The sequence below is a fragment of the Corynebacterium sp. UMB6689 genome, from assembly GCF_030215295.1.
GTDB lineage: Bacteria > Actinomycetota > Actinomycetes > Mycobacteriales > Mycobacteriaceae > Corynebacterium > Corynebacterium aurimucosum.
In genome coordinates this window covers 113749-171419 of sequence record NZ_JASOLS010000001.1, presented here as the reverse complement: position 1 = coordinate 171419, position 57671 = coordinate 113749, and the positions used below count along the sequence as shown (strand labels likewise).

Here is a 57671-nt window from a genome sequence, read left to right as displayed (position 1 = left end):
TCTCATCCGCGGAGGAGGGTGGGGCACAATGGCATCGGCCATTGCATAGAGAGTCTGTGTCGCGCTATCGAGCTGCTCCGGAGAGCGCTCCGCTAGCTCCGAAGCCCGAAGGATGGCTGCGTTGAGCAGCGAAATGTCTACCGCGGAAATACCGGGACAGAACGCATCAACGATGGAGGCGAAGCCGTCATGAGAGCGTTGCACTTCCTCGTCAGCAAAAGCTCGGGGGAAGTGTTGAGCGGCAGTCATCAAATGACCGTGGGCCCCATGAACAAAGAGCTCGAGTGTGGCGTCCACATAGGCGCGGAGGCGTTTCGTGGGTTCAGGGGGAGCCACCTTCATGGCGGCCTCGAGCTGTTCATTCCACAACTGTGTGGCCTGGATGAGAAGCTGCACCAGTAAATCGTGTTGAGAAGACACATATCGATAGACACTGGGGCGAGCAAGCCCAACCTCCGCAGCTACCTCGGCCAAGGTCGGTACCGCACCACGGTTGTTGATGATCAACCTTTCGGCAGCCTCCAGCACCGCGCGGTGCTGGACGGCGCGGTGCTCGGCTACTGTCGTTTCAGTGATCTTCGGCATGCGCGTAATTCTACGTTAAGCTGCGCATTCTTTTTCTACTCTGACGCTGGGGCTGAGGCAGGCGTCAAGCGGCCGTCGACCATCTCATAGACCTTGTCGCAGTGCTCAAGGACTTCATAGTCGTGAGTGACCATAATGCCAGCGACGTTAAAGTCGTGGCATTCTTTTGCCAACAGCGCCACGATCTCTTGGGAGCGTGCGCGATCAAGGGCGGCAGTGGGTTCGTCGACAAGCAGCACTTGGGGATCGCCCACGAGCGCGCGGGCGATGCCGACACGCTGGCGCTCACCGCCGGACAAGCTTCCTGGACGGTGCTTCGCCCGATGCTTCATACCGACCTTGTCGAGCAGCTCAGCGCTGGAGTAGCGCCCAGTCTTGCCGATGACCTTGGTGGCCAGCTCGATTTGTTCCTCCGCGGTCAGCGCGGAGGGAAGGTTACCTGTGGACTGGAAGACGAAGCCGATGTGGTTGCGACGAATCTCGGCCAGTTGGGTGCCGCTCAGCGGCACGATATCTTCACCTGCGACTAGGACCTTGCCGGAATCGGGTGTTGTCAGCGCGCCCGCAACGGCGAGCAGTGTGGACTTTCCAGAGCCGGATGGGCCAACCACGGCTACGAATTCACCGGGATCGATGCTGAGATTGACGGAATCGAGTGCCTTAACTTGCGAGTCGCCATCGGTGTAGCTGATGGTGGCGTCGTGTAGTTCTAAAGCTGGGCTCATCGGTTTTCTCCTAGGGCAGCGAGGGGGTTGGTTCGGGTAACGCGGACGACGGCGATGAAGGCACCGAGCAATCCAGCGACGAAGAGGATGAGGCCGCCACTGATGACAGAGCTGAATTCGGTGGCATAAGGCATCGCGGTCTGCTCCAAGAGGCTGCCTAAGCCGACGGCCACCAGCGCGCCCGCCAGGATGGACAAGACAAGGATGACTACAGCTTGGCCGAGGCTATCGCGCAACAGGAAGCCCTTGGTGGCGCCCATCGCGCGAAGAGTGGCGATATTGCCTGCCCGCTGGATGGTCCAGACGAGGAAGAAAGCACCAGTGACGAGCGCGGCGATGACGTAGAGGAACCACGTAATCATGGACAGGGTCATCATCTCAGCGGTGTAGCCGGGGGAGGAGTTGAAGCTTTCCTTGAGGGTGCGCACGTCGAGTCCGGACCGCTCTGTGAGGGCTTCGGTGTCGGGTTTGTCTGTAGTGCGGGCAACGATGACGGAAGCCTCCTCATAGGCGTCCGGGTTGACGGCTTCACCGTGGCGTCCGCCGGCATGGATCTCCTGCCAGATATCCAAAGGCAGGTAGGCCACGTCCACGTGACCGAAGGTGCGCTGGTTATCGCTAAAGCCGATGACATTGAGAGGGATATCCAGGCGGTCAAGGGTGATCGTGTCACCGACTTCGATGCCCTCATCCTGCAGGGTGGAGGAGACGATGATGTCGTGCTTGGTGTTGCTGGGTTGGCCGTCGACCCGCGTGGTGTCGATGGTGGGGAGCCCAGCTGGAGCGAGGAAGGAATCGGGTTTTACTCCCAAGAGGGTCAAATCCACTGCCGTGCCCTCTTGGTTATGGGCATTGGCAATGGTCAGGCCCAAAGGGGCGGCCTGGTCTACGCCATCGAGGCGGGCGAAGGATTCGGCTGCGGAGGCATCAATTACGGAGCGGGTGAAGGCGGAGTCCTTTTGGGCGCCGTCGGCGAAGGCGACGACGTCGCTGTCCATGGCCTTCAGTCCGGAGACTCCGTCGTTGACCAAACCTGCGGTGAGGCCGGAGATGATGACGACGAGCATGGACATCAGGGCGAGGACAACGCCCATGAGGAGGAAGCGGGTACGCGCGAAGAGCATCTCGCGCCAAGCTAGATACATGGTGGATCTTCCTAGTGGGTGGGAATCTGTTGGAATGCCATCCCCGTCAAATGTGAGATAGCAACAATGTGTTTCTAACATAGGAACGTGGCGTTTCTAAAAATGCTGTCGCGAGAAACGGCTTCCTGGGCAGTTTCCCTAAATTCCCCACTTTCCCCCACTGGCCCCGTGTAGGCCGGTGAGGCGGTGGAGTGTGAGATGCTTGGCTGCGGGGTAATGCGCGTATAAACCGCAGGATCGTGTGAATGCGGGGGAGGAACCTCCCTAAAGGGGTGAAAGTTGCAGGTGTAAATAAGGGTGTGAAGTGCGCGCTTAGGGGGTATGTCAAGAGTGTGCTGGGAAAACTTCCCACCGAAAAAAACTCCTGTTTAGCTGCATGTTTTCCGTGACACGCGGGGAAGAGGGGCGTTAAAGGTGTGGGCGGTGGGGGAAAGTGGGGTAGAGTGGGGCGCAGCGGAGGAGAGAGTTGTTCTCTTGTCGCGAGAGGAATCCGGAGTTTTCGAGTGGCAGGAAGGTGGACCCGGGGATGTTTCTCGGTACCTACACTCCCAAGCTCGATGACAAAGGGCGGCTCACGCTTCCAGCGAAGTTTCGTGAAGAACTGGCCGGTGGCCTCATGGTCACCAAGGGTCAGGACCATTCGCTTGCGGTATACCCGCGGGAGGAATTCGCGGCACGAGCTAGGAAGGCGGCGGCTGTGTCACGCACCAACCCGGACGCGCGTGCGTTCATCCGTAACTTGGCAGCGAGTGCGGACGAGCAGCGCCCCGATGGGCACGGGCGTATCACGCTGTCAGCAGGCCACCGTGAGTACGCAAACCTGACAAAGGAATGCGTGGTCGTGGGGTCGGTCGACTTCCTCGAAATCTGGGATGCAGCCGCGTGGGCTGAATACCAGGCGCAAACTGAAGATGCTTACTCGGCGGCAGACGCCGATGACGTACTTGCTGGGCTGCTCTAAAGCTTTCCCGGCGAACCAAGAGTGCGTGTACGGACTCTGCCCGAGGAGGATGAGCTGGTGTACTTCCCCGACATCAGAACCCTTCCTCGGACAGGGCCCTATACGCACTCGCTTTTTATCGAGAACATCAGACCGCAGCATTAAGCGCCTGAACGGAAAGGGGGACAGCAACTGTGGAGCACGACGGCACCATAAACTACGACGTGAGCGAGAACCACGGCCATGTCCCCGTCATGCGTGCTCGCATGGCCCAGTTGCTTGCCCCAGCTGTCGAGGCGGCAGGGGAGGATGCCGTCATCGTTGACGGTACCTTGGGCGCGGGTGGTCACAGCGAATATTTTCTCACCGCCTTTCCCTCCGTGCGCATCATTGGCGTGGACCGTGACTCTGCTTCGTTGAGCAGTGCTTCTCGACGTCTCCGCCCCTTCGCCGACCGTTTCGTGGGCGTCAACGCGCGTTTCGATGAGGTGGGCAGTGCTATCGCGGATGGGGAAGACGAGATCTTTTCCATCGCGCGGGAGCACGGCATAGCCGGGGCGCTATTTGATCTGGGTGTGTCCTCCATGCAGCTGGATCAGGTCGATCGCGGTTTTGCGTACAAGACTGACGCCCCGCTGGATATGCGCATGGACCCTCGCCAGGGAATGACCGCCGCCGACATTCTCAATACTTATAGTCACGGCGACTTGGCTCGCATCTTAAAGACCTATGGCGATGAGCGCTTCGCCGGCAAAATCGCATCCGCGGTTCTGCGGGAAAGGGAAAAGGAGCCTTTTAGCAACTCCGCGCGCTTGGTCGACTTGTTGTACGCCACCATCCCCGCAGCAACGCGCCGCACTGGTGGCCACCCGGCGAAGCGAACCTTTCAGGCACTGCGCGTTGAGGTTAACCGTGAGCTTGAGGCTATTGAGCAGGTTATCCCTGTGATTACGGATGCCTTGTCCATTGGCGGACGTGCGGTGTTTATGAGCTACCAGTCGCTCGAAGATCGCATTGTCAAGCATGCTTTCACCAAGCTCAGCACCTCGACCACTCCAGCGGGCCTGCCCATGGATTTGCCCGGGACCGCGGCGCATTATTCCGTGGTGACGCGTGGTGCGGAGAAGGCGAGCCAGGAAGAGATTGCGGAGAACCCGCGTGCGGCATCCGTCCGTGTACGCGCGCTCGAACGCCTTGAGGGGACACCGTCTTTTCATGAACCGGGAGGTAGGCCATGACGCTGAGAGACCGTACCGCACAGGCAACGCACCGCCGCGACCACGAGAGGACCCACACCATGGGCGCAAGCCGCGATTTCACCACTGGAGCCGATGCCACGGGCCAGGGAACCGCGCTGCTTGAACGGGGGCGTCGTACCACCCCGCTGCCGAGCCGCACCCCGCACCGCGGCACCGTTCCTACTCGCCGCGTTGGCTCCGGCCTGCGGGGAAGCCGCCTTGGCTCGAAGCAGGTCGTAAGCAATCGTGGGCGTCGTGTCTCACAGCCCACGCGGGTTAACGGCCTCTTCGCGCGCCTGTCCTTCACCGCCATTGCTCTGCTGATTACGGGTGTGGCCGCAGCCATGTGGCTGTCGGGCTTGTCTACGTCCCAGACCTTCAAGATTCAGGAGCTCACCGCCCAAGAATCCACGCTGGATAACCAGCTGGAAACCCTGAACCGAGACTTGGAAAACGTTCGTTCGGCCTCGGATGTCGCTCGCCGCGCCCACGAAGCCAAGATGGGCATTCCGGTCCAGCCGGGCGTTGTGGAGGTTGGCGCAGACGGCAACATCGAGCACAAGCGCGAGGCAACCCCGGATATGGAATCAGTCATCGATGTCAACGGTGAGCCGGTCCGCCCGGGGCAGGCTTCCAGTGACCCGAATGCGACGGCCAACATGTCCGACAACCTCAACGCCCGCCCGACGCTCAGCGAGCGCAACCGCGAAGGCGGAGGTGCCGCTACCACGGACGCGCATTCGGAGGATAGCCCCGAAGGCGGCCAGCCAGGGGAGGCGAGCGTTGAGCTGCCGGATATTCCGGCCCAGGCTCCCTATGCGGCGCGGGGATAGAATCCCCCTCCCGCTTCGCGCGTGCCTGCGTGGGCAGGCGGCGATAATAGGGCACAATTCGGGATGAGACTGTCTCTACCCCGCGCCAAGCGTGGGGCAAGACATTCAGCTGTTTACTTACCTACCCTCGCTGCAGACAGAAAGGTGACGTGTGACCCCACCACACTCCGGTGGCCGGCGCCCGAGGCGGGCTCCCGCCGCCCGTGCCGCTCAGCCACGCGGCGCCTCTCACCAACCACGGCAGCGCTACGACGCCGACCGCGTCGTTCCCGCGACCCGCTCCCGGAATCCACGTACCGGCAAGCCTTTCCTGAGTCAGCAAAAGACGATGCGCCAGCGCGTTCACGTCATTGCGGCGGTGATGCTCGTCATCATGCTGGCCTGGATGGGGCGCCTCGCCTGGGTGCAGATTGTATGGGGTCCAGACCTGGCAGCGAAGGCAGCAGCGCAGCGAACCCGCGTGTACGTCGACACCGCCGGACGGGGTGAGATCCTTGCACGCGATGGCCAACGTTTGGCCTACACCATGCGTGCTCGGTCATTGACCGTCTCACCGACTCGCCTGCGCGATGAGCTTCGTGAGCAGGAAGAGCAGAAGGCCACCGGGGAGGCCGAGTTTGAGTCCTTGGCTCCCGACGCGAAGAATTCCTACCTAGACAACAAAGTGACCGAGCGGCTCACCGAAATGTCGGAGGGGATTCCGAGCAAGCTGAAGGAGGCCGGAATCGATGCCGGCGACGTGGAACCGGAGCAGATTATGGACAAGCTCCGTGCCGACACCCAGTATGAGGTCCTCGTGCGCAATGTCGACCCAGATGTCGCGGTAGCTATTTCCGAGGAATACCACGGCCTTGCCGCCGATGAGCAGCAAATCCGCCAGTACCCCAACGGTGCTATCGCGGAGAACGTTATCGGCAAGGTGTCCATGGACGGCCAAGGCCAGTTTGGTTTCGAAGCCTCCGGTGATACCACCCTCACGGGTATTGATGGCAGCTCCACCGAAGACGTTTCGGCTAATGGCCAGGTGATTCCCGGTAGCCTCCGTGATCAGGTGCCCACCACTGACGGCAAAAATGTCACGTTGACGCTGGATCTTGATTTGCAGACCTACGTGCAGCAGAAGCTGGAAAAGGCAAAGGCTAACTCGAAGGCGAAAAGCGCTGAGGCGGTCGTGCTGGATGCCGCTACCGGACAGGTCTTAGCCATGGCGAATACGGGGACGGTTGATCCGAACAAGGACATCGAAAAGCAGCTCCAGAAGGACAAAACCTTCGACAACCTGGCGGTCTCGCACCCCTTCGAGCCCGGCTCGGTGGCGAAGATTATTACTGCTGCCGCGACCATCGAGGAGGGTCTGACTGACCCGGATGAAGTTCTGCAGGTGCCCGGCTCCATCGACATGGCCGGCGTGACTGTTAATGATGCTTGGCCGCACGGCGTTGAGCCTTATACCACGACAGGCGTCTTCGGTAAGTCCTCGAACGTCGGAACGCTGATGTTGGCGGATCGACTTGGCCAAGATAAATACGCCGACTACCTGAAGAAGTTCGGACTCGGGCAGACCTCCGGAATCGAGCTGCCCAACGAGTCCCCGGGACTGGTTCCCGATCGTTCGCAGTGGTCCGGCGGTACCTTCGCTAACCTGCCCATCGGCCAGGGCCAGTCATGGACTGCCCTGCAGCTGGCGTCTGTTTACCAGGCCCTCGCCAACGACGGCGAGCGCATCGAGCCGCGCATCATTGATTCGATCACCGCGCCGGACGGGACGAAGGAAGAGCTGGAGGAGCCCGAGACCACCCGCGTGGTCAGCGCCGAAACCGCACGCACCGTCGTCGACATGTTCCGAGCGGTCTTCCAGGATGATCCGCAGGGCCTGAACAACGGTACCGCCGGCAACGCCAACATCGAGGGCTATCAGCTCTCCGGCAAGACCGGTACCGCGCAGAAAGTCGATGAGGACACTGGGGCTTATTCCAATTCCAAATACTGGATCACGTTTGCGGGCATTGCGCCTGCCGATGATCCCCGCTTCGTCGTCGCCGTCATGCTCGATGAGCCGGAATCCGGTGTCAACGACGATGGATCCGGCGGCCAATCAGCGGCCCCCGTTTTCAGCGATATCGCATCCTGGCTCCTTGACCGCGACAATATCCCGCCCTCCCCGCCAGCACCGCAACTGACTTTGCGCGCCGAGTAGTCAGCTCTCACACCGAAAAGCACATATCGAAAACCTAGAGACAGAGAAATAGAGAAGAGGAATCACCGTGACCAGCAGCACCACCCTGAAGCGCCTAGCAGAGATTTCTGGGGGCACAGTGATCGGGGATGCCTCGACTACCGTTAGGTCCTGTGGGCTGAACTCGGCAGCACTGCCGCCCGGTGGCCTGTTCGCGGCGCTTCCGGGCACACGGGTTCACGGCGCGCGCTTTGCCGCCGATACTAAGGCCGCAGCCATTCTCACTGACGCCGAAGGCCAGCGTATCCTCGACGACGCCGGAGAGAAGCGGCCGCTTCTTGTGGTGGAGGATATCCGCGCCATCCTCGGAGCCGTGTCCGCTGAGATTTATGGTCACCCCACGCAGAAACTCACCATCCTTGGAGTGACGGGCACCTCGGGTAAAACCACCACGAGTTACCTCCTCGAAGCAGGCCTCTTGCACGCGGGCTATTCAGTGGGTCTCATTGGTACGACGGGTACCCGCATTAACCGGGAGCCGGTCCCGACTTCCTTGACCACTCCGGAGGCGCCGACCTTGCAGGAGCTTTTTGCGCGCATGGTGTCTGAGGGAGTTACGCACGTGGTGATGGAGGTCTCCTCCCACGCGCTATCGCTAGGACGAGTCCAGGGAACGCGCTTCGACGTGGGTGGCTTTACGAACCTGAGCCAGGATCACCTGGACTTCCACCCGACGATGGAAGACTACTTTGAGGCCAAGGCCCTGCTTTTCGACGGCCCCCACGCCGCCGACCGCTCCGTCATCTGCGTCGATGACGAATGGGGACAGCGTATGGCGCAGCGCGCCGCAGCACGCCCGGTGATCCGGGTATCAACGACCTCGCAAGGAAGCGATGCCGATATCACTGGCCGTCAGCTCAGCACTGAGGTCACCGGTGCACAGCAGGTGGAACTAACGCTTGCCTCCGGTGAGCATGCCGGAACGTTTGAATTCCGCCTGCCTATGCCGGGTACCTTCAACATCGCCAATGCGGCTCTCGCCACAGGGATGGCCGCCGCTATTGAAATCGAGCCGCACGTCTTCCTCGAGGGTGTAGAGAAGGTGGCAGTCCCTGGGCGCATGGAGCGTGTTGACCGCGGCCAAGACTTTGTGGCTGTGGTGGATTACGCGCACAAGCCGGCTGCAATCGCGGCCGTTCTGGAGACCCTGCGCACGCAGTTGGAAGGCAGCACGGGCCGCATCGGCATCGTCGTCGGCGCGGGAGGTGACCGCGATTCCTCCAAGCGTCCGCTCATGGGAGCGGCCGCCGCGAAGGGCGCGGACCTTGTCGTCGTCACCGATGACAACCCCCGCACCGAAGACCCAGCATCGATCCGTGCAGCCGTGCTTGCGGGCGCCCAGGAGGCAAACCCAGCGGCTGATATCCGCGAGGTAGGCTCACGCGCCAAGGCCATTGATGAAGTCGTGGCGTGGGCGCAGCAGGGTGATGCCGTCATCGTTGTTGGCAAGGGGCACGAGGTAGGCCAGCTCATTGGCGATACCGTCCATCACTTCGATGACCGCGAAGAGATGGCTCGAGCTCTTGAAGCCGTGACTACTGCGACTACCCTGAGTACCGAAGAATCCAAGGAGCAAGCATGATTGCGTTAAGCCTCGCTGAGATCGCTGAGATCACGGGCGGCCGCCTGGATAGCGTCGATGATCCAAACACCCAGGTGACTGGTTTTGTCGAATTCGATTCTCGCAAGGTCACCCCAGGCAGCCTCTTTGTAGCGCTGCCCGGAGCCCGCGTGGATGGCCATGACTACGCCACCACCGCAATTGATAAAGGCGCCGTTGCCGTTTTGGCGGCGCGGCCGGTGGGTGTTCCGGCGATAGTCGTCGAACCCCACGGGCGCGTCGAGGGTGACGGTGCCAACGCGGATATTTACGCCAACGATACAGATGGGTCTGCGGCCGCCGTTGTCGCAGCGTTGTCTGCGATTGCTCGTGCAGTAACGCAGCGCCTTGCCGCAGAGCAGGAACTCACTATTGTCGGTGTTACCGGTTCGGCCGGCAAGACGTCTACCAAGGACCTCATTGCCACCATCTTCCGCGAGGTGGGGGAGACTGTCGCTCCGCCCGGCTCCTTCAATAATGAAATCGGGTTGCCCTATACGGCTCTGCGGTGCGATGAGCACACGCGCTACCTGGTGGCGGAGATGTCGGCCCGCGGCATCGGGCACATCCGTCACCTCACCGAAATCACCGCGCCGCGCGTTGGCGTGGTCCTGAACGTTGGTAGCGCGCACCTCGGCGAATTTGGCTCGCGCGAGAATATCGCTCAGGCCAAGGGAGAGTTGGTGGAGGCGCTGCCGAACGCGGAGGCAGGCGGCGTAGCCGTCCTTAACGCCGATGATCCTTTCGTCGCTGCCATGGCTCCACGCACGGAGGCCAAAGTGGTGTACTACTCCACGGAAAATCGTCGCGGAGGTGCCCCGGCAGCACAGTACTATGCCACCGACATCGTGCTCGATGACGTCGCTCGTCCCTCCTTTACCCTGCACAGCCCGGATGCCGAACCCGTTGCTGTGAAGCTCCAAGTCTTTGGCTCCCACCAGGTGTCTAATGCACTGGCCGCGGCCGCCGCAGCCATCGAGCTGGGGGTGTCGGCAGACACGGTGGCGGCTGCCCTGTCCGGCCACCGCCTCGCTTCCGAACACCGCATGGACGTGCGCACCCGCCGCGATGGCGTCACCGTCATCGATGACTCCTATAACGCCAACCCCGATTCGATGCGAGCGGCCATTGCCGCTTTGGCTTATACCGCAGCAGCGCGCCCCGACGCCCGTTCCATCGCGGTGCTGGGGGAGATGGGAGAACTCGGCAGCGATGCAGAGCAATCGCACCGCCAGCTCGGTGAGTTTTTGGCCAAGTACCACGTCGAGCACCTCATCGCGGTAGGGGAGAATCCCAACTGCCGGGCGATGGCCGAGGCCGCTGCGCAGCAAGGTATAAATACAGTGGTGTGCGCCGATGCCGCGGCCGCCGCACAGGCGGTGGACGGCATACTGCGCGTGGCCCCAGCAGGGGTCGATGATTGGGCTAGCCGTAACGTTAAAGATGTGGTCTTGATTAAGGCCTCCAATGCCCAACGTCTCTGGTTGGTCGCGGAACAGCTGAACCACAGCTAGCCGCTAGAAAGGACTTCAAGCTCGTGACTCAGATCATCATCGCTGGTGCGGTTAGCTTCCTCGTGGCGATCTTTACCACCCCGGTTCTTATCCGCTACTTCTCCGATACCGGCCGCGGACAAGAGATCCGCGAGGATGGCCCCAAGTCTCACTTGCGCAAGCGCGGTACGCCGACGATGGGTGGCCTTGCCATCCTCGCGGGCATCTTGGTGGCCTATGTTGTGGCTGGCCTCTATGGCCTGCTAACAGGGCATGAGGCCTTTACCGCCTCCGGCTTGCTGGTCCTCGGACTGACCTTAGGCTTGGGCGCGGTGGGCTTCGCGGATGACTTCATCAAACTCTTCCGCCACCGCAACCTCGGGCTCAATAAGACCGCCAAGCTAGTCAGCCAGCTCGTGCTGGCGCTGCTCTTCGGCTTCTTGGTTCTGCGTTTCCCCAACGATGCGGGGCTGACCCCAGGCTCCACCAAGCTATCCTTCATCCGCGACTTGAATACTTTCGACCTAGCTGTCGGCGGCACGGTCATCGGAACCATCGTGTTCTTGATCTTCATGTACATCCTTATTGCGGCGTGGTCGAACGCGGTGAACCTCACCGACGGCCTCGACGGCCTCGCGGCGGGCGTTACCGCGATTGTCATGGGCTCTTATTCGCTGATGACCTTCTGGCAGTTCCGCTATTCCTGCGCCACTAACTTTGCTGCCGGGTGCTACCAGGTGCGCGATCCGCTCGACCTCGCCGTGCTTGCGGCCGCAGGACTGGGCGGCTGCCTGGGCTTCCTCTGGTGGAATGCCGCGCCCGCCAAAATCTTCATGGGTGACACCGGGTCCTTGGCACTTGGTGGTTTGGTCGCGGGTATTTCCGTTACCAGCCGTACCGAGCTACTTATGATCATCATCGGTGCCCTGTTCGTCATCGAAACGGTCTCCGTTGTAATCCAAATCGTGGTCTTCCACTCCACCGGAAAGCGCTTCTTCCGTATGGCGCCGATCCACCACCACTTTGAGAACGGTGGTTGGGCGGAAACGGCCGTCGTTGTCCGCTTCTGGCTTCTGGCTGCCATGGCGGCGATGGCCGGCGTGGCAATCTTCTACGGTGATTGGCTCACCGCCTCCGGCATAGGAGTAGGGGCATGACGCGCCCAGACTTCCTCTCCGGCCGCGTCCTCATCGCCGGCGCTGGCGTCTCTGGCCGCGGGTGCGCGGCAGTCCTTTCCCGCTTGGGCGTGGACTTAACGGTGGCCGATGGCAACGCGGACTCCCGCAGCCGTATCGCTGCAGAGTTGGGCGTTGCCACCGTGGACACTTCCGCGGTGGACTTAGCTGAGTACTCGCTCGTCGTCACCTCGCCGGGGTGGCGGCCAGATTCACCGCTGCTCGCCGCTGCAGCCTCCCGCGGCCTTGAGGTGATCGGCGATGTGGAGTTGGCCTACCGCCTCGACCAAGCAGAAGTTTTTGGTGCCCCGCGCCGTTGGCTCGCGATCACCGGCACCAACGGCAAAACCACGACCACCGGCATGCTCGCTGCCATCATGGCTGCTGACGAGCAACGCTCCGGACAGCGCGCCCAAGCCGTAGGCAATATCGGCGTGTCATCTTTTGATGCCTTGGCCGCTGAGCCCCGTGTGGACATCCTCGTAGCGGAGCTCTCATCCTTCCAATTGCACTGGTCCTCCCAGCTACGCCCAGAAGTCGGAGCTCTGCTTAACCTCGCGGACGACCACCTGGATTGGCATGGCTCCTTCGAAGCCTATGCCGCAGACAAGGCCAAGATTCTGCGCGGAGAGCATGCCGTCTACGGCAAGGAAGATGAGCACGTTCGAGCGCTCGCTGCTTCTCTTCCCGGCGCAACCGCTTTCAGCCATGCCGAGCCCGCTGCAGGTGAAGTAGGCGTGAGCACCGGCAGCCTCCTCGTCAACGAGGTGGCAGGGATGAAGTCCGTCGTGGTAGACGATGCCACCACCATCCAACCCGCCGGTCTGGCCGGAGTGCTGGATGCCGCTGCCGCGTCCGCGGTCGCGGCTGTCGCCGGTGCTCAGCCGGAATCCATTGCCGAAGGACTTGGCTCCTACGTGGTGGCTGGCCACCGCGGGGAGATTGTTCACCGCCATGCTGGCGTGAGCTACATCGACAATTCCAAGGCGACGAACCCACATGCCGCGGAGGTCGCTATGCGCGGCTTGGACTCCGTGGTGTGGGTGGCCGGCGGCCAGCTAAAAGGCGCTGATGTCTCGGAACTGTTGCGCACCCATGCCGCGCGGCTGAAGGCGGCGGTTCTGGTGGGCGTCGACAAGCATGAGCTTGCCCAAGCCCTCGTGAAGGCAGCGCCACATGTGCCCGTCGTCATCGTGGATAGTCACGATCCGGAAGCCGCAATGGAACAGGCAGTGTCCGCCGCCGTGCAACACGCCGACGCCGGCGATACCGTGCTTTTAGCACCCGCTGCGGCATCGTTGGACATGTACACCGGTATGGGCCAGCGCGGCGATATCTTTGCCGCCGCTGCCCGCCGCCTCGCCCGCTAGCGCTAGGAGCACCCGTGACCGCCACCAGCACCCAGAAGCCACAACGCACGCTGGGATACCACCTGCGTGACCTCCGCGAGCGCCTCCGCGCCTACCCCGGGCTTGACTATTTAATGCTGCGCATCGCCATATTTTCGCTCATCGGCATCGGCGTGCTCATGGCCTTCTCCTCGTCGATGGCGACGTCGCTGTCGGAGACCGATAGCCCGTGGTCTGCTGCACTGCGCCAGTGCGTGCTCGTTATCGCCGGCCTCATCGTGTTTTGGATTGGCCTGCGCATGTCGCCCCGCACGCTCCGGGCACTCGTGCCGTGGTTTCTGGGGCTATCCATCCTGCTTCTTATCCTCGTCCTCGTGCCCGGCATTGGTACCGGTCGTGTGGAGGTCGGTTCACAGTCCTGGATCATGCTGCCTGGTGGCGTGGCTTTCCAGCCCTCCGAGTTCGCCCGTGTGGCCGTGGGCATGTACGGCGCTTCAGCGCTGGCGGATAAGACGCACCGTTCGATGCGCCTGACGGACCCTTTCATGATGTACTCCATCATCGCCGGCATCATGTTCGTGCTGATTGTGGCCCAAGGCGATCTCGGCATGGGTGTCTCTTTCGCCCTCATCGTCGTGTTCACTCTGGTCTTCGCCGGTGTGGACTGGCGTGTTCCGACCGTCGTCGGTGTCTTCGGCGCCATCGGCATGGTCACCGTCTTCTTGGCCGGCGGCTTCCGTTCGCACCGCTTCCACACTTATTTCGATGCGCTGCGCGGCAATATCGAGGACACACAAGGAACCGGTTTCCAGGCTTACCAGGGCTTCCTTTCGCTTGCCGACGGCGGCTTCTGGGGCGTTGGCCTCGGCCAGTCACGCGCCAAGTGGTTCTACCTCCCAGAGGCGAAGAATGACTTCGTCTTCGCCATCATTGGGGAGGAATTGGGCCTATGGGGCGGTGCCTTGGTCATCGGGCTGTTCGCCGTACTGGGCTACTTCGGGCTGCGGGCGGCAACACGCGCCCAGGACCAATTCCAGTCCCTGCTGGCCGCCACGTTGGCGGTGGGTGTTGTCGTGCAGGCATTCATTAACATTGGCTACGTGATCGGCGTGCTGCCGGTGACGGGTATTCAGCTGCCGATGATTTCTGCGGGTGGTACGGCCGCGGTGATCACGATTGGCTCGATGGGCCTGCTGTGCAATGTGGCGCGCCACGAGCCGCTGCAGGTTTCCGCCATGCAGAACTTTGGGCGCCCGCTATTCGACCGTATCTTCTTTATCCCCGAACCTACGCCGCCCAATGAGCGTCGCGGCGGGGCACACCGGGCCCCGCGTGAACGAGGGGAGGGCACGCGCTCCCAGCGCGCGCACCGCGACCGCTCCCAGCGCCATGTTGAGCGCAGCCGCGAGGAAAGATTTGGGCGTGCAGTAACGGGACGCTCGTCGCGCTCGCAGACGCCGCAGGGGGAACAGCGGCGGGAGTATCGCCGGGAGTATCGGCGCGGCGAGCGACGGTAAGAAAGCGCGGCGCTGGTAGCGTGTAGTGCATGAATGACACGCCGATTTCCGTCGTCATCGCAGGTGGCGGCACCGCCGGACACATCGAACCAGCGCTCGCGGTGGGGGAGGAGCTGCGCCAGCGCCATGGCGCGCGGGTGACCGCTCTAGGAACCCCACGAGGTTTGGAAAGTGATATCGTGCCGGCGCGTGGCGTCGATTTGCGCATGATTACGCCGGTCCCAGTCCCACGCAAGATCAACGCCGATGCCGCGAAGCTGCCGTGGCGGGTCCTCAAGTCTGTCCGGGAAACCCGCGCGGTTCTGAAGGACGTCGGGGCCAATGTGGTTTTTGGTACTGGAGGATACGTCGCTGCGCCGGCCTATCTGGCGGCGAAGTCTCTGGGTATCCCGTTCTTCGTGCTCGAGACGAACGCTCTGGCCGGCATGGCCAACAAGCTGGGGGTCCGCCTCGGTGGCACGGGCATCAACGCGCAGGAACGCTCAGGTATGCCCGGTGAGGTCCTGGGAATTCCCGTGCGGCCGGGAATGGGTGAGGATCCCGACGGCGCAAAGGCGGCGGCTGCGCGCCAGAACTGGAACCTCGACGCGCATCGCCCGACAATCGTGGTGACCGGCGGTTCACAGGGAGCAGTGAGCATCAACACTGCCGTGGCCGGCGCGCTCGATGACCTGTGCCGAGACTTCCAAGTGCTGCACGCCTATGGCAAAAAGAACGAGGCACCGGCTGAGCACGAGCACTACACCGCGGTGCCCTATATCGATGACATGGCTGGCGCTCTGGCCGTTGCTGACCTCATGATCTGCCGTTCCGGAGCGATGACGGTGGCAGAGGTCTCCGCGGCCGGTCTGCCCGCACTCTATGTGCCGCTGCCGCACGGCAATGGCGAGCAGGCTCTGAACTCGCGCGCGCTGGTGGAATCCGGCGCCGCGGTCCAAGTTCCGGACGCCGAATTGACCTCGGAGCGCCTCGTTGCCGAAGTTCGCGCTATCCTTGACCACCCCGAAACTTTGACGGCCATGCGTACTGCCGCTGACGCCAGCACAGCCGGCGAGGTTGCAGCTATCATCGCTGACCGCATCGCGCAGCGTGTCGCCGCCGAGAACCGCGGCTAGACGCACAGTACAGGTTAATGAAAGAAGGATTTTTCACCATGACTGATACCCCTGCCACCACGGACCTGTCCCGCGTCCACTTCGTCGGTATCGGCGGCTCCGGCATGTCCGGTCTCGCACGCATTCTGGTTAGTCGGGGCGCGGTCGTCACCGGCTCGGACGTTAAGAAATCGACGGCTGTCGACGTCCTCCGCGCGATGGGTGCGCACATCGCCATCGGCCATGCCGCTGAAAATCTTGACCTGGCTGGTGATAAGCCAACCGTGGTCGTGACTTCCTTCGCCGCCATCCCACACGACAATCCCGAGCTCACTGCTGCGCGCGAGGCCGGAATCCCGGTCATACGCCGTTCAGATCTGCTGGCTGAGCTGATGTACGGCCACCGCCAGGTCCTGCTGGCTGGTACTCATGGAAAAACTTCGACTACCTCCATGGCGGTGTCCGCGCTGCAGCAGGCGGGCCTCGACCCCTCCTTCGCCATCGGTGGCCAGCTCAACCGTGCCGGAACCAACGCGCACGGCGGCACGGGTGATGCTTTCGTTGCAGAAGCCGATGAATCCGATGCTTCACTACTGCGCTACAGCCCCTACGTGGCGGTGATTACCAATATCGAGCCGGATCACCTGGATTATTTCGGCACCGCGGAAAGCTACTTTCAGGTCTTCGATGATTTTGCAGACCGCGTTGTTGAGGGCGGCTACTTGGTAGTTTGCCTTGAAGACGCTCAGGCGGCCGCTACCGGCGAACGCGCAGCACAGCGTGGTATTCAGGTGCTGGGTTACGGCGCACGCAGTGTGGTAGGCGAAGAGTCTTCCGTGCCCCTCGCAGCGGAGATTCTGGAGGAAACCGTCTCCGCCGCCGGCGCGCACGTCCGCGTTCGCTTGGCCCTGCCGGGGCAGGTGCCGCAGGAGTTGTCTTATGACTTGCACGTCCCCGGGCATCACATGGTGCTCAATTCGGCGGCCGCGCTGTTGGCCGGCACGCTGGCCGGCGGAGACCCAGCGGAACTGGCCGCGGGCCTGACCGACTTTACGGGCGTGCGCCGCCGCTTCGAGTACCGCGGCAGCGAGCGCGGAATCCGCGTCTTCGACGATTATGCGCACCACCCTACGGAGGTATCCGCGGTACTTAACGCGGCCCGTGCGAAGGCGGATGCGGAGGATGAGGGGGCGCGTGTTATCGCCTGCTTCCAGCCGCATCTGTACTCCCGGACAATGAAGTTCGACGCAGAGTTTGCTCAGGCCTTGGCGCTTGCCGACGCCGCCGTCGTCCTCGACATCTACGGAGCCCGCGAGCAACCGGTTGAAGGAATTACCTCCCGCATCATCACCGATAAGATGCCGGAGGACATGCCGGTCATCTTCGAACCCGATTTCTCCGAAGCCGCTGGCGATGTCATTTCCCTGGCACAGCCCGGTGATATCGTCCTCACGATTGGTGCGGGCACGGTTACCTACGTAGCCGGTGAGATTTTGTCCGAGCTGGGACGCAACGATGAGGCGGAAGAGCCGAAGGAACCGAATGTCTAAAAAGACTGGGGCGCTCGCGGTGGGCGTGGTGCTACTTGTAGCGGTCATCGCTGCAGCCGCAGTGTGGCTTTTTCCTATCCTCACGGTGAAATCCTTCGAGGTGGTGGGAAACGATCACGTTGCTGCTGAGGATGTGGAGCAAGCTAGTGGTGTCGCCAAGGGCTCGAACCTTGCGCGCTTGGATGCTCGCGAGGCCGCGCAGGGCGTGGCGTCGCTCCCGTGGGTAGAAAGCGCGACGGTATCGCGGGCATTCCCGTCGACGGTGCACATTGAGATCACCGAACATGAGGCAGTGGCCTTTGTTCGCAATGGTGGCACGACGGTGTTGGTAGATAATCACGGTAAGGAATTTGTGGAAGATGAAGCACCACCCGAGGCCGTGGAGCTGACCGGTAGCACAGACTCCGGCTCCCCAGAGATGCAGGCGGCCGTCGAGGCCGTTGCAGCCCTCCCCGCGCCGATTCGGGAGAAGGTGACGACCCTCGAGATCGCAGACAGGTATTCGCTGACTTTCCACACAAAGGATGAGAAAACCATCTTTTGGGGGGCATCCGAAGACAATAAAAACAAGGCGATTGCTTTCGAAGATGTGCTCAAGCTTGAGGGCGAATCCTGGAACATTTCTAACCCGTCGCTGGTGACTCGCCGCTAGGGGCGTCGCGAGTGGGACGGGTGGGGCGCTTGTTAAGAAAACCGCATGTCAGCAACCCTAAAGTAGAGGTTGAGGGTACCGACACGCGGCAAAATGTGCGCCGAAATTACCCCATTGTCGTTAAAGATGGATGTAACCGCCTCTCACGAAAAGAGGCGCCTCCTCGTTTACATTAAAACCTTATTCGAAAGGCAAGAGACCCTCGTATGATCTCATCTAGCAACAATCTCGCGGACATCAAGGTCGTCGGCGTCGGCGGCGGCGGTGTCAACGCTGTCAACCGCATGATCGAAGAAGGGCTCAAGGGAGTCCAGTTCGTGGCGATCAACACCGATTCCCAGGCGCTGATTTTCTCGGATGCGGATACCAAGCTCGACATCGGACGCGAGGCCACCCGCGGCCTCGGCGCCGGCGCTAACCCGGAGGTAGGAAAGACCTCCGCGGAGGATCACAAGACCGAAATCGAAGACGCCCTCCAGGGCTCCGACATGGTCTTCGTCACCGCTGGCGAGGGCGGCGGAACCGGTACCGGCGCAGCCCCTGTCGTTGCCTCCATCGCAAAGAAGATGGGCGCTCTGACCGTCGGTGTCGTTACCCGCCCGTTCAAGTTCGAGGGCGCGCGCCGCACCCGTCAGGCCATGGCCGGCATCGAAGAGCTGCGCGAGGTCTGCGATACCCTCATCGTTATTCCGAATGATCGCCTCATGCAGCTGGGCGGCGAGGAGCTGTCTATCGTCGAAGCCTTCCGCGCCGCCGACGAAGTCCTGCACAATGGTGTGCAGGGTATTACCAACCTCATCACCATCCCGGGCATGATCAACGTCGACTTTGCGGACGTTCGCTCCGTCATGTCCGACGCAGGTTCCGCCCTCATGGGCATCGGTTTTGCTCGCGGGGATAACCGCGCGCTCAACGCTGCTGAGCAGGCCATTAACTCCCCGCTGCTGGAGTCCACCATGGAGGGCGCCAAGGGCGTTCTGCTGTCTATCGCTGGTGGCTCCGACCTGGGCCTCCACGAAGTCAACGCGGCTGCCTCCATGGTGGAGGAGCGTGCCGACGAGGACGCCAACATCATCTTCGGCACCATCATCGATGACAACCTTGGAGACGAAGTCCGCGTTACCATCATCGCCACCGGCTTCGACGCGCAGGCCAATATGACCTCCCAGCCGGCGCAGTCTGGCCAGGCACAGCAGCAAGGTTCGGAGGCTACCCCGGCCGCACGCCCGGGTTCCCTCTTCGAGAACCGTGCTGAAGCACAGCCTGAGAGCCCCGCCGCGCCGCGCACCGAGGCCCCGCGCGAAGAGTACACCCGTGCCGAGCCGCAGCGAGCTGAGTCCCAGCGCATCGGCCGCGAGGAGTACACCCCGCGCCACTCCTACGAGCGCGAGCAGCCGGCTGAGCCAGCCCCGTCGAGCGGACTGTTTACCACCTCGGATCGCTTCCGTGGCGAAGAGTACCGCCGTGGTGCCGATGACGAGTACCGCCTCTCGCGCCCCGCTGAGCGCAACAGCCGTGACTTCGATGACGATGGCGACGACGATCTCGACGTGCCGTCCTTCATGCGCTAGTCCCAGCCAGCTACTCTGGAGTGCATGCCAGTAAACGAGGAAGCACACGCAGCACGACGCCCCGTCCGCATGGTGTTTACAACCCGTGCTGGCGGGGCGTCGTCGTCCCCCTATGACTCTTTCAACTTAGGCGATCACGTCGGCGATGACCCCGCCGCTGTGGCCGCCAATCGCGAGAGACTTCTCCGAGCAACGGGATTAGAGGACATCGTGTGGATGGAGCAGCTGCACACCAATACCGTGACGGTCGTGGGCGCCGAACACCGCGGGGCGAAGGAGCCCGTGCCGGCCACCGATGCGGTGGTGACCACCGAAAAACGCCTGGGGTTGGGCGTGCTCGTGGCTGATTGCACGCCGGTGCTGCTTGTCGACGTCTCCGCGGGCGTCATCGGTGCCGCCCACGCCGGGCGTCTGGGCGCGCGCAATGGAATCGTTCGGAACACGGTCAACGCGATGATTGAGCTGGGGGCTACCCCTTCGTCGATCCAGGTGCTTATGGGGCCGGCCGCTTCTGGGCGTAACTATGAGGTTCCGGAGCAGATGGCGGAGGACGTCGAGAAGCACCTGCCCGGCTCCAAGACCCGCACGGCGTCGGGTACCTGGGGCGTCGACGTGCGCGCCGGTGTGATTCGCCAGCTGATGGGCATGGGAGTCACGGCCATTGAGTCGGACCCACGCTGCACGATTGAGGACACAGATTTCTTTTCATATCGCCGCGAGGGCGTTACTGGACGCCAAGCCGGCGTGATTTGGTTGGAGGATTAATGACTAATAACAACACCGCGCGCCGCGAAGAATTGCGGGCCGGCCTGGCGCGCACCCGTTCGGATATTCACCGCTTTGCTGAGGCCGCTGGCCGCCCCGCCCCGCAGCTGCTGCCTGTGACGAAGTTTCACCCGGCCGAAGACATCGCGCTGCTAGCGGAGCTAGGGGTAACGGATGTGGCAGAAAATCGCGAGCAGGAGGCCCGCGCCAAGGCGGAGGTCTTGCCCGAGATGCGGTTCCACATGATCGGCCAAGTACAGACCAAGAAGGCGAACCACGTGGCCCGGTGGGCGCATAGTGTTCACTCGCTTGACTCAGAAAAACTCGCCAGAGCACTCGACCGCGGCGTGGCTCTTGCCCAGGAGCGCGGCCAGCGTGAGGGCACGCTTCCGGTCTATATTCAGGTCTCCGCCGACGGTGATACCGCGCGTGGTGGCTGTCCGCTAGAGGGTGTATCCGCTCTGGTGGATCTGGTCGAAGATCTGGAGAACCTGCAGCTGTGTGGCTTCATGGTGGTTCCACCGCTGGAGAGCGATCCGGCGGAGGTTTTCACCCAGGTGAGGGCGCTGACGGATGAGGTGGCGGCCAAGCTTGGGCGAGACCTGAAAATGTCCGCCGGAATGAGCGCTGACATGGAGCCGGCGATTGCATCTGGAACAGATGTCGTGCGTGTCGGAACCGGAATTATGGGAGAGCGCCCGCTAGGTTAATTGTCATTGTAAAAGTGCATTACAAGACAGCAAATGAACAGCACACACTAGGTCAGAGGGAGACCCAGAATGTCACTGATTGATAGGACTAAAGAGTTCTTCGGGCTAGGCCCGATGGACATGGACGCCGACGATGCTTATTACGCAGATGAGCGCGCTTATAGCGCTCCGGCGTATGCGCCTTCCTACGAGAAGCAGGAAGAGGAATTTGTCCCGACTATCGTGGCGCTGTCGCTCGTTTCCTTCGACGATGCAGCGAAGGTTGGCGGCCCCTTCCGTGACGGTGATGCAGTGGTCTTCGAGCTCACTGACGCTGATCGCGGCTCCGCAAAGCGCTTCGTTGACTTCGCTGCTGGCCTCTGCTTTGCACTGGAAGGCCGCATGAAGAACCTGACGAAGGGCGTGGACACCAGCCGTAAGGTTTTCGCTATCGTGCCGAAGGGTGCCGATATCTCCACTGTTGAGCTCGAGCGTGCAGCGCACCTGCGCTAAAGGCTTCGCGCTTTAACCGCTTCAGCGCCTTTTCTCCCCTGTGTTGGCTAAGGGGGAGGGGGCGATGGGGCGGTTTGTTGGTTTTCTCGCTATTTCCCTAGCGGTCTAAGCGGAGCGGTATTCTCGGCGGCGGTGCGGCTGCCGCGGTGCCATCTCTGTTCGCCGAGGGCGAACCCTCGGGCAGGGGAGTACCGTCTACGGGGGTGGTTCGGATAGGCTCGGGCACTGTGAATGCTTTAGGTTCAATTCTGCTCGTCGCCGTGAGTCTTTACTCGTGGGTTTTGTTGGCGCGCATCGTCATCGAGATGATTCAGTCTTTCTCGCGCCAATTCAATCCGCCCCGCTGGTTCATGATGGTTGCCGAGGTGCTCTTCGTCGTCACTGACCCGCCAGTTAAGGCGCTGCGTAAGGTTATTCCGCCGCTGCAGCTAGGAGGCATTGCGCTCGACGTTTCCATCATCGTTTTGTTCCTGCTTTTGTCCATCCTTTCGCAACTTATTGGCTGGCTATTTTTCAGCGCCAATGGGCTTGCAATGTAATAAACGGGTGTATTAAACCCTCCTGTTAACGTTGAGACTCGTGCCAGCGTTAGATAATGTGTTGATTCGGATACAATGAGTTACCACAATCCGTATTATTAACCGCATATGTACCCGGCCTCTGGACCCTCTAGAGGTTTGACCGATTCGTAAGGGGAAGAGAAGTCAATGCCACTGTCACCAGCTGATGTACACAACGTCGCTTTCAGCAAGCCGCCAATTGGCAAGCGTGGCTACAACGAGGATGAGGTCGATCAGTTCCTCGACCTCGTTGAGGATGCTCTTGCTCAGCTGCAGGATGAGAACGATGATCTCCACGCCCAGGTTGAGGAACTGAAGTCTCAGGCTCCGGCTCCCGCTGCTGGCGGCGCTTCTGCCGCAAAGGTCGATGAGGCCGCCGTACGTAAGGAAGTCGAGTCCAAGCTGCGCGCCGAGTACGAAGCAAAGCTGGCTGACTCCAAGAACGAGATTGCCAAGGCCAAGGAAGAGACCAAGCGTGCGCAGGAGCAGGCGAAGGCCGCTCAGGCACAGTCCGCCCAGGCACCGGCTGCTCAGGCACAGGACAACTCCGCGGAGCTTAAGACTGCTCGCGAAGAAGCTGCTGCCGCCAAGCGCGAGCTCGAGGCCTCCAAGAAGGAGCTGGAGCGCACCAAGAAGGAGCTGGAGTCCGTAAAGAAGAACTCGGCTGCTTCCACCACTGCCTCTTCCGCCGCTGCTGTGGCTGGTGCAGGCGCTGCTCAGTCCAACGAACAGGGCCTCGCCACCCCGGATACCCACATGCAGGCCGCCCGCGTGCTGGGTCTCGCTCAGGAGATGGCGGACCGTCTTACCAGTGAGGCTAAGGCTGATTCCGAGTCCATGCTCGCTGAGGCTCGTACGGCTGCAGAGAAGCAGCTTGCCGACGCCGACTCGCACTCCAAGGCCCAGCTTGCTGACGCCCAGAAGCGCTACGATGCACAGCTGCAGGAAGCTGATACCCGCTCCAAGAAGCTGGTGGCGGATGCCGAGAACAAGGCAAAGCAGACTGAGTCTGACGCAACGTCCCGCGCTGAGGCACAGATTCGCCAGGCTGAGGAGAAGGCAGCTGCCCTGCAGGCAGATGCCGAGAAGAAGCACACCGAGGTTATGAACACGGTCAAGCAGCAGCAGACCGCTCTGGAGGCTCGCATTTCCGAGCTGCGTACCTTCGAGCGCGAGTACCGTACCCGCCTCAAGACCCTGCTGCAGTCTCAGCTTGAGGAGCTGGAGTCCCGCGGCACCGCTGCTCCTAACGGTGAAGCCGGCAAGTCCAACAATTAATCAGTGAATGAACGGCGTCCCTGCGGGGGCGCCGTTATTCTTTTATGTAGGTATACGTTTGTAGGTATACATTCTTTGTAAAGCACAGAGCCCTTAGTCATTGGTGGGGAAGGAGCACGTATGCTTATCGGCGCATTGCTGTTGGCCTTTGTTGCTTTCTTGGCCTTCGTGAACTACATCCTCACTGCCACTGAGTGGTCTTTGTATCTGCTCTTCGCCTCCGCCGGGGTGGGCATTGTCCTGTTCATCGCAGACACCGTGATCAAAATCCGCCGCAGGCACGACGAGTAGCCCGGTCTCGTAGAAAACCTGTAGCGCGCGTATCTCAAGCACGACGAGTAGCCCTCGGCCCAGTAATAGTTCTGGGTGGAGGGCTGCTTGTGCTAAGACTCCTAGTTGTGTAGCTTCTAGTCGTTTCTTTCCGGGGTGCCGAATAACCCGGGAGGAGCTTGCAACGGCGTGGGCGGTGGGGGAGGGCCGTGAGTCCTTTTCGCTTTACCCCCGACCCGAGCCATGCGGCCACGGCCCGGCGGCGCATTCGGGTCGTCTTGGTTCACCGCGTTGTGATAGGGGCAGAGCATCACCAAGTTTTCTTGGTTGGTGTACCCGCCGTTCTTCCACGCGATGAGATGGTGAACCTGGCATTCATCGGCCGGTTTCATGCACTTATCCCACGCGCAGACTGGGAACTCGGCCATACCCATAATGCGTTGCTTGATGCTGGCCGAGCGCTCCTCGTAGTAGAGGTTGACCGGTCCGTGATAGGGGTGGAAAAGGGTTGCGAGTGCGCCTTCTTTATCGATCTCATCGGCGATGACTTTGTTGAGGTATTCCGCGCCGGTCATCGTGGCACCATTGGTCATTTGGAGGGTGATTTCCTCGCCGTCACCGTTAAGAATCTTCGTCATGGCGTCCAGTGGTACGAGGATATTAGTCTGCAGACCGCGGCGCGGGGCGGCGCCTTTGAAGAAGGCCTCGCGGATGGACTCGAGGGGGCGTTCGCGGTCGATGGCGTCGCTAAGCTCTGCAATCAGGTGCGAGGGACCTGTTATCGCCATCGTCCACGGTGCATTGCGGCGGCGGTAAACAGCCACGCCCTCTTTCGGCGTGGATGGTGCCGAGTGCTCCTTGAGCTTCTTTTTCGCCAGTGTTTCCATCGCGAGGGTATCGGCGCTCGTCCGGCAGAGTTCTAGACGCAGTTTCCAGCCCAGTGCTTGGGTTTTGGCTTTGCGGGCATAGCGGTCGATGACCTCCAGTGTCGGTAGAGAGTGGCCGCGTTGGCGCGCAGCTTTCACCGCGTCGCGTTGCATCCGCGTCATGGAGGTCTTGCCAAAGAAGCTCGTGTGCAAGCGCACCAATTGCGCCGCGGTTTTGTCTGGGGAGCCGACAGCGATGAGGTCTGCTTCAGACATGCCTTCGCACCCGGCGACGACATCGATGCCGGCCCCGAGTGCGTTGAGGAAAGTCTGTAGCGCGTTCATATTTGTGGAGCTTAAAGCACCTTATGACCTGCGCGCATTAGAAAAAATGTTCCTGTGGAAAACCTTATCTCAGGTGCCTCTTTTATGTACTGGCGTTTCTATTTTGAGGCTTTCGGGAACCTGGGCCTGTGAAAACTTGACCGCCTCGCTATACTTTTAGGCATATGCAGTGAGCCGGCTATCACCGGGGAGCATTCCGGAAGAACGTGCTTTGCGCTTAGCGGAGCATTATTAGAACCGGGCGGGTAGGGACCGTCATCTCCTTCACATCAACGAAGCGGGGCGCCTCGGTGCCCAAGCGGGGTGGTACCGCGAGCCGCAAGGCGCGTCCCCGCCACAGCGAACGAGTGAAGGAATTTTTAGATGAGTAATAACCCCGCGAACGTCGGCAGTGTTTATCCCAAAGTCGATATGACTGCTGGGTCTTCCCGTTTCCCCGATATGGAGCAGGAAGTCCAGAAGTACTGGAAGGGCGACGACACCTTTAAAGCCAGCCTCGAGCAAACCGAGGGCTGCCCCGAGTACGTCTTTTATGATGGCCCTCCGTTTGCCAACGGCCTGCCGCACTACGGTCACCTGTTGACCGGTTACGTCAAGGACATCGTCCCGCGCTACCGCACCATGGCCGGCAACCACGTCCCGCGCGTCTTCGGCTGGGACACCCACGGTCTGCCGGCGGAGCTGGAGGCAGAAAAACAGCTCGGCATCACCGATAAGGCCCAGATCGAGGAGATGGGCTTGGAGAAGTTCAACGAGTACTGCGCCAAGTCCGTCCTTGAGTACACCGATGAGTGGGAAGAGTACGTTAACCGCCAGGCCCGCTGGGTGGACTTCGAGAACGGTTACAAGACCATGGACTTGAACTACATGGAGTCCGTGATGTGGGCGTTTAAGGAGCTCTATGACAAGGGCCTGATCTACCAGGGCTTTAGGGTTCTGCCGTATTCCTGGGCTGAGCACACCTCGCTGTCGAACCAGGAGACGCGCCTGGATGATTCCTACAAGATGCGCCAGGACCCGACCCTGACGGTAACCTTCCCGGTAGCTGGCGCTGTGGAGGGAAGCGCAGCGCAGAAGACGTTGGCGGATAACGCCGAGCTTGCCGATGCCTCCTTCCTCGCCTGGACCACCACCCCCTGGACCCTGCCGTCCAACCTGGCGCTGGCGGTCCACCCGGAGGTCGACTACGTCTTGTTCAAGGCCACCGAGGGCAACTTTGCTGGTCGCACCTTCATCATGGCCGAAGCGCTCACCGGCACCCTGGCCAAGGAGCTGGGTGAGGCGGAAGTTCTCAAGACGTTCAAGGGCGCTGAGCTAGAGGGCTTCAAGTACCAGCCCATCTTCGATTTCTTCCCGGATGTCGAGAACGCCTACCAGCTGCTGCTCGCAGATTACGTCACCACCGAGGACGGTACCGGCGTGGTTCACCAGGCTCCGGCCTTCGGTGAGGACGATATGCTCACCTGCCAGAAGTATGGAGTGGGCCTGGTCATCCCGGTGGATGAGGACGGTAAGTTCACCTCGCAGGTGCCACCCTACGAGGGCCAGCTGGTCTTCGACGCTAACAAGCCCATCATCAAGGACCTGAAGGAAGCTGGCCGCGTGGTGCGCCACGTGACCATCGAGCACTCCTACCCGCACTCCTGGCGCTCTGGCGAGCCGCTCATCTACATGGCTCTGCCAGCATGGTTCGTCAAGGTGACCGAGTTCCGTGACCGCATGGTGGAGCTCAACCACAACGAGATCGAGTGGCTGCCGGAGCACATCCGCGACGGCCAGTTCGGCAAGTGGCTGGAGGGCGCTCGTGATTGGAACATCTCCCGTACCCGCTACTGGGGCGCTCCGATCCCGGCGTGGATCTCCGATGACCCGGAGTACCCGCGCGTGGATGTCTACGGCTCTCTGGATGAGCTGGAGCGTGACTTCGGCGTGCGTCCTACCAGCCTGCACCGCCCGCACATCGATGAGCTGACCCGCCCGAACCCGGATGATCCGACGGGCAAGTCCACGATGCGCCGCGTGCCGGATGTGTTGGATTGCTGGTTTGAGTCTGGTTCCATGCCCTTCGCACAGAAGCACTACCCGTTTGAGAACAAGGAGTGGTTTGAGAGCCACTCGCCGTCGGACTTCATCGTGGAGTACTCCGGCCAGACCCGCGGCTGGTTCTACGTCATGCATGCGCTGTCCACCGCGCTCTTTGACCGCCCGGCCTACAAGAAGGTTGTGGCCCACGGCATCGTTCTGGGCAATGACGGCCTGAAGATGTCCAAGTCCAAGGGTAATTACCCGAACGTCAACGAGGTCTTTGACCGCGATGGTTCGGATGCCATGCGCTGGTTCCTCATGTCCTCGCCGATCTTGCGCGGTGGCAACCTCATCGTCACCGAGCAGGGCATCCGTGAGGGCGTGCGCCAGGCCATCCTGCCGATCTGGAATGCCTACACCTTCCTGCAGCTCTACGCTTCCCAGGACGCGACGTTCGATGTCAGCTCCACCAACGTTCTGGACCGCTACATCTTGGCCAAGACGCATGACTTGGTGAAGAACACGAATGATGCGCTGGCGAATACCGATATTGCTACGGCAACCGAGGAGGTTCGTCTCTTCGCGGATGCCTTGACCAACTGGTACGTGCGCCGCTCCCGCGACCGCTTCTGGGAGGGCGAGGAGACCCACGCGGAGGCCTTCAACACCCTGTACACGGTCCTGGAGACGGTCTCTCGCGTGGTGGCTCCGTTGCTGCCGCACGTGGCTGAGGTCATCTACCGCGGCCTGACCGGTGAGCGCTCTGTGCACTTGGCTTCCTACCCGAAGGCCGAGGACTACCCGGCTGACGCGGACCTGGTGGCCGCCATGGATGCCACCCGCGCGGTGGCTTCGGCGGCGTCGTCTGTGCGCAAGTCCAATAAGCTGCGCAACCGCCTGCCGCTGCCGAAGCTGACCGTGGCGATGCCGGATTCGGCTCGCTTGGCCGACTTTAAGGACATCATCCGCGATGAGGTCAACGTTAAGGACGTTGAGCTGACCGATGACGTCGATGAGGTTGGCACCTTCGAGGTGGTCTGCAACGCCAAGGTGGCGGGCCCGCGCTTGGGCAAGGACGTACAGCGCGCCATCAAGAACCTGAAGGCGGGCAACTACGAGCGTGACGGCGAGGAGGTTATCGTTGACGGCGACATCCGCTTGACCCCGGATGAGTACACGGAACGTCTCAAGGCTGCGAACCCGGAGTCCACGGCGCGCGTGGACGGCGTGGATGGCTTGGTGGTATTGGATACCAACGTCACCGAAGAGCTGGAGGCTGAGGGCTGGGCGGCGGATGTCATCCGTGGTCTGCAGGATGCCCGCAAGGCCGAGGACTTCGTGGTCACCGACCGCATCACCGTGGTCCTGTCTGTCCCGGCGGAGAAGGAAGAGTGGGCCAACCGGCACCGCGAGCATATCGCGGCGGAGGTGCTCGCTGTCGACTTCGCTGTGACGACCGAGGCTCTCGCGCCTAGTGCTGGCCAGAACGTCCATGATGTTCTTAAGGGCGTGACCGCCACGGTGGCTAAGGCCTAAGGCGACAACAGCGACGTAAACGGTCGAAGGAAAGCTCCGCTTCCTGGATGTGGGAGGCGGAGCTTTTTGCGTCTGTGCACAGGAAGCGAAGGGCGGCCTAAGGAAGGACGCCGTGGTTACGGGATGTTCGGGAGATTGCCCTGAGTGTAGGGGTGTCTCGGGAAGACGCAGTGATTGTGGGGGGTCTGCGCTAGCGGCGGGTGCCGGGCAGGTGCGCGCGCCAGGCAAGGATGACGTTGATGAGGCAGACTAGCGCCAAGAAGCTGCCGATACTGAACAACGCGGTGAAACCTATGTAGGGTGCAAGCGCGCTGAAGGCCATGGGGATGAAGAAGCCGGTGTAGGAAATGGAGTAGTACACGGCGGTCAGGCCGGCGAGCTCGCGCTCGCCCGCGATGCGCTGGACTTCAGACAAGCCGGCGACGAGAGCTAGGCCGTATCCCGCACCCATCGTCGCAGCGGCTGCGATGCCGAGCGGGAGGGAGAGCGAATGAGCGGCGAAGGCCCCGAGGATGGCGCCGACGGTGATGACGAACATGGCCAGCGCTGAGGCGCGTGCAGACTGATGGGTATCCACCAGACGGCCCAACACCTGGACGGCGACACCGCAGCCGAGGGTGATGACAGTCATCAGGCCGGAGAAAGCGATAGGGGCATCACCTGCCGAATCGGACAAGAGCTGTGGCAGCAGCGCATAGGCTGCTCCCGCGCAACCGAATACCCACGGGGCCACGGGGACGACGACGCGCAGGAAACGCTTGTGAGCAACGGCTGGGATATGCAGCATCTCCAGCATGTCGCGCACCCGAAGCTCCAAGACTGTGGTCTTGACGTCGCCCCGGCTGGGCTGGCGGGTCTCCGGGGTATGCAGGATCCACACGGCGGTCAGTAACGTAAGCAACATGTGGAGGATATAAGCCGTGTGGGTCGGCCACGGTCCCCACTGGGCGAGTACCGAAGCGATACCTGCGCCCACGAGGAAGCCTGCGGTCAAGCACAAGGACGCTTTGCGGGCGCCTGCCGCCGGGTTCCCGCCAGCACGCGTGATGAGCTCTGTAATCCACGTTGAGCCCACGGCCATGACCAAACCCAAAGCCATGCCGCACAGGACACGCCCCAGCGCAATGATGAGTGGCTCGTTGGGGGCGATGGACAGCAAGAAAGAGCCCGCCAGAGACAGTGGTGCCGCGGGGAGCAGCAGGGGGCGGCGGCCAAGCAGATCGGACAGTGGGCCGCCAATCAGCAGGGCGGGGATAATACCTACGACATAGGCGGCGAGGAGCCCATTGACCGTAACCTGGGAAAAATTGGAGGTCTCGCGATACATCACCAGCAGCGGGGTGAACTCGTTTCCTCCCCACGCCACGGCAATCATTGAGCCAGCGACGGGGTACCACGCACGCTTTGGGAGCGGCGCTTCGAGGGAGCGGATGGGCGACCCTGTGCAGGCAGAGCTTTCAGTGCCTTCAGAGCTTTCGGTAGTGGTGTCGGCTTCTGTACAGGCGTCGGTTTGGGTAGCGGGCGCCTCGACAGCAGGGTTCGAATGCGCGGAGACAGTCACAGTTGTTTCCTTGAGGAGTTGAGGTGGGAATGGAGTTCGGTCAGGTAGGAGTCGATGTCGCCGGTGCGGAGGGCGTCGGCAAGCACTGCGTGCTGGGCCACGAAGGCGCGGGCCTTCTCAACGCTGCGGCCGATGGCGGTGGCGGTAAAACGCTGTTGGCGCTCGCGCAGCGTGTGGCCGAGGTGCGCCAGCAGGCGGTTGCCGCCGTTGTCCATGATGGTTTGGTGAAACTTAGCGTCTAGTTGGGTATAGGTGCCCAGATCGCCAGCGTCGAGGGCGGCATTCTGTTCCTCGATGGTGGCATCGAGGACATCGGCAATGAGTTCACGTTCCTCGGGGGATAGCCCGCAGATGTGGCGCGCAGAGTTCTCGTCCACGAGGAGACGGGCCTCGTAGACCTCTCGGATCTCGCGGGGGCTAATCGGCACGACCAACGCGCCACGTTTGGGGTAGAGCTTCAAAAAGCCTTCCACCTCCAAGCGGAGGAAAGCCTCACGCACCGGGGTTCGGCTCATCCCTAGCTCGGCGGCTAGGGCGGCTTCGGAGAGCATGTCCGAGTCATCGACCTCATCATCGATGATGCGGCTCTTGAGGTGCTCATAGGCCCTTTCTGCGGCAGGTACCTTGTCTTTTTGCATGTATACATGATGCATGCAAGCGGGGTTTGGTGTCTAGCGCCAAGCGCCAATCGTGGGGCATAGATCACTTATGCCGCGCATGAGAGCTAGTTCTCTTTGCCTGCCTAGGGCTTCCTTGTGGATGCGAATATATGTTTTAGACTTGTAGTTATGCAGCGCTGGGTTCTTCACATCGACATGGATGCGTTCTATGCCTCGGTGGAACAGCTGACTCGGCCCACCCTGCGCGGTCGTCCGGTGCTTGTGGGAGGGACGTCCGGCCGCGGGGTCGTCGCGGGTGCTTCCTATGAGGCGCGCGCTTATGGCGCGCATTCCGCCATGCCCATGTTCCGCGCGCAGCAGCTCGTGGGTTTTCGTGCCGTGGTGGTGCAACCTCGCCGAGCAGTCTATTCGGCGGCCTCGCGCCGGGTATTTGAGATCATTGCGGAGCACGCTGGGGTCATCGAGCAGCTTTCCATCGACGAGGCCTTCATGGAACCTGAGGCACTAGTCGGTGCGTCAGCCGACGAGGTTCGTGAGTGGGCAGAGAACCTGCGCCGCGTGATTCGAGCGGAGACGGGCCTTCCCAGCTCTATTGGTGCGGGTGCGGGAAAGCAGAGCGCGAAGATCGCCTCGGGGGAGGCCAAACCGGACGGCACCTTCGTTGTTCCACGAGAGCGCTTCGAGGAGCTCATTCACCCGCTGCCGGTGGGAAAGCTGTGGGGTGCGGGGCCGGTCACCCAGCAGAAGCTTGCCGCCATCGGAGTGGAGACTATCGGCCAGCTGGCCGCAATGAGCCGCAAGGAAGTCGAGATTTCGCTCGGCGGTGTGGTGGGTGTGCAGTTGTGGGAGCTTGCCCAAGGGATTGATGAGCGTCCAGTTGCCCCGCGCGCGATTGCCAAACAAATCTCCACCGAGTTCACCTATCCCACCGATCTGCGCACGGCGGCAGAGGTAGATGCGGCGCTGATTCGCGCGGCGCATGGCGCTCATTCCCGTTTGTTGAAGGATGGTCGCGGCGCGCGCACGGTGACGGTGAAGCTGCGGATGGCGGACTTTCACATCGAGTCACGCTCAGCCACCTTGCCCTATGCGACAGATGATCTGAAGGTGCTCGAAGCCAAAGCGCTGAGTTTAGCGCGCTACCCGGAAGAACTCGGTCCTATCAGGCTGGTGGGCGTGAGCTACTCAGGGTTGGAGGAGGCCCGCCAAGACGTGCTCTTTCCGGAACTAGACCGTGAGATCGTGCGCCAGGACCCAGACACGGACTATGAAACCGGGGTCAGCGATTATCTGCCGGGCAGCACGTCCACCCCAGTCGATGTCTCCTCCACTGCAGATTCCGAGGAATCGCCGAGCCGCAAATGGCGTGCTACTCAGGACGTTTATCACCCCGACTTCGGCCACGGTTGGATTCAGGGTGCGGGCCACGGAGTGGTCAGCGTGCGCTTTGAAACCCGCGCTACGGGCCCGGGGTTTGTGCGCTCCTTCGCCGCTGAGGATGAAGAGCTCCGCCCAGCCGATCCGCTGGACTCCTTGGCCTGGGAGGACGTCCTGCCGGACAATGATGCCGAGCTTGACGGTGACGTCGCCCCCGAGGGGGCGTAGAGGCCCCACCACGCGAGGACAATTAGCCCGCGGTATAGGCCGTGCTGGTTGGTGCCTTACTAAACATCTCTGCCACCGGCGTGCCTGTAGCAAGTGCCGCAGCAAGCATAATGCGGGCCTGCCCGGCGCGGAATCCGCCGGCGGCCACCGCGCCCATCTCGCCCAAGGTGGCGCCACCGCCAGCGCCGCCATAGGCCAGCTTGGTATTCCCGTAGGGAGTTCGGGTGCTGATCACCACGGGCACGCCCGCCTGCAGCGCGCGGGTCACCCCGGCACCCATCTCCGCGCCCATGTTTCCCGAACCCATCGCCTCGATGACGAGGCCGGAGGCGTGTTTAAGGGAGGCGTCGACAAGCTCGGCTGATGCCCCCGGGTAGGCCGCGATGATCTCAACGGGGTGATTGGCCAAGGGCGCTAGGGGGAGGGGCGCTAAGGTGGAGTCTCCCACCGGCAATTCCTCAAAGCCGTTGAACTGCGAAGTATGCCACTTGCGCGCACCGCGCCCAGGGATAGTCTTGCCGCCGAACTGCACCCACACGCCCGGCTTGCCGGAGCGCAGAAGCCCATAGGCCTCGCGCAGGTTGCGCGGGCCATCACCGGCCGGGTGGTCGAAGGCGCGCTGGGCGCCGGTGAGCACGATAGGGCCATCGCCCAAGTCAAAAAGGGACAAGGCCAGCGCGGTTTCCTCCATGGAATCGGTGCCGTGCGTGATGAGGACGCCGTCGATGTCTGGGCGGGAGAGCTGTTCGCGAACGCACAACAGGAGCTCATCGAGGTCGGCCAACGTAATTGAGCTGGAATCTAGCGCGCGGAATTCCACCACCTCAATGTCGTGCGTGCCGCCGTCAGTGCCCAGAGAAGCGGCCAGTTGCTGGCCGCTAACGGTGGGGACTAGGGAACCGTCACGGACCGTCGTACAAGCGATGGTGCCACCGGTGGCGATGAGGGCAAAGGTCATGCCAGCAGGCTACTACAGCCACGCACCTGCGCGGGAAACCCAGGGCTGGGTTCACGGACGCTAAAGTAAAAAGGATAAACCACGATCCCCTACGTGAGGAGTATTTGTGAAATCCTTCAAGCTGAGCGCCGCCGTCCTGGCTCTGGGCGCCGCGACTGCCCTGTCCGCCTGCTCGTCTTCTGAGGATGCTGCGAGCGAGAGCAGCACCGCCGCCAAGCCTTCGGGTGAAACCTCCGCCTCGCAGGTTGTCTCCACCGAGATGCCCACTGTGGAGCAGCTCAACGAGATTCTGTCCAAGGCCGCGGACCCGAACCTTCCCCAGGAAGAGAAGGTGCAGCTGGTCCAGGGTAGCGAGACGGCGCCGGAGCTTTTCGACGTCATGTCGCAGTCCCAGGCCGAGTCCGGTGCCACCTTCGAGGTCGTGGCCCCGGTCATTCCGGGCCTCGTGCCGGATTCCGCGCTGGCGACCGTCCACATCAATACCCCGGATGGTCAGCAGCAGACCGCCGACCAGGTGGAGTTCATCAACGAGAGTGGTACATGGAAGCTGTCTAAGACCTGGGCTTGTGTTTTGGTCACCAACATCGTCCCGCCGGAAGAGGTTCCGGAGATGTGCGCCGATTCCGTGCCGGAAGACGCAGCGGCGCCTGCCGACGCCCCCGCTGAAGGCGAGGAAGTGCCAGCCGAGCAGGCCCCTGCCGAGGTGCCTGCAGAGGACGCTGAGGCTCCCGCTGAGGCCCCAGCTCAGTAAGCTCGGCCGACAAAAACCTCAGCGCCCACCACCCACTGGCTCTTCTGCCAGTCAGGTGGTGGGCGCTGTGTTGTCTGGAAACCCGTGACGCGGCTGCCGCGTGCAGCGGCATAGGCGCTGAGCGCGCTAGCTAGTCGGTTGTGAACTCCATTTCGGTGGCGCTGGTCTGCACCACGCGAAGATCGGAGCCTTCCGCACCATAAGAAATGGCGGTGGTCACAGAGACATCGCCGGCGGTGGGAAGCGGCTTGGTCAGATCAACTGTGACCGAGCCTTCCGAGGTGGAGGTGTGATCGAGCACCTTGAGTTCTTTGCCCTGCAGTTCCTCGGGGGCGTCGGCACCGTCAAAGGACAGCGCGCCCAGGGAAGGACGCTGCTCCACCTTGACGCTGAGGGTGGCGGTATCCCCGTCCAGCTTGTCCAAGGTATATGTCGTGGTTTGCAGCAGCGTGGATTCGCCAGTGACGCGCGATTCCACCATCCATGTCGCGCCGGGGCCGATTTCCTCATCTGGGAAGACGATGGGCAGGGAGGTCAGGCTGGTGATAGCGCGCTCGACTGTGCTGCGGGCCTGATCGGTTGCTGCCTGAGGGGCCGCTAGGCGCAGAGAATTCATCTGTCCGGTATCCGTACCACGCCACCCAAACTGGAAACCCTCGGCGGAGGAGACATCCGTGCCGTCAGCCTCGGGCTTGCCCACGGTGACGAAGGCGTTGCGGCTCGCCGGAAGCTGGCCTTCGACGTTCTCGGTGGCAGCTTCCACCGAAGCCTGCAGCGGAAGAGTGACCGTATCCTCGGTCGCCGGCGAAGGGGCAGCGCTGCCATCTTTGCGCAGCTGCTGGTCGAAACCCGTGGCGACCTCATAGGTCAGCTCCTGCGTGGCATCGAGATCCTTGTACACCAGGACACGGCCGGCGCCGTCACCCGGTTCTAGGAGGGTAACGCGCGGGGCGTCGAGGGCCAAGCCGACCGGTTCTTCGACTGGCTTGGACGGCTGGGAATAGGAACAGCCGGCGAGCGCGCCGCTTACTCCTAGGACGGTGGCGGACAGGACTGCTAGAGCTCTCACACGAAACACGCATTCCAAATTACCGGATGAGCCTGTTTAGAATGGAACGGGTGAAAGCAAGGAGTTATATCGGAGTGATGGTTGCGGTGGTGCTCGGTGTGGCCGCCGTCGACCAAGCCGTGAAGGCGCTGATGCTGTCCATCCTCACCGAAGGTGAAGCCTTACCGGTGTTCGGTGACTGGTTCCGCTTCTACCTTTTGTTTAACCCCGGCGCTGCCTTCTCCATGGGAGGGGAGGGCTCGACGTGGCTGTTTACCACAATCCAATTGGCCTTCATCGTTGGCGTGGCCATCGCCGCTCCGCGTATCCACGACAAGTGGCAGGCCATCGGGCTGGCAATGATCGCTGGCGGCGCGCTGGGCAATTTCATCGACCGTCTGGTCCGTGAGCCAGGGGTCTGGTTCGGCCACGTCGTGGATTATATCTCCGTGGGCAGCTTCGCCGTGTTCAATATCGCGGACGCGGCAATCACCTGTGGCGTGGTGGTTTTCATCATCGCGATGTTCTACTCAGAGATGAATGAGAAGTCGGAAGAGCAGGAAGCGGGGGGAGTGTAATGCGCGAAAGCCGTAGGTTGCCGGTACCCGAGGGCCTCGATGGCATGCGCGTGGACGCTGCCTTGGCCAAGCTCCTGGGTATTTCCCGCGCCCGAGTGGCCCAGTTGTGCACGGCGGGTGACGTGGAAATCGACGGCGAGGCAGTGGGCAAGTCCGAGCGCTTAAACGCCGGCGGGTGGATCGACGTCATGATGCCGGCGCCTGAGGAACCACTTGTCCCCAAGGAGGAGCTGGTGGAGGGCATGGATGTCCTCTATGTCGACGAGGACGTCATCTGTGTGTTCAAACCGGTGGGGGTGGCCGCGCACCCGACGTTGGGCTGGGATGGCCCCACCGTCATTGGCGGGCTGCGGGCGGCGGGCTATGCGCTTGCCGACGCCGGCCCTACCGAACGCAAGGGCATTGTCCACCGCCTCGACGTGGGAACCTCCGGCGTCATGGTGGTGGCCGCCAGTGAGCGTGCCTACTCCCAACTCAAGAACGCCTTCCGCGAGCGCACCGTGAAGAAGACCTATCACGCCGTGGTCCAAGGCTTGCCGGATCCCATCGTGGGGACCATTGATGCACCCATTGGCCGTCATCCTTCGGCGGGCTGGAAATTTGGGGTCGTCGATGACGGCAAACCGGCGGTGACACATTACAAGCTGCTGGAGGCCTTCCGCGAGGCTAGCCTCCTCGAAGTTCATTTGGAGACCGGCCGAACCCACCAGATCCGCGTCCACATGTCCGCCACCGGGCATCCCTGTGTGGGTGATCCGATGTATGGCTGTGACCCGAACCTGGCCAAGCGCGTGGGGCTTAACCGCCAGTGGCTGCATGCGGTAAAGCTCGGATTTACCCACCCGGGTACTGGCAGGTGGTTTGAATGCACCGCACCTTATCCCGAGGACCTGAAGCACGCCGTGGAGGTTTTGCGCGGATGAGCCCGCAGCGGAGCACGCGCCAGCGCATCTATCGGCGCCGCCGGGCCGCGGCGCTGGTGCTGTTGGCGGTGCTGGCGCTGGTGGTGGTTCTCGCTTTCGGCCTCCTTGGCGCCCAGCCCCGCACGGCGCTGCAAGGAGACCAGCTGGGGCCGGATGGAACCGAGACTGCTGCTGAATATCGCGAACGCGCGGAGGCCTCACTAGCGCAGGCGGACGAGCCAGCCTATGCCCTGGTGGGTTTTAGCGAGGCGCTGAGCGCACAGGAGGTCTCCGATGCGCTGAGACCAATCCAGCGCATGGATGCCATCGTGATCGGGCTGGCCGCCCCCATTGCAGTTCCCGAACCTGTCACTGGCGCCACGCGCGTCGACGTCCTCGATACCGTCCTGTCCCGCGTGTCCGACCATGCCCGTGACATAGGGGAGGAGGCACCATCGGAGGTCGACGCCGTCGTGGTGTATTCCGATGGGAGTCAGTTGCGCGCCCTCGCCTCCGACCCACGGGTCGATACCGTGGAGGTCGCGCCCGAGGATGCCGCATGGGGCTCCTTCGGCGTGCGCCCGCCCGCCAACGTCGGACAGAATGAGAACCGCTAGAACAGCTACCGATAGAACAACCAAGGAGAAGACATGCGCCTATTTCCCAACACCTCCGAGTGGCCACCGAACTACCGCTTTGCCTACCTCTTGATGTGGGCGGGCGCGTTCATCGCCTCTGGGGCCGCCATCGCGCAAGGGGTCTGGGGAGCAGACAAGCTCGCCTTCGGCATTCTCATCGTGGTGGCCATCTACTGCATCGCCATGGCCATCCTCATGCCGCGGTGGGCGCTCAACGCGCGCGAGGAATCCGCCCGGCGTGCCCGGGCTCGGGAGGCGCGCGACGAGCTGAAGCGCCGCTAGTCCCGGCTGGGGGTTGTTTTCTCTGCGGGGTGGAGGCGGGCGCGGCGTCGAGAAGCGCGGCCCATGCGCACCAAGTCCGCCAGGTAAATGATGACCGCTACCCAGATGATGGCGAAGCCGATCCAGCGTTCCGTGGACATGTGTTCCTGGGTGACAAACAGCGCCCACAGCATCTGCATGATGGGGGTCATGTACTGCAGCATGCCGAGGGTAGACAGACGCAGGTGCTTAGCGCCCTGGGCGAAACACAGCAGCGGCAGGGCGGTGACGAGGCCGGAGGTAACCAGCAGTGCGATGTGCCCGGGCCCTTCGGTAGTGAAGGTGGATTCGCCCTGTGCCTGGAGGTAGCCCAGGTAGATCAGCGCGAAGGGGAGCATGACCAAGGTTTCCGCGGCCACAGAGCCCATCGAGGAAACCGTGATGCGTTTCTTGAGCAAACCATAGATTCCGAAGCTGAAGGCCAAAGCCAGCGAATAATAGGGGGCCTGACCGGTCATGAAGGTCAGCCACAACACTGCGATGAAGGCGATGCTGACCGACGCCACCTGCGCCTTCGTCAGCTTCTCCTTGAGGAAAATAATGCCGAGGGCCACGGAGACGAGAGGGTTGATGAAATAGCCCAGTGCGGCATCGGCCACGTGATCGCTGTTGATGGCGATGACATAGGTGCCCCAGTTGATGGTGATGGCCACGCCACAGGCAAACATCCACCCCCAAGTGCGCAGGCTGAACGCTTTCAGCTCGCGCCAGCCACCTGTCACCAGCAACACTGCGGTGACGAGAACGGCGGTCCACACGATGCGGTGGGCCAAAATCTCAAACGGGCTGGCGGGGCGCAGCAGCGGGAAGAACGCTGGGAAGAAACCCCACATGAGATAGGCAGCAATGGTGTAGAACATTTAAGAAAATGTACCTTAACGAGGACCTACGGGCGAAGTTTGACGTCCCCGCTAAGATGAGCCGCATGGCCAAAAACTCCTCCTTCGTCCATCTGCACAACCACACCGAGTTCTCCATGCTGGATGGCATGGCCAAGGTGGATATGTTGGCTGATGAGGTGGTCCGCCAAGGTATGCCGGCGGTGGGCATGACTGACCACGGCAACATGTACGGCTCCAATGCTTTTTACCAAAGGATGACTAGTGCTGGCGTGAAGCCCATCATCGGCATCGAGGCCTACCTGGCGCCGGAATCGCGCTTCAACAAGAAGCGCGTGCTGTGGGGAACCCCGGACCAGAAGCGCGATGACGTCTCTGCCTCCGGTGCCTACCTCCACCAGACCATGCTGGCGGAGAACGAGACCGGGCTGCGCAACCTGTTCAAGCTGTCCTCTTTGGCCTCCTACGAGGGTCAGCTAGGTAAGTGGCCGCGTATGGATGCAGAGCTCATTGCCGAGCACGCCGAGGGCATCATCGCGACCACCGGCTGCCCATCCGGTGACGTACAGACCCGCCTGCGCCTGGGCCAGTTCAACGAGGCGCTCGAAGCTGCTGCCATGTGGCAGGACATTTATGGCAAGGACAACTTCTTCCTAGAGCTCATGGACCATGGGCTGGACATTGAGAAGCGCACGCGTGACGGTCTGCTGGAGATCGGCCGCAAGCTGGATCTGCCGCCGTTGGTGACCAATGACTGCCACTACGTGCTGGAATCCCAGGCGCCTTCCCACGAGGCCATGCTCTGCGTGCAGACCGGCAAGACCTTCATGGACCCGGACCGTTTCAAGTTCGACGGCACCGGCTACTACATCAAGACTGCTGCGCAGATGCGTGAGCTGTGGGACCACATGGTGCCGGAGGCCTGCGATAACACCCTGTGGATTGCCGAGCGCGTGCAGGACTATGGCGCGATTTGGGAAGAGCACACCCACGACCGCATGCCGATTGCCGACGTCCCCGAGGGCTACACCCCAACCTCCTGGCTGACCCACGAGGTCATGGAAGGCCTGAAGGATCGCTTCAACGGTGGGGATGTGCCGCAGGAGTACATCGACCGTGCTGAGTACGAGATCAGCGTCATCGATATGAAGGGCTACCCTTCCTACTTCCTCATCGTGGCCGAGCTCATCAAGCACGCGCGCTCCATCGGCATTCGCGTTGGTCCGGGCCGTGGTTCGGCGGCCGGTGCGCTCGTGGCCTACGCGCTGACGATTACCAACATTGACCCCATCGAGCATGGCCTGCTCTTCGAGCGATTCTTGAACCCGGAGCGTCCGTCCGCACCGGATATCGATATCGACTTCGATGATCGCCGCCGCGGCGAGATGATTACCTACGCCGCCGAGCGGTGGGGCGAGGACAAGGTTGCCCAGGTGATCACCTTCGGTACCGTGAAGACCAAGCAGGCCATTAAGGACTCCGCCAAGGTGCACTTTGGCCAGCCGGGCTTCCAGATGGCGGACCGCATCAACGGCGCCCTGCCACCCGCGATCATGGCCAAGGACATCCCGCTCGCCGGCATCACGGACCCAGAGCACGAGCGCTATTCGGAGGCGGCCGAGGTCCGGCAGATGATTGAGACTGACCCGGACGTCAAGAAGATCTATGAGACCGCCCGCGGCCTCGAGGGCGTGGTCCGTCAGGCCGGCGTGCATGCCTGCGCGGTGATTATGGCCTCGGTCCGGCTCATGGACCACATCCCGATGTGGAAGCGCCCAGCCGACGGCGCCTACATCACCGGCTGGGACTACCCGGCCTGTGAGGCCATCGGCCTGCTGAAGATGGACTTCTTGGGACTGCGCAACCTCACCGTGATCGGTGACTGCCTGGAAAACATCAAGAAAAACCGCGGCGAGGAAGTCCACCTAGAAGACCTCCATGCCGACGACCCGAATGCCTCAAAGGTCTATGACCTGCTGTCGCGCGGCGATACGTTGGGCGTGTTCCAGCTCGACTCGGGCGGCATGCAGGAGCTGCTCAAGCGCATGAAGCCAACGGGCTTTAAGGACATCGTGGCGTCACTGGCGCTCTACCGCCCGGGCCCGATGGGTGTGAACGCGCACTGGGATTATGCGGACCGCAAGAACGGCCGCAAGGAAATTACCCCAATTCACCCCGAGCTGGAGGAGCCGCTCAAGGAAATCCTCGATGAGACTTACGGTCTTATCGTGTACCAAGAGCAGATCATGCGTATCTCGCAGAAAGTGGCAAACTACACCGCCGGCGAGGCAGATGGCTTCCGTAAAGCCATGGGTAAGAAGAAGCCAGAAGTGCTGGCCCAGCAGTATGACAAGTTCTGGGGCGGCATGAAGGACAATGGCTACTCCAAGGAAGCAATGGATGCTCTGTGGGGCACCATTGAGCCCTTCGCCTCCTACGCGTTCAACAAGTCCCATGCCGCGGGTTATGGTTTGGTGTCCTTCTGGACGGCCTACCTCAAGGCCTACTATGCGCCGGAATACATGGCCGCACTGTTGACCTCGGTGGGTGATAAGAAGGACAAGTCCGCTATCTACCTGGCTGACTGCCGCCACCTGGGCATCCGCGTGCTCTCACCGGACGTTAATGAGTCGGTGGAGACCTTCCAGGCTGTCGGCGAAGATATTCGTTTCGGCATGGGCGCTATCCGCAACGTCGGCGGGGAAGTGGTGGATTCCATCGTGAAGACCCGCCGGGAGAAAGGGGCTTTCACATCCTTCTCCGACTATCTGGACAAGATTGAGCTGGCGGCCTGTTCGAAGCGTGTCACCGAATCCCTCATTAAGGCTGGTGCTTTCGATTCCCTGGAGCACCCACGCAAAGGCCTCATGCTTATTCATGAAGACGCCGTGGATTCGGTGCAGACGACCAAAAAGGCAGCCGACAAGGGGCAATTCGACCTCTTCGCTGGCTTCGGAGGCGGGGATGAACAGGGTGACTCTGTTTCTGCTTTTGCCATCGATATCCCGGAGGAGAACTGGGACCGTAAACACGAGCTGGCTCTGGAAAGGGAGATGCTCGGCCTGTACGTGTCTGGCCACCCGCTTGATGGTTTCGAGGAAGCACTGAATGCGCAGACGGATACCCCAATTACCAAGATCCTCAACGGCGAAGTGGGCAATGGCCAGGAGCTCGTGATTGGCGGCATTATCTCGGGCGTTGACAGGCGCTTTTCCAAGCGCGATGGCTCGCCCTGGGCCATCGTGAGCATCGAAGACCATAACGGCGCCCAGGTGGATATCCTCGTGTTCAACCAGGTGTACTCGCTGGTAGCCCCGCAGATCGCTGAAGACAACATCATCCTGGCCAAGGTCCAGGTGAAGATCCGCGATGAGCGCATGTCCCTGTTCTGCTCCGATATCCGCGTTCCCGATTTGGGGCCGGGTAACGGTGCCGGTCTGCCGCTGCGCCTGACCATGCGCACGGATCAGTGCACCATGGACAACATTGCGCGGCTGAAGCAGGTCTTGGTCAACAACAAGGGTGAGTCTGACGTGTACCTCACGCTTGTCGACGGCGAAGAGTCCACCATGATGGTCCTCGGCGAACATCTGCGTGTGGAGCGCTCCAGCAACCTCATGGGTGATCTCAAGGCGACGATGGGCGCCGGAATTCTCGGCTGAGGTGACACCCCGCATTCGTGTGCTGAATAAAAGTACAGAATGAAGCGGGCTGTGCTTCGCCCGTGGGTTACGCTAGACAGCACAGTCTAGTTGAAAGGGAGACCGTTTCCTCATGGTCAATAAGATCCGTACCACTCACGTCGGCTCGTTGCCGCGCACGCAGGAGCTGTTGGACGCTAACCTCGAGCGCTCCGCCGGCACCATCTCGGACGAGAAGTTCCACGAGATTTTGGAGCGCTCGGTCGCTGACGTGGTCAAGCGCCAGGTTGATCTCGGCATCGACATCATTAACGAAGGCGAATACGGCCACATCACCTCTGGCGCTGTGGACTATGGCGCCTGGTGGAACTACTCCTTTACCCGCCTGGGTGGTCTGACCATGACGGACAAAGACCGCTGGGAGATCGGTGACAAGATCCGCTCCGAACCGGGCAAGATTCGCCTCTCCTCGATGAAGGATCGCCGCGACCGCGCCCTGTTCGCGGAGGCCTATAACGATCCGGATTCCGGTATCTTTACCGGCCGCAAGAAGGTTGCAAACCCGGAGTTCACCGGTCCGGTTACCTACATCGGTCAGGAGCAGGTCGAGGCTGACGTGAAGCTGCTTGCCGATGCCCTCCCCGAAGGCACCGAAGGCTTCGTCGCCGCACTGTCCCCGGGCGCTGCGGCCCGCCTGCCCAACAAGTACTACGAGGATGAGTCCGATCTCGTGCGTGCGTGTGGCGAGGCGCTCAAGGTGGAGTACAAGGCCATCACCGATGCCGGCTTGACGGTGCAATTCGACGCCCCAGACCTGGCCGAAGCCTGGGACTCGGTGGTTCCGGAGCCGACGGTCGAGGATTTCCAGGCCTTCTTGCGCGAGCGCATTGAGATTCTCAACGAGTCCATCAAGGATATCCCGCGTGAGCAGACCCGCCTGCACATCTGCTGGGGCTCCTGGCATGGCCCGCACGTGACGGATATTCCTTTCGAGGACATCATTGAGGAGATCTTGCAAGCCAAGGTCGGCGGCTTCTCCTTCGAGGGCGCCTCGCCGCGTCATGCGCACGAGTGGCGCGTGTGGAAGGACCACAAGCTGCCGGAGGGCACTGTGATCTACCCGGGTGTGGTTTCGCACTCCACGAATGCTGTGGAGCATCCGCGCTTGGTGGCGGACCGCATCATCCAGTTTGCTGAACTGGTGGGCCCGGAAAACGTGATTGCATCGACGGACTGCGGCCTCGGCGGCCGTTTGCACCGCCAGATTGCGTGGGCCAAGCTGGAGTCCCTCGTGGAAGGTGCCCAGATTGCTACCGAGGAGCTGTTCTAAGCAAGGAGTAGCTCCCCCTCAGCCAGCAGCTGAATACCACGCGCGAACCCTAACAACAACGCGCGAACCCTAACAACAACGCGCGAACCGTATAGGTTCGCGCGTTTCTTTTCGTTGGGGCAGCGGCTATTTCGCAGCCGCCTTCTCGTCTTCCTTCTTCTGGGAGTTATCCCAGTAGAAGCCCTGGCTCTTCAGGAACGCACGCAGGCCGTCGAGGACGGATGGGTCGAATTGCGCGACCACGGTCAACGCATTAATCGCGACGGCGACCAGCGCGATCGTGCCGCCGACCCAGGCAAAGACCTCCTCGGCCGTGTCATTGGGGCGCGCAGACTGCACCCAGTCGGGCATCTCGTCCCATTCCTTCTCCAGCGCCGCGTCCTTTTCTGCCTGGACGCAATCTGGTTCTGCGGGCATGCCGGAGGAACCATAACCGTTAAGGATGCCGAGCCCGAGCTCCTGCGGACCCATGAAGGAAGAACCCGCGGTGCCATCAGCCACCGCCTTTTCGTGCTCCTCTTGCGCCTTGCGTACCTGGTTCGCACACTCCTCGGAAAGATCAGAGGTGTCGATGCGCCCGACGTTCATCGAGCTTCCACCGTTTGGACCCTCGGAGCTTCCGCCCGTGGAGCTTTGGCTCAGGGAGGACGAGGAGGACTGGCTGCTCTCAGCTGATTCGGCGGCTGAGGCCAGCGGGGTGACCAATGCCATCGTCGTGGCACACACTGCGATTAGTGAGGTGGAAAGGCGCATAATCAGGGGTTCTCCTTGGGAAGGGTGCGAAAGGAAGTACGAGAAAAAAAGGGGGAGGGTTGTCTCAAACCCACTTCAATGTAGCAGCCCTCCCCTTAGCGAAGATAGGTTTTATAGGAACTTCTCCAGCTGCTCGCTCAGCGGTGCTGGAGCAAAGCTGAGAACCGTTTCGCGGACACCCGGGGCGTTCAGCAGGCCTACCGCGGCAGCGACAGCGGCGATGACTCCGATGAGAGACCCGACGGCGATGGTCGCGGTGGAGGAGTGGGAACTCTGGCTGCTCTTGTCTTCGTTATCGTGGTCGTCGGCATCGTCTTGGTTGTCCTCGTCGGCATTGAGCAGGTCCTCAACGTTGTAGACGGTGGTGGTTCCGGAAACCTCGTTGCCTACGATGAGCAGGTGCTCACCGTTAGGGGAGTCTGCCTTGTCGACGAAGGCAAAGCCCTCCGGGCCCAAGTCGCCGGCAGCAGCGAACTCATCAGTGGAGAAGTCGCGGTTGTTGACATAGGTGACGAAGGAAGCGGTGGCGGGGTCGGTGACGTCGTAGACGAAAATGCCGCCAACGCGCTCGGCGCCAATGAAGGCATAAGTACGCTCCCCAACGGTGCCGATGGTCAGGGCCTCTGGTTCTGGGCCCTTGTTATCAGAGCGATCGTCGAACTCTGCCTCTTCGTTATCGGCGTTGTGGTGGAAGATACCCGGCTCGTTGAGCTCAGCGGTGATCTTTTCGAACTCGGCGCCGGAATCGAAGACAACGTTGCCCTCTGAGTTGTAGATGCTGAAGGAACGAGAACCGTAGGCATAAAGCTCATCGAAACAGCCCTTTTCTTCGTTCCAGCCGGAGGCGTTGCTCAGCTTCAGGTTGCCAGCGTGCTTTTTGTCGGCGAGTTCCTCGACGTTGACGTCGCCCAGCGCGCCCTCACATACCTTGCCATCCTCAACCAGATCCTTGAGTTCCACTTCATCGGTGTAGACGCCGGAGCCACCGTCCTTTTCCTTCACACCCCACTCGCGGGCATCGCCTTCGTTCGCAGTGGCAAAGTAGGTCTGGCCATCAGCGGTGAAGGCGCCGATGGAATCTGGCATGGACAGGCCCTTGACCGGGAGCGTGCGCAGCTCGGCCGCGTCATCCTTGTTCGAGGGGTCCAGCGGGACCTGCGAGTGATCCGCGATGTGGGCGGGCAGGATGTTCTCCACCGTGGCGGATTCAATATCGATGACGCCGATGGCGTTGGCCTCCTGCAGCGACACGAAAGCCTTGCCATCCTGGGAGGTGATGTACTCCGGCTCAAAGTCGATGGACGGCTTAGAATCATGGCCGGAGGGGCCGAAGACTCGCACGCCCTCTGGCAGAGGCTGGTCGTCGAAAGCCGTGAATCCAGCGATGCGGGCATCCGCCTGCGTTGGTGCCTCAACAGCCTCCGGAAGCTTGATAACGGAGACGGATCCTTCCGGGTCCGTCACGTAGTCGGTGCCCTCGGCGTTGAGCTCATTGGATGGTTCGCCTTCGTTGGCCAGCAGCGCGTAGCCGCCATCTGCGGTGAGGTGGACGTTATCCGGCAATGCACCCACCATCACGCGGCCCACTTCGGCGGTATCCAGGTCCGCGGCCGCGGCGTTGAAGAACAGTGCTTCGCCGTCCTCAGTCTTGTCCGCCTGTTGGACGGCGGCCACCGCTAGGCCGTCGGGGCGCACCGCTACGGAGTTGATTTCCTTGCCTTCACCAGCAGAAATAGAGCCGATCAAGGTGGGGTTGGCTGGGGCAGAAGCGTCGAGAACATCAATCTGACCCGCGTGCGCATTGACCGTAAGGATGCGCTTGGAGTCCGGGTGGAAGGCCACGATCTCCGCAGCCGACTCCGCGTATACCCCGGACTCATAGGTGCCAACCGGGGTGAGCTTGAGACTGGCGTCTGCCGCCGAGTGCTCGATGACGTTGTTCACAATGGCGGCCGAGGAGGCCGGTGCGGCCACGCTGAGGCTGGTTGCGGTCGCCACGCAGAGTGCGAGAGAGCGGCGCGAGATAGAGCGAGACATTGAGAAAGACTCCTTGAAGCGAGACGAAAAAGATTCCGCATCACCGTACGTGCCGCTCATGACACTTTCGGGGAACAGAGCGTTGCGGCCAAGCGAGATCTAGGTAAACGTTCAGTGAATCGGTCGAATGCTAGGTAATGTGCGACGAAAGAATAGTGGGGCGCTAAAATGAGCCACCATGACAAGCACCCCGCAAGACTTCGAGCCAATCCACGCCTCTGATATTCAACTGGCCCAATCGCGAATTAGCTCGGAGATTGCCCCGACTCCGCTGCAATACTGCCCGCGACTGTCCCAGGAAACCGGCTATGAGGTGTACTTAAAGCGCGAGGACCTGCAAGACGTGCGCTCCTACAAGATCCGCGGGGCTATCTACGGCATGTCAAACCTTAGCGAAGAGCAGCGGACACATGGCATCGTCACGGCGTCGGCGGGAAACCACGCCCAAGGAGTGGCTTATGCCTGCCGCACCATGGGAATCCACGGCAAAATCTACGTGCCGGAACCGACCCCGAAACAAAAACGCGACCGCATCTTGGTCCACGGCGGCGACCTCGTGGAACTCGTTGTCACCGGCGCCAATTTCGATGAGGCAGCAGCTGCCGCGCACGCGGATGCAGCGGAGCGCGGCGCCTTCTTCATCGAGCCTTTCGATTCGCGCGATACCGTCACCGGCCAGGGAACTGTGGCTGCGGAAATCGTCTCCCAGCTGTCTTCGATCGGTAAATCCCTCGATACCGTGGTGGTCCCCGTGGGCGGTGGCGGCCTGATCTCCGGCATCACCTCCTACCTCGCTGACATGGCCCCGCGCACGGCGGTGGTGGGCATTGAGCCGGCCGGGGCGGCGTCGCTCAGCGCAGCGTTCGCTGCTGGTGAGCCGGTGACCCTGGAGACCGTTGATCCCTTCGTCGACGGTGCCGCCGTCAAGCGCATTGGTGAGCTGCCCTTCCAGATCTTGGAAGCCAACCAGGGCCGCCTGCACCATGACACCGTCTCCGAAGGCGCCGTGTGCACGGAACAGTTGGCGCTGTACCAAAACGAGGGCATTATCGCCGAACCCGCCGGCGCGCTGAGCGTGACCGGCCTGCGCACGCTCAACCTGCAGCCAGGCTCAACGGTGGTGTGCGTGATTTCCGGCGGCAACAATGACGTGCTGCGCTATGCCGAAATCATGGAGCGCTCCCTGGTGCACCGTGGACTCAAGCACTACTTCCTGGTGAATTTCCCGCAGGAGCCCGGCCAGTTGCGCCACTTCCTGCAGGATGTTCTTGGTCCAGAGGATGACATCACGCTGTTCGAGTACCTCAAGCGCAATAACCGTGAGACCGGTGCTGCGCTGGTAGGTATCGAGCTGGGGAGTGCCGCAGGTATCGACGGACTGCTGGAGCGCATGGAGGCGTCGAAGCTTAATTGCCAGCAACTAAAGCCAGGTACCCCCGAGTACGATTTTCTTGTCGCATAATGCTGGAGAGCTATCAGCGTCCCGTCGCCGGTGAGATTGTCGAGCACGAGATTGAGATCAAGCGTTCGCGGTTTATCACCCTTATCGGCCGCGCCACGACGGAAGAGGAAGCACGCGCGCTTATCGACGCCGCCCGCGACCGCTTCCCCGACGCCCGCCACCACTGCTCGGCCTATATCTACCACGTGGACGGCTCGAATCCAGTGGAGCGCTCCTCCGATGATGGCGAGCCCTCCGGCACGGCGGGCAAGCCCATGCTCGATGTTTTGAAGGGCTCCGGACTGCTCGATATCTGCGCGGTGGTCGTGCGATACTTTGGCGGTATCAAGCTGGGCGCGGGCGGGCTCGTTCACGCCTATGGCGGTGCCGTCAGCGAGACGATGGAGCAGGTTGAGCCCGTCACGCGTGCCCTACGCGAGCTCTATACCGTCGAGGTTTCCCACGCGGACGCCGGTCGCTTAGAGGCAGAGCTACGCAACCGGGGTGTGGACATGGTGGATACCGCCTACGCCCAAGCGGTGACTTTCACCGTGTCTGTGGAACCCGGCGGTGAGGAGGAGCTTGCGGCGACGCTCGCCGCGCTGACCCAGGGTGGGGTAGAGCCGAAGGAAGCTGGAACTGCCTGGGTGGAGCTTTAAGGCCGCGAGAAGGCCGCGAGTTTTTGGCCATGTAGAATAAGCCCCATGACTATGCAGCGACGCCCCAACAACCCCATTGAGCAACGCAAGCAAGCCGTGCGCACCCACGCACGCAACGGCGCTATCTGCGTCGTGGGCGGCGTCGCCGGCGGTGTCCTCCTAGGCTGGGCACTCACCGGATTCTGGACCTGGATGGCGATTGGTCTCATCGTGGCCGTGGTGGGTGGCGCGTACAACTGGGTCAAAATCCAGAAGATCGTGAACGAGAACCACAACCTATAAAAGCCCATGGTGAATCAGCCCGACGGGCGGCCCGTACGCATTGATGCTTGGGTTTGGTCCGTGCGCATGTTCAAGACCCGCTCGGAGGCCGCCACGGCGGTGCGCGCCGGGCACGTCAAACTCAACGGCAACGCCACTAAGCCCGCGCAGCAGGTCGTTCCTGGCGACCGCGTGCGCGTGTGGCGCAACCACCACGAGCATGACCTTGAGGTGCTCGCCACCGTGTCCAAGCGCGTCGGCGCCCCGATTGCGCGCACTTGCTACATCGACCACGCCCCGCCGCCACCGCCGAAGGAATTTATGCCCTCCGTCCCGGTCCGCCCGCGCGGTGCTGGCCGCCCGACGAAGAAGGAGCGCCGGCAGATGGAGAAATTCCGCGGTGGATTCCGCTAATTATTTCGGAAGTTCTTTAAGGCCTTCAGCCGAGCATTCAAGCGGCGCTTGCGGTCTTTGCGGTCACCGGCTTCGGCCGTGGCTTCGATGTGCTGGGCACCGAATTTGTTGAGCAGCAAGTCGTCGATAAGCCTGACCTGGCCCGGGCGGAAGCGGTAGCGCATGGCATCGTGTACGTGGGCGATGGCGTCATCGTCGAGCAGCTGCTTGAGCTGGCTCAAGCGTGTGATGCCGTTGTTGTCGAGCAACTCGGCAAGGAAGCGATAATGCTCCGAGCGTGAACGAGGGAAGCGGCTGCCCAGAATAATGGCGAGGACACCAGGGAGGGTCTCGGCTGTAATTTCCACGTCATCGCCTGCCTCAGAACTGGGGGCTTTGAGTGCGGCGATTTCATCGAATTGCTGGTCCGCCAGCTCAATCAGGCCCGCAGCCAGTGTGAAGAGGCGATCCACCTGCGGGGAAGGCGGGTTCGGGCCCTGCTTGTACCGGATATCGTGCTCAAATTCCGCCCAAGCGTGTTGTAGCACGGTGCGGATTTGAATCTCGAAGGTCCAGCCGATATAAGGCTCAAGTTCCTCCAGCGTGGCGGCGCTGTCCTCGGACACCGTCAGCACCAAATGGTGCGAGCCATAACCAAAACCACCAGAAATCCGCGTTTCCGCCGCCTTGTCCACCGAGCGCAGCACGGTAAAGGTTTCTCCCAAAACCTCTAGAGCTTCCGGGATAACCGTGGAGTGGAAGACGGTAATTCGCACCCCCAAAACATCGTGGATATCTTCCCACGGCTTCGGGTACATCAGCTCGCCGTTGTCGCGGCGCTTCTTCGCTTTCGCCTTGAGAGAAGGCCACAGCTTCACGCGGGTCGCTACGCGGTCAAAGATAATGCCGGCGTCGTTAAGCAAGTCCTCGATGGCATCGCGGAAATCCTGCGCCGCGGTAGGATGCGCGTGTACCCAGGAATGGTACTGGTTGCTCAGGCGGGACATGGATGATTCAGCCATCTTAAGAACGTGACTCCTTTCGGCCACGGCGGAGGAAGTATGGAGGTGTGTCTACACCTCCAATGGAAAGCCGTTAGCTAATACTAGTGGTTGCAAGCTCAGCGGTGGTCGATGGCGCGGGCGCAATTCGGCCGCGCGGTAGGCCAGTTCCGTGGCGCGCTGCGGGGAAATGTTGAGCAGCGCGTAGAGAGTGTGCGCATCAGGCACGAGGTAGGTAATACTCCGAGCCTGGCTAAGCCGCTGCAAATGATTGTCCAGGATAACGAAGGCCTGCGGGTGAGCCAACCACGACGAGACAGCGCAGCGATGCACCCGCACCTCTAGGCCCTTTTCCGTTCTACCCAGTCCGAGTTCGGCAGGCCGGGTAAAGAAGCGCAGCCCCTGCTGCGTCAGTGCGCGGCGTTGCAGATTCAGCGCGGCAGCATCCCAAGCTTGGCGCACGGTCAAACCCATATCGTCCACAGCGCGCTGGCTCACGCGCTTGGCTTCGGTGCCTGTGCCGTGGACCAAGGACATCGATAGCGTCCGCGATAGCTGGAGGCTAGCAGGTGAATCACCGAAGCCATCATCACAGAGCTTGATTCCGTTGAGCTCCTCGCTCGGGCAGAGCGAGGGGAGCAGGTGGTCGATGCGGAGGGAGGTGGGCAGCGCGATGGTCATGGTGGATTTACTCCGAAAGGTAGGCAAGTGCAGATTCCTTGCCCTTATTGGACTGGGGTTTATGCCCACAGGTTCCCACTAGTTCGTAGAAAACCCACCACGCGCTAGAGCCTTGATGTTCTAGCGCCTCCGTGCTCAAGAGCTACGCAGGTTAGAACGGCGGAGCCTCATCAAGCTGCAGCTCCTCTAACAGCTTGTCCGTCTGCCAGATCGCGATGTCCTGGCCTTTGCCTTGCAGCTCCTCAGCGCGTTTTTCTTTAGAGGTCTTGGTAGCCCACTGGCCCACAACCAGGATGGTGGTCTTCTTCGTGACATTCTTGCCCACCTGGCCGCCGCGTTCAGCAATCTTGGACCACAAAAGGCCTTTGTCGAAAGGCTCGAAGTCACCGGTGAGAGTGACATTCTGAGCAAATAGCGCGCCTTCCGGATCCGCATCAGGATTGGGATCCGGGATGGTGTCCGGAGTGGATACGGATTGCCACGGGGCTGCACCACGGCGCTCCTTAGCGGCGGAGCCCTTCTTCTTCGAGCCCGAGGCTGTACCCGCCATGCGTGTCTTGTCGCGGAAATCCGTACCAGCGCCCAAGTCGGCAGCGGAGAGGGGAGCGGTGTTGGCGCGCAGGACCGGGATGACGGAGTCCTCGCTCAACGTGCCCAGCGCAAAATCACGGGTGGTGAACAAGTCTTCAATGCTTCCGGAGTGACCAAAGCGCTGCGCTAGGGCACTGACAATCTCGCCCGCCGCGCGGGCGTCGGCTGTGGCCTCGTGATGGCGGAAATCCTCGGCACCGAGGTAGGAGGCAACGGTGGGAAGTTTATGGTTGGCCACGTCGATGACGCCTGCACGGGAGGCGTCGCGGGCCAGTGCCAGGGAACACGCTAAGCGAAGTTCTGGCACCGGCGCGTCGGCCTTCTTGAGGCCACTGCGCAGGGCCGTGGAATCGAATTGCGCGTTGTGGGCTACTAGCGTGTCTGTGCCGAGGAACTCGAAGAGCTCGGCGGCGGCATCAGCGAAAGGTAAAGTATCAGCGACGTCCTCCGCTGTGATGCCATGGATGCTGATGTTGACCTCGTCGAAGTGCTCGAGCCCCGGTGGGGGAGTGCACAGCCACGTGCGGGACTCGGTCTCTTCGCCATCGCGGAAGCGGACCGCACCGATCTGGCAGACCGAGCCCCAGTTATCGTTGGCGGTTTCCACATCGACGGCGGTGAAGTTGAGCCCCTGCACACCACTGCTGGCAGCCGGTGCTTCGCCGCGCAGCGCTGCCTCAACCGCGCGGGCGAATGCGGCCGCGTCTTGGCCGGGGGCGAAGCGGATGATCGTGTCCCCAACGGTCCCTGCAGAATCGCTCGTGCCGCGCACTATGACCTGCCCAAATCCTGTCTCCGTTGGTTCCGTGCACTCCACGCCCGTGGCATCAGCTAAGGAGAGAGCCTCGCGGGCTGGGGCGCCAAGGGAAGCGGCTAGCTGGGAGCGTTGGACGGTGAGTGCATCGGTGGTGACATCAATGACAGCACCGTGGGCGGTATAGGACACGGTTTCCTTTCAAGGACGGGGTTAATGGTGGACAGCAGACGGTGGAGTGCAGTCTATCTATCGCTTTCTTTTGCCGTGGCAGCGGATTGCGCAGAGTCACCGCTGTCGTCGAAAACTGGGGGCTCAGTCTGGCGCAGGATCAGCGTTGTGCGCGGCTGTACCACGATGGAACCTTCGGCTGCGATGAGCTTCTCCTCGTCCGGATAGCCACCAGAATCAGAGGTGTCGACGATGAGCCTCCAACTAGCACCCAGGTCCTTCTTGGGCAGCGTGAACTCGATGTCTTCGTGGTGAGCGTTGAAAATCATGATGAAGGAATCATCCGTAATGCGTTCACCGCGGGCAGTGGTTTCCGTAATCGCGTTACCGTTGAGATAGACCATGAGGGCCTTGCCGAACTCAAAATCCCAGTCCTGCGGGGTCATGAGTTTGCCGGAGGGCACGAGCCAGGCAATATCGCGATCTTTCACCTCAGAGCCAAAGGGGCCACCAGCCAAGAAACGCTGGCGGCGGAACACCGGGTGGTTCTTGCGGATGTTGATCAGGCGCTTGGTAAAGCCGTGCATGGCGACGTTCTTTTCCTGCTCCAACATCGACCAATCGATCCAGGAAATCTCGTTGTCCTGGCAATACACGTTGTTATTGCCGTCTTGGGTGCGGCCCAGCTCATCACCATGGCACAGCATCGGGGTGCCCTGGGATAGCAGGAGGGTAGTGAGGAAATTGCGGACCTGGCGGCGCCGGAGCTTTTTAATCTCTTCGTCGTCAGTCGGCCCTTCCACGCCATGGTTCCACGAGCGGTTGTGGGACTCACCGTCGCGATTGTCTTCACCGTTCTCGGAATTGTGCTTTTCGTTATAGGACACCAAATCACGAAGCGTAAAGCCATCGTGCGCGGTGATGAAGTTGATAGACGCGGTGGGGCGGCGGCCGTTGTTGGCATAGAGATCGGAGGAACCAGTCAGGCGTGAGGCAAACTCACCCATTGTCGCCGGCTCCCCGCGCCAGAAATCACGGACGGTATCGCGGTACTTGCCGTTCCATTCGCTCCAGATGGGCGGGAAGTTGCCAACTTGGTAGCCGTTATGGCCCACGTCCCAGGGCTCGGCGATGAGCTTGACCTTGGAGACCACCGGGTCCTGCTGGACCAAATCGAAGAAAGTGGCGAGCTTATCCACATCATCGAGTTCGCGCGCCAGAGTGGACGCGAGGTCGAACCGGAAGCCATCCACGCGCATCTCCGTCACCCAGTAACGCAGCGAATCCATAATCAGCTGGAGGGAGTGCGGGTGACGGACATTCAGGGAGTTACCGGTACCGGTGTAGTCCATGTAGTGCTCGGGGTTGTCATCAACCAAGCGGTAGTAGGCGTGGTTATCAATGCCGCGGAAGGCGATGGTGGGGCCCATGTGGTTGCCTTCGGCGGTGTGGTTGTAGACCACATCGAGGATGATCTCGATTCCGGCCTCATGGAAGGCACGAACCATGGCCTTGAACTCAGCGACCACCTCGCCAGGCTTCTTGGCGTAGGCATAGTCAGCATGCGGGGCGAAGAACCCGAAGGTGTTATAACCCCAGTAGTTGCGCAGGCCCAGCTGGCGCAGGCGATCATCCTGTAAGAACTGGTGAACCGGCAGCAGCTCGACGGCCGTCACTCCCAAGTCCTTGAAGTAGTTAATGATCGCTGGGTGTGCCATACCGGCGTAGGTGCCGCGCAGCTCCTCCGGCACATCCGGGTGTGTCATTGTCATGCCCTTGACGTGGGCTTCGTAGATAATTGTTTCGTTATCCGGGGTGTGCGGGCGGTTGTCGCCGTGCCACTCGAAGAACGGGTTGATGACCACCGAGAGCATGGTGTGGCCCAAGGAGTCATCCTGGTTGCGGCCGCTGCCGGGTTCCTCTGCGAAGATATCGTAGGAGTACAGCGAGGGATCCCCGTCAAAGTCGCCGTCGAAGGCGCGAGCATAAGGATCGACAAGAAGTTTTGAGGGATCGCAGCGCAGACCATTTTCTGGCTCATAAGGGCCGTGGATGCGGTATCCATAGCGCTGCCCGGGGCTGACGTTCGGGAGGTAGGCGTGCCAGACGTGTGCGGTGATCTCAGTTAATTCGATGCGTTCTTCGTTACCGTCCTGGTCAATGAGGCAGAGCTCAACCTTCTCGGCGATTTCGGAAAAGATAGCAAAATTAGTACCGGCTCCATCATAGGTGGAGCCGAGCGGGGAGGGGGAACCAGGCCACACCTGGCGAGATGGCGTTAGGTCAGCACGGGTCTCAGTCATGAGGCTTAGCTTAGTCAATTCTGATGCATGTGATCGCTTCGCAGTGATCTTAAGCCGGCGACCATCAGCTCCGCTGCGCGCACCGAGGTGGCGTCCACCGGCGTGGTCTCGGAAGCTGTAGACGCTGTGCTTGGCGACGTCCCGCCTGGAGTTGCCCCACTGAGCTGTTCGCGGGATTGCTCCATGAAAGTAGCGCCCAGCGTGTAGTGGATCAGAGTGCGGGCGGCGACGGCTCTATCCTCCGGCGAGGCATCGGGTGCCTCCTTCTGCAGTGCCTTGGTGAATAGCTTTTCCACGTCAGCGCTCGCTGAGGACTCAGGGAAGGATGCTCCGGCGATGGCCACTTCAGCTCCATCGCGCCAGCGTTGCAGCTCATTGTGCAGCGAGCTGACCAGCTCCGCCGTGCTTTCCCCGGTGACGGGAGCGAGTATTTCTGCGGTCATGGCGGCGATCAGTGATTGTTTGTTGGCCACGTGCCAGTACAGCGCGCCGGGTGCGACTCCGAGGTTGGTGGCGACTCGGCGCATAGTGACATCAGCAAGGCCGTATTGGGTCAAAAGCTCAAGGGCGGTGGAAACGATAGCGTCGCGAGAAAGGTGCACACGACCAACTCTACGCGGCAAGAGAAAACCCTCGTGAGGCTCACAGGAAGCTTCAAGGTGTAGAATATGAATTCTTCAAACAGCGCTTGTTAAGGTTATGTGAGTTGCCCAAGAGCAAACAGAGCAAACACCGCGCCCAGCGTGGTTTAACCTATCGCTCTCTATATATTTAGGAGTATCCCTTGTCTTTTCTGACACCTGCCAAGAAGTCCCTCATTGCTGTTGCACTCGTTGCGCCGCTTTCCTTGGCTGCTTGTGGTTCCGATGATGAGAATGCAGGTGACACTGCGTCCTCTGCGGCAAAGACCACCACGACTACGAAGTCTAAGGAAAAGACGTCTGAGAAGAAGACGGAAGAGAAGACTTCTGAGGAGAAGAAGGAGGGGGAGGACAAGAAGGACGGCGAAGAGAATAAGGACGAAGCTGCCAAGCCGGAGGGAGAGAACCCCGAGGCTGCTAACCAGACTCTGGCCAACCCCTTCGAAGAAGGCGCTGATCCTTTCCAGAACATGCCCAAGGTCGAACCGGTTCAGGGTGAAGCTGCCAGCCAGGAGGATATCGACGGTATTAACACCCTAGTACGCGGTATGTATGAGCAGCAGACCATGCGTTCCTTTGTGAAGTACCTCCCGGAGCACACCTGCGCGGCTATCCGCAACGATCCGAACTCCGGCCTCGATCAGGTTGATTACAACCAGGTTCCGGATGTTCCGATGAACCAGCTCAAGGACATGATGGCGGCAGCGGGCCAGGATACCTCCCAGATGGATGGTTTTGACTGGTCCAAGACCGGTGTTGAGTCCATCAACGATGTTGTGGTTAACGGTGACGATGCTTCCGCGACTGTGAACGTTAACACCAGCCAGGGCATGGATAGCTCCACCATGCGCTTCAAGCGTGAGAACGGTAACTGGACCTTCTGCGGCTAGAGAGTATCGTGCCTGGACTGCGTGCTCCTAGCCTTCGCATACCCCGCGCCATTGGATTCGGCGCGGGGTTGCTCGCGTTAGCACTCTTTGGATTCTCTGCAGCCGGCGCCGCGTGGGGACTGTGGCGTCCAGCTCTCAAGGGGCACCGGGTTGATGATGGCGGCTACGCCTTGAGCAACGTTGCCGACGTGCAATTTGATTCCTATATCACCTTCGTACTGATCACCGGAGTTCTCAGCGCGGCCCTGGGGGCTACTGCCTACATGCGAGGTGAGCGCTACCGTGGCGTCGGCGTACTGCTGTGGGTGGCTCTGGCTGCTCTGGCTGGCGCGGCATCCTTTTATGTCTTCGGTGGAGCCACCGCCACTAATATTCCCGAGAATCCCGGAGAGTATGTAGAGTTTGTGCCGAAATTCTCGCCGGGTAGTGCCTGGCTGGTAGGGCCGTTTATGGCCATGTTTGCCTACTGGTCCGCGCTATTCATCGATTCGCCTTGCGATGCTGTGAGCGAGAGGGATTCGGAAGGAAATGAGGTGCCGGTCGACGGCGCGCTAGGGCCACGCGACGGGGGAGGAGCCTACCGCCTCCCGTGAGATGTCATCGATGCCGTGGAGTACATGTTTGATGCCGCGGCCGAGGGCGGTGATCAATTGGGCGTCGGAAAGCCCGGCACCCGTCATAACCGCGTAATCGATGCGTACCTGCAACCCATCAATGTTTGAGTGGCAGAAGGCGGAGGCTGAGTGATTGGTCCGGTTCCAGTCATTGCAAATGAGGAAGATTTTGGAGAACTCGCTGCCCGCGAGGTTGGGATCCCAATGGCCTTTGATGATGAGGCTGGGGCCGGAATCGATGGCGAAAGCAAAGAGGACATCATTGATCCAGGTATAGACGGCCTCGTCAGCATCCGCCTGGAAGCGTGTAATTCCGAGGGCCGGCAAGAGTTCCCCGAGCCGAGCGGTGTCGACGTCGGCGACGGGGCCGTCGAGTTCTGTTTCTTCTTCCGGAGCCGTTGGGCGGGGAAGCGTGAGAACGGGGAAGTGATCGGCCAATTCTTCGAGGCAGGCCGCGGCGTTGTGGAGTGCTGGCAGAACCGAAGCGGAAAGCTGGGATGTTGTAGGTTTCTGGTGAACCACGAGGAAGGAATGCCCCCACACCTCTACCGCGGTAGGTGCCGAATAGTTGAGGATGAGGTGTGGCGAGAGGCAGTCATGGTTCCAGTCATTGACGAATTCACTGAGAGCAGGAATGTCGCCGAAACCTAGAACGCCGTGATGGGTGGTGTAGAAACGCAGGATTGGTTCGCCCTCGGTGTCCATGAAAGCGCGGGTTTCCCCAAGCGGTGGGTGAGGGAAGAGGAGCTCGTGTGCGGTGACCCGAATGCAATCGAGGCTTTCGCGGTGTGCGAGGTTTTCGACGCGGGCAAGCAGGTTGGAAGGAGGCTGGCTGTCCAGGCCATCGGCGCCGTTGCTCATCTCGCCGCCTCCCTTCACCGATTCGGGGTCCCGGAATGTGTTACTAGTGGCACATTCTATAACCCCTACCTGCCAGCTCGCTGGCTTTTCGGTCCAGGTATAGTAATGGGAAGGTATAGAAACCGCTGCATATTATAAAAGGGGTCTGAGCATGCTACGAACCATCGACCTGCGTGGAGAGGAACTCACCACCTCCCGGCTGCGCCGAGTCCTGCCGCGAGGGGGAACGGACGTGTCCTCAGTGATGGGCACCGTCATCTCCATGGTGGAGAAAGTCC

At 61.3% G+C, this 57671-nt stretch carries 52 protein-coding genes (2 of these 52 only partly in view); 35 read left to right on the top strand and 17 right to left on the bottom strand.

The genetic code is table 11. From position 1 onward, the window contains the following. The 3 genes in view from QP363_RS00790 to QP363_RS00780 are tightly spaced (at most 35 nt apart) and all read right to left on the bottom strand, a layout consistent with a single transcriptional unit that may run on beyond the window. Window positions 1-585, bottom strand: the 5' portion of a protein-coding gene (locus QP363_RS00790) for a TetR/AcrR family transcriptional regulator (RefSeq protein WP_070445258.1). 18 nt of this gene lie to the left of the window's left edge; 585 of the gene's 603 nt are visible here — the first part of the coding sequence; its start codon is at window positions 583-585; the stop codon falls past the left edge of the window. A gap of 35 nt (window positions 586-620) precedes the next feature. After that, complete coding sequence (locus QP363_RS00785; RefSeq protein WP_284761962.1) at window positions 621-1310, bottom strand: ABC transporter ATP-binding protein; 690 nt, start codon at window positions 1308-1310, stop codon at window positions 621-623. After that, on the bottom strand, window positions 1307-2455 hold the full coding sequence (locus QP363_RS00780) for an ABC transporter permease (RefSeq protein ID WP_284761961.1): 1149 nt from the start codon (window positions 2453-2455) through the stop codon (window positions 1307-1309). Before QP363_RS00780 ends, QP363_RS00785 begins: the two co-directional genes overlap by 4 nt. Before the next feature lie 526 nt (window positions 2456-2981). On the opposite strand from QP363_RS00780, the gene mraZ reads away from it, so the two are divergent. The 19 genes from mraZ (at window position 2982) to QP363_RS00685 (ending at window position 23799) form a co-directional block, all read left to right on the top strand. Then, window positions 2982-3416, top strand: coding sequence for a division/cell wall cluster transcriptional repressor MraZ (mraZ, locus tag QP363_RS00775; RefSeq protein ID WP_010190539.1), 435 nt, complete (start codon window positions 2982-2984; stop codon window positions 3414-3416). A 173-nt stretch (window positions 3417-3589) separates the two neighbouring features. Further along, window positions 3590-4633, top strand: a complete 1044-nt coding sequence (rsmH, locus tag QP363_RS00770) for a 16S rRNA (cytosine(1402)-N(4))-methyltransferase RsmH (RefSeq protein ID WP_284761960.1) — start codon at window positions 3590-3592, stop codon at window positions 4631-4633. After that, window positions 4630-5466: a hypothetical protein gene (locus tag QP363_RS00765; RefSeq protein ID WP_070711464.1), complete on the top strand. Its 837-nt coding sequence runs from the start codon at window positions 4630-4632 to the stop codon at window positions 5464-5466. The genes rsmH and QP363_RS00765 overlap by 4 nt, the downstream gene beginning before the upstream one ends. A 328-nt stretch (window positions 5467-5794) precedes the next feature. After that, on the top strand, window positions 5795-7663 hold the full coding sequence (locus QP363_RS00760) for a penicillin-binding protein 2 (RefSeq protein WP_070445273.1): 1869 nt from the start codon (window positions 5795-5797) through the stop codon (window positions 7661-7663). A 67-nt stretch (window positions 7664-7730) separates the two neighbouring features. Beyond that, window positions 7731-9284 (top strand): UDP-N-acetylmuramoyl-L-alanyl-D-glutamate--2,6-diaminopimelate ligase, encoded by a 1554-nt coding sequence (locus tag QP363_RS00755; protein ID WP_284761959.1) that lies wholly within the window; start codon window positions 7731-7733, stop codon window positions 9282-9284. Continuing rightward, complete coding sequence (gene murF / locus QP363_RS00750; RefSeq protein WP_070445279.1) at window positions 9281-10816, top strand: UDP-N-acetylmuramoyl-tripeptide--D-alanyl-D-alanine ligase; 1536 nt, start codon at window positions 9281-9283, stop codon at window positions 10814-10816. The genes QP363_RS00755 and murF overlap by 4 nt, the downstream gene beginning before the upstream one ends. A gap of 23 nt (window positions 10817-10839) precedes the next feature. Continuing rightward, entirely contained in the window at window positions 10840-11952 is a 1113-nt protein-coding gene (mraY, locus tag QP363_RS00745; RefSeq protein ID WP_070445282.1) for a phospho-N-acetylmuramoyl-pentapeptide-transferase, read from the top strand. Further along, on the top strand, window positions 11949-13340 hold the full coding sequence (gene murD, locus QP363_RS00740; protein ID WP_070643696.1) for a UDP-N-acetylmuramoyl-L-alanine--D-glutamate ligase: 1392 nt from the start codon (window positions 11949-11951) through the stop codon (window positions 13338-13340). Before mraY ends, murD begins: the two co-directional genes overlap by 4 nt. Window positions 13341-13354: 14 nt before the next feature. Then, entirely contained in the window at window positions 13355-14836 is a 1482-nt protein-coding gene (locus tag QP363_RS00735) for an FtsW/RodA/SpoVE family cell cycle protein (RefSeq protein ID WP_070445288.1), read from the top strand. Window positions 14837-14865: 29 nt separating this feature from the next. Then, window positions 14866-15951, top strand: a complete 1086-nt coding sequence (gene murG, locus QP363_RS00730; protein WP_070729779.1) for an undecaprenyldiphospho-muramoylpentapeptide beta-N-acetylglucosaminyltransferase — start codon at window positions 14866-14868, stop codon at window positions 15949-15951. Between the two features lie 38 nt (window positions 15952-15989). Next, the gene (gene murC, locus QP363_RS00725) at window positions 15990-17480 is read left to right on the top strand and encodes a UDP-N-acetylmuramate--L-alanine ligase (RefSeq protein ID WP_201827792.1); all 1491 of its coding nucleotides are present in this window, start codon (window positions 15990-15992) and stop codon (window positions 17478-17480) included. Further along, the gene (locus QP363_RS00720; protein ID WP_083276441.1) at window positions 17473-18132 is read left to right on the top strand and encodes a cell division protein FtsQ/DivIB; all 660 of its coding nucleotides are present in this window, start codon (window positions 17473-17475) and stop codon (window positions 18130-18132) included. Before murC ends, QP363_RS00720 begins: the two co-directional genes overlap by 8 nt. Window positions 18133-18338: 206 nt before the next feature. Then, complete coding sequence (gene ftsZ / locus QP363_RS00715) at window positions 18339-19703, top strand: cell division protein FtsZ (protein ID WP_070445299.1); 1365 nt, start codon at window positions 18339-18341, stop codon at window positions 19701-19703. Window positions 19704-19727: 24 nt separating this feature from the next. After that, entirely contained in the window at window positions 19728-20468 is a 741-nt protein-coding gene (gene pgeF / locus QP363_RS00710; RefSeq protein ID WP_070719483.1) for a peptidoglycan editing factor PgeF, read from the top strand. Then, on the top strand, window positions 20468-21178 hold the full coding sequence (locus tag QP363_RS00705; RefSeq protein ID WP_284761958.1) for a YggS family pyridoxal phosphate-dependent enzyme: 711 nt from the start codon (window positions 20468-20470) through the stop codon (window positions 21176-21178). The genes pgeF and QP363_RS00705 overlap by 1 nt, the downstream gene beginning before the upstream one ends. Window positions 21179-21247: 69 nt before the next feature. Then, the gene (locus QP363_RS00700; protein WP_012715146.1) at window positions 21248-21670 is read left to right on the top strand and encodes a cell division protein SepF; all 423 of its coding nucleotides are present in this window, start codon (window positions 21248-21250) and stop codon (window positions 21668-21670) included. Between the two features lie 227 nt (window positions 21671-21897). Continuing rightward, a complete protein-coding gene (locus QP363_RS00695; protein ID WP_284761957.1) occupies window positions 21898-22209 on the top strand; it encodes a YggT family protein in 312 nt (103 codons plus the stop codon). A gap of 168 nt (window positions 22210-22377) precedes the next feature. Further along, window positions 22378-23508, top strand: coding sequence for a DivIVA domain-containing protein (locus QP363_RS00690; protein WP_284761956.1), 1131 nt, complete (start codon window positions 22378-22380; stop codon window positions 23506-23508). 120 nt (window positions 23509-23628) lie between these two features. After that, window positions 23629-23799 (top strand): hypothetical protein, encoded by a 171-nt coding sequence (locus QP363_RS00685; RefSeq protein ID WP_284761955.1) that lies wholly within the window; start codon window positions 23629-23631, stop codon window positions 23797-23799. Window positions 23800-23915: 116 nt separating this feature from the next. Here QP363_RS00685 and QP363_RS00680 read toward each other — a convergent pair whose 3' ends face one another. Beyond that, the gene (locus QP363_RS00680; protein ID WP_284761954.1) at window positions 23916-24989 is read right to left on the bottom strand and encodes an HNH endonuclease signature motif containing protein; all 1074 of its coding nucleotides are present in this window, start codon (window positions 24987-24989) and stop codon (window positions 23916-23918) included. A 363-nt stretch (window positions 24990-25352) separates the two neighbouring features. Between QP363_RS00680 and ileS the strand changes: the two genes are divergently transcribed. Further along, on the top strand, window positions 25353-28550 hold the full coding sequence (ileS, locus tag QP363_RS00675; protein WP_284761953.1) for an isoleucine--tRNA ligase: 3198 nt from the start codon (window positions 25353-25355) through the stop codon (window positions 28548-28550). 190 nt (window positions 28551-28740) lie between these two features. Here the strand turns inward: ileS and QP363_RS00670 are convergent, their stop codons facing one another. Both QP363_RS00670 and QP363_RS00665 read right to left on the bottom strand, forming a co-directional pair. Beyond that, window positions 28741-29925: an MFS transporter gene (locus QP363_RS00670; protein WP_336620725.1), complete on the bottom strand. Its 1185-nt coding sequence runs from the start codon at window positions 29923-29925 to the stop codon at window positions 28741-28743. A gap of 182 nt (window positions 29926-30107) precedes the next feature. Then, window positions 30108-30749, bottom strand: coding sequence for a GntR family transcriptional regulator (locus QP363_RS00665; RefSeq protein ID WP_070719478.1), 642 nt, complete (start codon window positions 30747-30749; stop codon window positions 30108-30110). A 150-nt stretch (window positions 30750-30899) separates the two neighbouring features. Here QP363_RS00665 and QP363_RS00660 point away from each other — a divergent pair, with 150 nt between their 5' ends. Then, window positions 30900-32336 carry a DNA polymerase IV gene (locus tag QP363_RS00660; protein ID WP_284761951.1) on the top strand — a complete coding sequence of 479 codons (1437 nt, stop codon included), beginning with the start codon at window positions 30900-30902 and terminating at the stop codon, window positions 32334-32336. 22 nt (window positions 32337-32358) lie between these two features. Here the strand turns inward: QP363_RS00660 and QP363_RS00655 are convergent, their stop codons facing one another. Further along, the gene (locus tag QP363_RS00655; protein WP_284761950.1) at window positions 32359-33294 is read right to left on the bottom strand and encodes an asparaginase; all 936 of its coding nucleotides are present in this window, start codon (window positions 33292-33294) and stop codon (window positions 32359-32361) included. A gap of 106 nt (window positions 33295-33400) precedes the next feature. Between QP363_RS00655 and QP363_RS00650 the strand changes: the two genes are divergently transcribed. Continuing rightward, the gene (locus QP363_RS00650; protein WP_070729797.1) at window positions 33401-34045 is read left to right on the top strand and encodes a hypothetical protein; all 645 of its coding nucleotides are present in this window, start codon (window positions 33401-33403) and stop codon (window positions 34043-34045) included. A 130-nt stretch (window positions 34046-34175) separates the two neighbouring features. Here the strand turns inward: QP363_RS00650 and QP363_RS00645 are convergent, their stop codons facing one another. Continuing rightward, window positions 34176-35123, bottom strand: a complete 948-nt coding sequence (locus QP363_RS00645; protein WP_284761949.1) for a DUF6263 family protein — start codon at window positions 35121-35123, stop codon at window positions 34176-34178. Between the two features lie 32 nt (window positions 35124-35155). Here QP363_RS00645 and lspA point away from each other — a divergent pair, with 32 nt between their 5' ends. Genes lspA through QP363_RS00625 form a run of 4 tightly spaced genes read left to right on the top strand, consistent with a single transcriptional unit; the run spans window position 35156 to window position 37493 of the window. Continuing rightward, window positions 35156-35671: a signal peptidase II gene (gene lspA, locus QP363_RS00640; RefSeq protein WP_284761948.1), complete on the top strand. Its 516-nt coding sequence runs from the start codon at window positions 35156-35158 to the stop codon at window positions 35669-35671. Then, entirely contained in the window at window positions 35671-36594 is a 924-nt protein-coding gene (locus QP363_RS00635) for an RluA family pseudouridine synthase (protein WP_070445351.1), read from the top strand. Before lspA ends, QP363_RS00635 begins: the two co-directional genes overlap by 1 nt. Further along, window positions 36591-37190 (top strand): hypothetical protein, encoded by a 600-nt coding sequence (locus QP363_RS00630; RefSeq protein WP_284761947.1) that lies wholly within the window; start codon window positions 36591-36593, stop codon window positions 37188-37190. Before QP363_RS00635 ends, QP363_RS00630 begins: the two co-directional genes overlap by 4 nt. A 33-nt stretch (window positions 37191-37223) precedes the next feature. Next, window positions 37224-37493 (top strand): permease, encoded by a 270-nt coding sequence (locus tag QP363_RS00625; RefSeq protein WP_070445357.1) that lies wholly within the window; start codon window positions 37224-37226, stop codon window positions 37491-37493. On the opposite strand, the gene rarD is transcribed toward QP363_RS00625, so the two are convergent. Continuing rightward, window positions 37490-38392 carry an EamA family transporter RarD gene (gene rarD / locus QP363_RS00620; protein WP_070711454.1) on the bottom strand — a complete coding sequence of 301 codons (903 nt, stop codon included), beginning with the start codon at window positions 38390-38392 and terminating at the stop codon, window positions 37490-37492. The genes QP363_RS00625 and rarD overlap by 4 nt on opposite strands. 65 nt (window positions 38393-38457) lie before the next feature. On the opposite strand from rarD, the gene dnaE reads away from it, so the two are divergent. Then, a complete protein-coding gene (dnaE, locus tag QP363_RS00615; RefSeq protein WP_070719539.1) occupies window positions 38458-42033 on the top strand; it encodes a DNA polymerase III subunit alpha in 3576 nt (1191 codons plus the stop codon). Between the two features lie 112 nt (window positions 42034-42145). Further along, window positions 42146-43342 (top strand): cobalamin-independent methionine synthase II family protein, encoded by a 1197-nt coding sequence (locus QP363_RS00610; RefSeq protein ID WP_070445363.1) that lies wholly within the window; start codon window positions 42146-42148, stop codon window positions 43340-43342. A gap of 126 nt (window positions 43343-43468) precedes the next feature. Here QP363_RS00610 and QP363_RS00605 read toward each other — a convergent pair whose 3' ends face one another. Continuing rightward, window positions 43469-44095, bottom strand: coding sequence for a hypothetical protein (locus QP363_RS00605; RefSeq protein WP_070445366.1), 627 nt, complete (start codon window positions 44093-44095; stop codon window positions 43469-43471). Window positions 44096-44206: 111 nt separating this feature from the next. Next, window positions 44207-46132, bottom strand: a complete 1926-nt coding sequence (locus QP363_RS00600) for a choice-of-anchor I family protein (RefSeq protein ID WP_284761946.1) — start codon at window positions 46130-46132, stop codon at window positions 44207-44209. Between the two features lie 178 nt (window positions 46133-46310). Here QP363_RS00600 and ilvA point away from each other — a divergent pair, with 178 nt between their 5' ends. From ilvA to QP363_RS00580, 4 genes are read left to right on the top strand one after another with little or no spacing between them, the layout of a single operon-like run. Continuing rightward, complete coding sequence (ilvA, locus tag QP363_RS00595) at window positions 46311-47594, top strand: threonine ammonia-lyase IlvA (RefSeq protein WP_070643745.1); 1284 nt, start codon at window positions 46311-46313, stop codon at window positions 47592-47594. Further along, on the top strand, window positions 47594-48232 hold the full coding sequence (locus tag QP363_RS00590) for a YigZ family protein (RefSeq protein WP_070643747.1): 639 nt from the start codon (window positions 47594-47596) through the stop codon (window positions 48230-48232). Before ilvA ends, QP363_RS00590 begins: the two co-directional genes overlap by 1 nt. A gap of 45 nt (window positions 48233-48277) precedes the next feature. After that, window positions 48278-48514, top strand: coding sequence for a hypothetical protein (locus QP363_RS00585; protein WP_070445375.1), 237 nt, complete (start codon window positions 48278-48280; stop codon window positions 48512-48514). 9 nt (window positions 48515-48523) lie between these two features. Further along, window positions 48524-48907 (top strand): RNA-binding S4 domain-containing protein, encoded by a 384-nt coding sequence (locus QP363_RS00580; protein ID WP_029159000.1) that lies wholly within the window; start codon window positions 48524-48526, stop codon window positions 48905-48907. Here QP363_RS00580 and QP363_RS00575 read toward each other — a convergent pair. The 5 genes from QP363_RS00575 to QP363_RS00555 all read right to left on the bottom strand — a co-directional run bounded on the left by QP363_RS00575 (window position 48904) and on the right by QP363_RS00555 (window position 54989). Continuing rightward, on the bottom strand, window positions 48904-49908 hold the full coding sequence (locus QP363_RS00575; protein WP_070445378.1) for a GTP pyrophosphokinase family protein: 1005 nt from the start codon (window positions 49906-49908) through the stop codon (window positions 48904-48906). The genes QP363_RS00580 and QP363_RS00575 overlap by 4 nt on opposite strands. Window positions 49909-49959: 51 nt before the next feature. After that, on the bottom strand, window positions 49960-50595 hold the full coding sequence (locus tag QP363_RS00570) for a hypothetical protein (RefSeq protein WP_236659250.1): 636 nt from the start codon (window positions 50593-50595) through the stop codon (window positions 49960-49962). Window positions 50596-50719: 124 nt separating this feature from the next. Next, window positions 50720-52105 carry an exonuclease domain-containing protein gene (locus tag QP363_RS00565; protein WP_070445385.1) on the bottom strand — a complete coding sequence of 462 codons (1386 nt, stop codon included), beginning with the start codon at window positions 52103-52105 and terminating at the stop codon, window positions 50720-50722. 53 nt (window positions 52106-52158) lie between these two features. Further along, window positions 52159-54387, bottom strand: a complete 2229-nt coding sequence (gene glgX, locus QP363_RS00560) for a glycogen debranching protein GlgX (protein ID WP_284761945.1) — start codon at window positions 54385-54387, stop codon at window positions 52159-52161. Window positions 54388-54401: 14 nt separating this feature from the next. Next, window positions 54402-54989: a TetR family transcriptional regulator gene (locus QP363_RS00555; RefSeq protein ID WP_070711447.1), complete on the bottom strand. Its 588-nt coding sequence runs from the start codon at window positions 54987-54989 to the stop codon at window positions 54402-54404. A 182-nt stretch (window positions 54990-55171) separates the two neighbouring features. Here QP363_RS00555 and QP363_RS00550 point away from each other — a divergent pair, with 182 nt between their 5' ends. Together QP363_RS00550 and QP363_RS00545 are read left to right on the top strand one after the other, a co-directional pair. After that, window positions 55172-55918: a hypothetical protein gene (locus QP363_RS00550; protein WP_070643759.1), complete on the top strand. Its 747-nt coding sequence runs from the start codon at window positions 55172-55174 to the stop codon at window positions 55916-55918. An 8-nt stretch (window positions 55919-55926) separates the two neighbouring features. Continuing rightward, window positions 55927-56511 (top strand): hypothetical protein, encoded by a 585-nt coding sequence (locus QP363_RS00545; protein WP_236659251.1) that lies wholly within the window; start codon window positions 55927-55929, stop codon window positions 56509-56511. On the opposite strand, the gene QP363_RS00540 is transcribed toward QP363_RS00545, so the two are convergent. Beyond that, window positions 56470-57393, bottom strand: a complete 924-nt coding sequence (locus QP363_RS00540; protein ID WP_284761944.1) for a YbjN domain-containing protein — start codon at window positions 57391-57393, stop codon at window positions 56470-56472. The two genes, QP363_RS00545 and QP363_RS00540, sit on opposite strands and share 42 nt — an antisense overlap. Before the next feature lie 151 nt (window positions 57394-57544). Between QP363_RS00540 and hisD the strand changes: the two genes are divergently transcribed. Continuing rightward, on the top strand, window positions 57545-57671 hold the 5' portion of the coding sequence (gene hisD, locus QP363_RS00535; protein WP_284761943.1) for a histidinol dehydrogenase. Its footprint extends 1223 nt past the window's final position; the window shows 127 of its 1350 coding nt (coding positions 1-127); the start codon lies at window positions 57545-57547; its stop codon lies beyond the right edge, outside the window.

Bases quoted from the DNA above. Each gene is read 5' to 3' on its own strand.
- QP363_RS00575 (WP_070445378.1), bottom strand. From the start codon at position 49,908: ATGGCTGAATCATCCATGTCCCGCCTGAGCAACCAGTACCATTCCTGG.
- mraZ (WP_010190539.1), top strand. From the start codon at position 2,982: ATGTTTCTCGGTACCTACACTCCCAAGCTCGATGACAAAGGGCGGCTC.
- ileS (WP_284761953.1), top strand. From the start codon at position 25,353: ATGAGTAATAACCCCGCGAACGTCGGCAGTGTTTATCCCAAAGTCGAT.
- QP363_RS00705 (WP_284761958.1), top strand. From the start codon at position 20,468: ATGACTAATAACAACACCGCGCGCCGCGAAGAATTGCGGGCCGGCCTG.
- QP363_RS00700 (WP_012715146.1), top strand. From the start codon at position 21,248: ATGTCACTGATTGATAGGACTAAAGAGTTCTTCGGGCTAGGCCCGATG.
- QP363_RS00600 (WP_284761946.1), bottom strand. From the start codon at position 46,132: ATGTCTCGCTCTATCTCGCGCCGCTCTCTCGCACTCTGCGTGGCGACC.
- QP363_RS00665 (WP_070719478.1), bottom strand. From the start codon at position 30,749: ATGCAAAAAGACAAGGTACCTGCCGCAGAAAGGGCCTATGAGCACCTC.
- QP363_RS00670 (WP_336620725.1), bottom strand. From the start codon at position 29,925: ATGATTGCCGTGGCGTGGGGAGGAAACGAGTTCACCCCGCTGCTGGTG.
- QP363_RS00690 (WP_284761956.1), top strand. From the start codon at position 22,378: ATGCCACTGTCACCAGCTGATGTACACAACGTCGCTTTCAGCAAGCCG.
- QP363_RS00585 (WP_070445375.1), top strand. From the start codon at position 48,278: ATGACTATGCAGCGACGCCCCAACAACCCCATTGAGCAACGCAAGCAA.
- QP363_RS00605 (WP_070445366.1), bottom strand. From the start codon at position 44,095: ATGCGCCTTTCCACCTCACTAATCGCAGTGTGTGCCACGACGATGGCA.
- QP363_RS00635 (WP_070445351.1), top strand. From the start codon at position 35,671: ATGCGCGAAAGCCGTAGGTTGCCGGTACCCGAGGGCCTCGATGGCATG.
- QP363_RS00590 (WP_070643747.1), top strand. From the start codon at position 47,594: ATGCTGGAGAGCTATCAGCGTCCCGTCGCCGGTGAGATTGTCGAGCAC.
- pgeF (WP_070719483.1), top strand. From the start codon at position 19,728: ATGCCAGTAAACGAGGAAGCACACGCAGCACGACGCCCCGTCCGCATG.
- QP363_RS00780 (WP_284761961.1), bottom strand. From the start codon at position 2,455: ATGTATCTAGCTTGGCGCGAGATGCTCTTCGCGCGTACCCGCTTCCTC.
- QP363_RS00625 (WP_070445357.1), top strand. From the start codon at position 37,224: ATGCGCCTATTTCCCAACACCTCCGAGTGGCCACCGAACTACCGCTTT.
- murF (WP_070445279.1), top strand. From the start codon at position 9,281: ATGATTGCGTTAAGCCTCGCTGAGATCGCTGAGATCACGGGCGGCCGC.
- QP363_RS00630 (WP_284761947.1), top strand. From the start codon at position 36,591: ATGAGCCCGCAGCGGAGCACGCGCCAGCGCATCTATCGGCGCCGCCGG.
- QP363_RS00680 (WP_284761954.1), bottom strand. From the start codon at position 24,989: ATGAACGCGCTACAGACTTTCCTCAACGCACTCGGGGCCGGCATCGAT.
- murD (WP_070643696.1), top strand. From the start codon at position 11,949: ATGACGCGCCCAGACTTCCTCTCCGGCCGCGTCCTCATCGCCGGCGCT.
- rarD (WP_070711454.1), bottom strand. From the start codon at position 38,392: ATGTTCTACACCATTGCTGCCTATCTCATGTGGGGTTTCTTCCCAGCG.
- murG (WP_070729779.1), top strand. From the start codon at position 14,866: ATGAATGACACGCCGATTTCCGTCGTCATCGCAGGTGGCGGCACCGCC.
- QP363_RS00660 (WP_284761951.1), top strand. From the start codon at position 30,900: ATGCAGCGCTGGGTTCTTCACATCGACATGGATGCGTTCTATGCCTCG.
- QP363_RS00540 (WP_284761944.1), bottom strand. From the start codon at position 57,393: ATGAGCAACGGCGCCGATGGCCTGGACAGCCAGCCTCCTTCCAACCTG.
- QP363_RS00765 (WP_070711464.1), top strand. From the start codon at position 4,630: ATGACGCTGAGAGACCGTACCGCACAGGCAACGCACCGCCGCGACCAC.
- QP363_RS00785 (WP_284761962.1), bottom strand. From the start codon at position 1,310: ATGAGCCCAGCTTTAGAACTACACGACGCCACCATCAGCTACACCGAT.
- lspA (WP_284761948.1), top strand. From the start codon at position 35,156: ATGGAACGGGTGAAAGCAAGGAGTTATATCGGAGTGATGGTTGCGGTG.
- ftsZ (WP_070445299.1), top strand. From the start codon at position 18,339: ATGATCTCATCTAGCAACAATCTCGCGGACATCAAGGTCGTCGGCGTC.
- ilvA (WP_070643745.1), top strand. From the start codon at position 46,311: ATGACAAGCACCCCGCAAGACTTCGAGCCAATCCACGCCTCTGATATT.
- QP363_RS00720 (WP_083276441.1), top strand. From the start codon at position 17,473: ATGTCTAAAAAGACTGGGGCGCTCGCGGTGGGCGTGGTGCTACTTGTA.
- QP363_RS00760 (WP_070445273.1), top strand. From the start codon at position 5,795: ATGCGCCAGCGCGTTCACGTCATTGCGGCGGTGATGCTCGTCATCATG.
- QP363_RS00655 (WP_284761950.1), bottom strand. From the start codon at position 33,294: ATGACCTTTGCCCTCATCGCCACCGGTGGCACCATCGCTTGTACGACG.
- QP363_RS00685 (WP_284761955.1), top strand. From the start codon at position 23,629: ATGCTTATCGGCGCATTGCTGTTGGCCTTTGTTGCTTTCTTGGCCTTC.
- glgX (WP_284761945.1), bottom strand. From the start codon at position 54,387: ATGACTGAGACCCGTGCTGACCTAACGCCATCTCGCCAGGTGTGGCCT.
- dnaE (WP_070719539.1), top strand. From the start codon at position 38,458: ATGGCCAAAAACTCCTCCTTCGTCCATCTGCACAACCACACCGAGTTC.
- murC (WP_201827792.1), top strand. From the start codon at position 15,990: ATGACTGATACCCCTGCCACCACGGACCTGTCCCGCGTCCACTTCGTC.
- QP363_RS00610 (WP_070445363.1), top strand. From the start codon at position 42,146: ATGGTCAATAAGATCCGTACCACTCACGTCGGCTCGTTGCCGCGCACG.